Annotated in this window: 53 protein-coding genes, 4 pseudogenes and 3 riboswitches (2 of these 60 running past the window's edge); of the genes and pseudogenes, 37 read left to right on the forward strand and 20 right to left on the reverse strand. The window is 67.0% G+C overall.

The window, feature by feature from the left end; all coding sequences use genetic code 11:
• From ACTVZP_RS12145 to ACTVZP_RS12180, 8 genes are all read left to right on the forward strand, one after another.
• Positions 1-534 carry the 3' portion of a TRAP transporter large permease gene (locus ACTVZP_RS12145; RefSeq protein ID WP_443212408.1) on the forward strand. Its footprint begins 1344 nt before the window's first position, so the window shows 534 of its 1878 coding nt (coding positions 1345-1878); its start codon lies beyond the left edge, outside the window; its stop codon occupies positions 532-534.
• Between the two features lie 21 nt (positions 535-555).
• Positions 556-1572, forward strand: coding sequence for a TRAP transporter substrate-binding protein (locus ACTVZP_RS12150; protein ID WP_443212409.1), 1017 nt, complete (start codon positions 556-558; stop codon positions 1570-1572).
• Positions 1573-1574: 2 nt separating this feature from the next.
• The gene (locus ACTVZP_RS12155) at positions 1575-2462 is read left to right on the forward strand and encodes an IclR family transcriptional regulator (protein ID WP_443212410.1); all 888 of its coding nucleotides are present in this window, start codon (positions 1575-1577) and stop codon (positions 2460-2462) included.
• Positions 2463-2478: 16 nt separating this feature from the next.
• Positions 2479-3648 (forward strand): acetyl-CoA acetyltransferase, encoded by a 1170-nt coding sequence (locus ACTVZP_RS12160; RefSeq protein WP_443212411.1) that lies wholly within the window; start codon positions 2479-2481, stop codon positions 3646-3648.
• Positions 3645-5249 carry an acyl-CoA synthetase gene (locus tag ACTVZP_RS12165; protein WP_443212412.1) on the forward strand — a complete coding sequence of 535 codons (1605 nt, stop codon included), beginning with the start codon at positions 3645-3647 and terminating at the stop codon, positions 5247-5249. The genes ACTVZP_RS12160 and ACTVZP_RS12165 overlap by 4 nt, the downstream gene beginning before the upstream one ends.
• Complete coding sequence (locus tag ACTVZP_RS12170) at positions 5246-6067, forward strand: PCC domain-containing protein (RefSeq protein ID WP_443212413.1); 822 nt, start codon at positions 5246-5248, stop codon at positions 6065-6067. The genes ACTVZP_RS12165 and ACTVZP_RS12170 overlap by 4 nt, the downstream gene beginning before the upstream one ends.
• 5 nt (positions 6068-6072) lie before the next feature.
• Positions 6073-6843 carry an SDR family NAD(P)-dependent oxidoreductase gene (locus ACTVZP_RS12175; RefSeq protein ID WP_443212414.1) on the forward strand — a complete coding sequence of 257 codons (771 nt, stop codon included), beginning with the start codon at positions 6073-6075 and terminating at the stop codon, positions 6841-6843.
• 428 nt (positions 6844-7271) lie between these two features.
• Positions 7272-7856 (forward strand): DUF4334 domain-containing protein, encoded by a 585-nt coding sequence (locus tag ACTVZP_RS12180; RefSeq protein ID WP_443212415.1) that lies wholly within the window; start codon positions 7272-7274, stop codon positions 7854-7856.
• On the opposite strand, the gene ACTVZP_RS12185 is transcribed toward ACTVZP_RS12180, so the two are convergent.
• Positions 7834-9474 carry a GMC family oxidoreductase gene (locus ACTVZP_RS12185; protein WP_443212416.1) on the reverse strand — a complete coding sequence of 547 codons (1641 nt, stop codon included), beginning with the start codon at positions 9472-9474 and terminating at the stop codon, positions 7834-7836. The genes ACTVZP_RS12180 and ACTVZP_RS12185 overlap by 23 nt on opposite strands.
• Before the next feature lie 900 nt (positions 9475-10374).
• Between ACTVZP_RS12185 and ACTVZP_RS12190 the strand changes: the two genes are divergently transcribed.
• Together ACTVZP_RS12190 and ACTVZP_RS12195 are read left to right on the forward strand one after the other, a co-directional pair.
• Positions 10375-12438 (forward strand): methyl-accepting chemotaxis protein, encoded by a 2064-nt coding sequence (locus ACTVZP_RS12190; RefSeq protein WP_443212417.1) that lies wholly within the window; start codon positions 10375-10377, stop codon positions 12436-12438.
• A gap of 63 nt (positions 12439-12501) precedes the next feature.
• Positions 12502-12814: pseudogene (locus ACTVZP_RS12195) on the forward strand (transposase); the annotation flags it as partial.
• A gap of 131 nt (positions 12815-12945) precedes the next feature.
• On the opposite strand, the pseudogene ACTVZP_RS12200 reads toward ACTVZP_RS12195, so the two are convergent.
• Positions 12946-13864: pseudogene (locus ACTVZP_RS12200) on the reverse strand (IS5 family transposase).
• Positions 13865-14224: 360 nt separating this feature from the next.
• Between ACTVZP_RS12200 and ACTVZP_RS12205 the strand changes: the two are divergent.
• Complete coding sequence (locus ACTVZP_RS12205; RefSeq protein ID WP_443212418.1) at positions 14225-14458, forward strand: DDE-type integrase/transposase/recombinase; 234 nt, start codon at positions 14225-14227, stop codon at positions 14456-14458.
• Positions 14459-14743: 285 nt separating this feature from the next.
• On the opposite strand, the gene ACTVZP_RS12210 is transcribed toward ACTVZP_RS12205, so the two are convergent.
• A complete protein-coding gene (locus ACTVZP_RS12210; RefSeq protein WP_443212419.1) occupies positions 14744-14929 on the reverse strand; it encodes a hypothetical protein in 186 nt (61 codons plus the stop codon).
• Between ACTVZP_RS12210 and ACTVZP_RS12215 the strand changes: the two genes are divergently transcribed.
• Genes ACTVZP_RS12215 through ACTVZP_RS12225 form a run of 3 tightly spaced genes read left to right on the forward strand, consistent with a single transcriptional unit; the run spans position 14919 to position 17174 of the window.
• Entirely contained in the window at positions 14919-15986 is a 1068-nt protein-coding gene (locus ACTVZP_RS12215; protein ID WP_443212420.1) for a hemerythrin domain-containing protein, read from the forward strand. The genes ACTVZP_RS12210 and ACTVZP_RS12215 overlap by 11 nt on opposite strands.
• A gap of 33 nt (positions 15987-16019) precedes the next feature.
• A complete protein-coding gene (locus ACTVZP_RS12220; protein ID WP_443212421.1) occupies positions 16020-16454 on the forward strand; it encodes a YsnF/AvaK domain-containing protein in 435 nt (144 codons plus the stop codon).
• Positions 16455-16508: 54 nt separating this feature from the next.
• On the forward strand, positions 16509-17174 hold the full coding sequence (locus ACTVZP_RS12225) for a YsnF/AvaK domain-containing protein (protein WP_443212422.1): 666 nt from the start codon (positions 16509-16511) through the stop codon (positions 17172-17174).
• An 86-nt stretch (positions 17175-17260) separates the two neighbouring features.
• On the opposite strand, the gene ACTVZP_RS12230 is transcribed toward ACTVZP_RS12225, so the two are convergent.
• Together ACTVZP_RS12230 and ACTVZP_RS12235 are read right to left on the reverse strand one after the other, a co-directional pair.
• Complete coding sequence (locus ACTVZP_RS12230) at positions 17261-17638, reverse strand: response regulator (RefSeq protein WP_443212423.1); 378 nt, start codon at positions 17636-17638, stop codon at positions 17261-17263.
• Positions 17639-17702: 64 nt separating this feature from the next.
• Positions 17703-21209 carry a CheR family methyltransferase gene (locus ACTVZP_RS12235; RefSeq protein ID WP_443212424.1) on the reverse strand — a complete coding sequence of 1169 codons (3507 nt, stop codon included), beginning with the start codon at positions 21207-21209 and terminating at the stop codon, positions 17703-17705.
• Positions 21210-22190: 981 nt separating this feature from the next.
• Between ACTVZP_RS12235 and ACTVZP_RS12240 the strand changes: the two genes are divergently transcribed.
• Together ACTVZP_RS12240 and ACTVZP_RS12245 are read left to right on the forward strand one after the other, a co-directional pair.
• Positions 22191-22598, forward strand: a complete 408-nt coding sequence (locus ACTVZP_RS12240) for a hypothetical protein (protein ID WP_443212425.1) — start codon at positions 22191-22193, stop codon at positions 22596-22598.
• A complete protein-coding gene (locus tag ACTVZP_RS12245) occupies positions 22591-23784 on the forward strand; it encodes an HlyD family secretion protein (protein WP_443212426.1) in 1194 nt (397 codons plus the stop codon). The genes ACTVZP_RS12240 and ACTVZP_RS12245 overlap by 8 nt, the downstream gene beginning before the upstream one ends.
• 123 nt (positions 23785-23907) lie before the next feature.
• Here ACTVZP_RS12245 and ACTVZP_RS12250 read toward each other — a convergent pair.
• From ACTVZP_RS12250 to ACTVZP_RS12280, 7 genes and pseudogenes are all read right to left on the reverse strand, one after another.
• A pseudogene (locus ACTVZP_RS12250) lies at positions 23908-24297 on the reverse strand (IS5/IS1182 family transposase); the annotation flags it as partial.
• A 75-nt stretch (positions 24298-24372) separates the two neighbouring features.
• Positions 24373-24625, reverse strand: a pseudogene (locus ACTVZP_RS12255) (hypothetical protein); the annotation flags it as partial.
• A 154-nt stretch (positions 24626-24779) separates the two neighbouring features.
• Positions 24780-24962, reverse strand: coding sequence for a hypothetical protein (locus tag ACTVZP_RS12260; protein WP_443212427.1), 183 nt, complete (start codon positions 24960-24962; stop codon positions 24780-24782).
• Complete coding sequence (locus ACTVZP_RS12265; protein WP_443212428.1) at positions 24959-25174, reverse strand: hypothetical protein; 216 nt, start codon at positions 25172-25174, stop codon at positions 24959-24961. Before ACTVZP_RS12265 ends, ACTVZP_RS12260 begins: the two co-directional genes overlap by 4 nt.
• A gap of 10 nt (positions 25175-25184) precedes the next feature.
• Complete coding sequence (locus tag ACTVZP_RS12270; protein WP_443212429.1) at positions 25185-25433, reverse strand: hypothetical protein; 249 nt, start codon at positions 25431-25433, stop codon at positions 25185-25187.
• A 23-nt stretch (positions 25434-25456) separates the two neighbouring features.
• Complete coding sequence (locus ACTVZP_RS12275; RefSeq protein ID WP_443212430.1) at positions 25457-25615, reverse strand: hypothetical protein; 159 nt, start codon at positions 25613-25615, stop codon at positions 25457-25459.
• Positions 25616-26301: 686 nt separating this feature from the next.
• Complete coding sequence (locus ACTVZP_RS12280) at positions 26302-27168, reverse strand: DUF2189 domain-containing protein (RefSeq protein WP_443212431.1); 867 nt, start codon at positions 27166-27168, stop codon at positions 26302-26304.
• 478 nt (positions 27169-27646) lie between these two features.
• A riboswitch (cobalamin riboswitch) is annotated at positions 27647-27853 on the forward strand.
• A gap of 63 nt (positions 27854-27916) precedes the next feature.
• Between ACTVZP_RS12280 and ACTVZP_RS12285 the strand changes: the two genes are divergently transcribed.
• Positions 27917-28594 (forward strand): energy-coupling factor ABC transporter permease, encoded by a 678-nt coding sequence (locus tag ACTVZP_RS12285; RefSeq protein ID WP_443212432.1) that lies wholly within the window; start codon positions 27917-27919, stop codon positions 28592-28594.
• Positions 28595-28884: 290 nt separating this feature from the next.
• Entirely contained in the window at positions 28885-30246 is a 1362-nt protein-coding gene (locus ACTVZP_RS12290) for a cobyrinate a,c-diamide synthase (protein WP_443212433.1), read from the forward strand.
• Positions 30247-30322: 76 nt separating this feature from the next.
• Here the strand turns inward: ACTVZP_RS12290 and ACTVZP_RS12295 are convergent, their stop codons facing one another.
• A complete protein-coding gene (locus tag ACTVZP_RS12295) occupies positions 30323-30688 on the reverse strand; it encodes a cysteine-rich small domain-containing protein (protein WP_443212434.1) in 366 nt (121 codons plus the stop codon).
• Between the two features lie 86 nt (positions 30689-30774).
• Positions 30775-30954: riboswitch (cobalamin riboswitch) on the reverse strand.
• Between the two features lie 74 nt (positions 30955-31028).
• Positions 31029-31228, forward strand: a riboswitch (cobalamin riboswitch).
• Positions 31229-31370: 142 nt separating this feature from the next.
• On the opposite strand from ACTVZP_RS12295, the gene ACTVZP_RS12300 reads away from it, so the two are divergent.
• The 5 genes from ACTVZP_RS12300 to ACTVZP_RS12320 are packed head-to-tail and all read left to right on the forward strand — an operon-like array spanning position 31371 to position 34761.
• Positions 31371-32156 (forward strand): DUF4198 domain-containing protein, encoded by a 786-nt coding sequence (locus tag ACTVZP_RS12300; RefSeq protein ID WP_443212435.1) that lies wholly within the window; start codon positions 31371-31373, stop codon positions 32154-32156.
• Between the two features lie 4 nt (positions 32157-32160).
• Positions 32161-32772 (forward strand): cobalt transporter CbiM, encoded by a 612-nt coding sequence (gene cbiM, locus ACTVZP_RS12305; RefSeq protein WP_443212436.1) that lies wholly within the window; start codon positions 32161-32163, stop codon positions 32770-32772.
• Positions 32769-33347: a carboxypeptidase-like regulatory domain-containing protein gene (locus ACTVZP_RS12310; RefSeq protein WP_443212437.1), complete on the forward strand. Its 579-nt coding sequence runs from the start codon at positions 32769-32771 to the stop codon at positions 33345-33347. The genes cbiM and ACTVZP_RS12310 overlap by 4 nt, the downstream gene beginning before the upstream one ends.
• A 3-nt stretch (positions 33348-33350) precedes the next feature.
• Positions 33351-34127, forward strand: a complete 777-nt coding sequence (cbiQ, locus tag ACTVZP_RS12315) for a cobalt ECF transporter T component CbiQ (RefSeq protein ID WP_443212438.1) — start codon at positions 33351-33353, stop codon at positions 34125-34127.
• Positions 34117-34761 (forward strand): energy-coupling factor ABC transporter ATP-binding protein, encoded by a 645-nt coding sequence (locus ACTVZP_RS12320; RefSeq protein ID WP_443212439.1) that lies wholly within the window; start codon positions 34117-34119, stop codon positions 34759-34761. Before cbiQ ends, ACTVZP_RS12320 begins: the two co-directional genes overlap by 11 nt.
• 11 nt (positions 34762-34772) lie before the next feature.
• On the opposite strand, the gene ACTVZP_RS12325 is transcribed toward ACTVZP_RS12320, so the two are convergent.
• Entirely contained in the window at positions 34773-35909 is a 1137-nt protein-coding gene (locus tag ACTVZP_RS12325; RefSeq protein WP_443212440.1) for an AI-2E family transporter, read from the reverse strand.
• A 316-nt stretch (positions 35910-36225) separates the two neighbouring features.
• Between ACTVZP_RS12325 and ACTVZP_RS12330 the strand changes: the two genes are divergently transcribed.
• On the forward strand, positions 36226-37698 hold the full coding sequence (locus tag ACTVZP_RS12330) for a diguanylate cyclase domain-containing protein (protein WP_443212441.1): 1473 nt from the start codon (positions 36226-36228) through the stop codon (positions 37696-37698).
• Positions 37699-37756: 58 nt separating this feature from the next.
• Here the strand turns inward: ACTVZP_RS12330 and ACTVZP_RS12335 are convergent, their stop codons facing one another.
• Both ACTVZP_RS12335 and bfr read right to left on the reverse strand, forming a co-directional pair.
• Complete coding sequence (locus tag ACTVZP_RS12335; protein WP_443212442.1) at positions 37757-38857, reverse strand: glycosyltransferase family 4 protein; 1101 nt, start codon at positions 38855-38857, stop codon at positions 37757-37759.
• 421 nt (positions 38858-39278) lie between these two features.
• A complete protein-coding gene (gene bfr / locus ACTVZP_RS12340; RefSeq protein WP_443212443.1) occupies positions 39279-39776 on the reverse strand; it encodes a bacterioferritin in 498 nt (165 codons plus the stop codon).
• Positions 39777-40193: 417 nt separating this feature from the next.
• Here bfr and rarD point away from each other — a divergent pair, with 417 nt between their 5' ends.
• Entirely contained in the window at positions 40194-41093 is a 900-nt protein-coding gene (gene rarD, locus ACTVZP_RS12345; protein ID WP_443212444.1) for an EamA family transporter RarD, read from the forward strand.
• Here rarD and ACTVZP_RS12350 read toward each other — a convergent pair.
• Together ACTVZP_RS12350 and ACTVZP_RS12355 are read right to left on the reverse strand one after the other, a co-directional pair.
• Complete coding sequence (locus ACTVZP_RS12350) at positions 41090-41527, reverse strand: RrF2 family transcriptional regulator (protein ID WP_443212445.1); 438 nt, start codon at positions 41525-41527, stop codon at positions 41090-41092. The genes rarD and ACTVZP_RS12350 overlap by 4 nt on opposite strands.
• 192 nt (positions 41528-41719) lie before the next feature.
• The gene (locus ACTVZP_RS12355) at positions 41720-42415 is read right to left on the reverse strand and encodes a GntR family transcriptional regulator (RefSeq protein WP_443212446.1); all 696 of its coding nucleotides are present in this window, start codon (positions 42413-42415) and stop codon (positions 41720-41722) included.
• Between the two features lie 230 nt (positions 42416-42645).
• Here ACTVZP_RS12355 and ACTVZP_RS12360 point away from each other — a divergent pair, with 230 nt between their 5' ends.
• The 8 genes from ACTVZP_RS12360 to ACTVZP_RS12395 all read left to right on the forward strand — a co-directional run bounded on the left by ACTVZP_RS12360 (position 42646) and on the right by ACTVZP_RS12395 (position 49080).
• Entirely contained in the window at positions 42646-43641 is a 996-nt protein-coding gene (locus ACTVZP_RS12360) for an ABC transporter ATP-binding protein (protein WP_443212447.1), read from the forward strand.
• Between the two features lie 26 nt (positions 43642-43667).
• On the forward strand, positions 43668-44933 hold the full coding sequence (locus tag ACTVZP_RS12365; RefSeq protein WP_443212448.1) for an ABC transporter substrate-binding protein: 1266 nt from the start codon (positions 43668-43670) through the stop codon (positions 44931-44933).
• A gap of 238 nt (positions 44934-45171) precedes the next feature.
• Positions 45172-46035 (forward strand): ABC transporter permease, encoded by an 864-nt coding sequence (locus ACTVZP_RS12370; protein WP_443212449.1) that lies wholly within the window; start codon positions 45172-45174, stop codon positions 46033-46035.
• Positions 46036-46038: 3 nt separating this feature from the next.
• Entirely contained in the window at positions 46039-46875 is an 837-nt protein-coding gene (locus ACTVZP_RS12375) for an ABC transporter permease (RefSeq protein ID WP_443212450.1), read from the forward strand.
• Positions 46876-47544 (forward strand): aspartate/glutamate racemase family protein, encoded by a 669-nt coding sequence (locus ACTVZP_RS12380; protein ID WP_443212451.1) that lies wholly within the window; start codon positions 46876-46878, stop codon positions 47542-47544.
• Between the two features lie 55 nt (positions 47545-47599).
• A complete protein-coding gene (locus tag ACTVZP_RS12385; protein WP_443212452.1) occupies positions 47600-47953 on the forward strand; it encodes a CidA/LrgA family protein in 354 nt (117 codons plus the stop codon).
• Positions 47946-48662: an LrgB family protein gene (locus ACTVZP_RS12390; protein WP_443212453.1), complete on the forward strand. Its 717-nt coding sequence runs from the start codon at positions 47946-47948 to the stop codon at positions 48660-48662. The genes ACTVZP_RS12385 and ACTVZP_RS12390 overlap by 8 nt, the downstream gene beginning before the upstream one ends.
• Before the next feature lie 67 nt (positions 48663-48729).
• Positions 48730-49080: a cupin gene (locus ACTVZP_RS12395; protein WP_443212454.1), complete on the forward strand. Its 351-nt coding sequence runs from the start codon at positions 48730-48732 to the stop codon at positions 49078-49080.
• A 139-nt stretch (positions 49081-49219) separates the two neighbouring features.
• Here ACTVZP_RS12395 and ACTVZP_RS12400 read toward each other — a convergent pair whose 3' ends face one another.
• Both ACTVZP_RS12400 and ACTVZP_RS12405 read right to left on the reverse strand, forming a co-directional pair.
• On the reverse strand, positions 49220-50998 hold the full coding sequence (locus ACTVZP_RS12400) for an SLC13 family permease (RefSeq protein WP_443212455.1): 1779 nt from the start codon (positions 50996-50998) through the stop codon (positions 49220-49222).
• Positions 50999-51237: 239 nt separating this feature from the next.
• Positions 51238-51915: a DUF2306 domain-containing protein gene (locus ACTVZP_RS12405; protein WP_443212456.1), complete on the reverse strand. Its 678-nt coding sequence runs from the start codon at positions 51913-51915 to the stop codon at positions 51238-51240.
• A gap of 202 nt (positions 51916-52117) precedes the next feature.
• Between ACTVZP_RS12405 and ACTVZP_RS12410 the strand changes: the two genes are divergently transcribed.
• The 4 genes from ACTVZP_RS12410 to ACTVZP_RS12425 all read left to right on the forward strand — a co-directional run.
• On the forward strand, positions 52118-52291 hold the full coding sequence (locus tag ACTVZP_RS12410; protein ID WP_443212457.1) for a YdcH family protein: 174 nt from the start codon (positions 52118-52120) through the stop codon (positions 52289-52291).
• A 216-nt stretch (positions 52292-52507) separates the two neighbouring features.
• Positions 52508-53425 (forward strand): porin, encoded by a 918-nt coding sequence (locus ACTVZP_RS12415; RefSeq protein ID WP_443212458.1) that lies wholly within the window; start codon positions 52508-52510, stop codon positions 53423-53425.
• A gap of 155 nt (positions 53426-53580) precedes the next feature.
• Positions 53581-54243, forward strand: a complete 663-nt coding sequence (locus ACTVZP_RS12420) for a rhomboid family intramembrane serine protease (protein ID WP_443212605.1) — start codon at positions 53581-53583, stop codon at positions 54241-54243.
• Between the two features lie 113 nt (positions 54244-54356).
• Positions 54357-54532 carry the beginning of a low molecular weight protein-tyrosine-phosphatase gene (locus tag ACTVZP_RS12425; protein WP_443212459.1) on the forward strand. Its footprint extends 298 nt past the window's final position, so only the first 176 of its 474 coding nucleotides appear in the window; the start codon lies at positions 54357-54359; the stop codon falls past the right edge of the window.

Here is a 54532-nt window from a genome sequence, read left to right on the forward strand (position 1 = left end):
GTGGTCTACGCCTTCGTGACCGGCGCGGTGCTCTATGGTGGCATTCCCCGGAAGAAGATCCTGCCGATGCTGGTCGATACCGCTGCCATGTCCGGGGCGATCCTGCTGATCCTCGGCGCCGCCTCCGCGATGGCGTGGGCGCTGACGCAATCGGGCTTCGCGCGCGACCTGATGACGGTGGTGCAGGGTCTGCCGGGCGGGACGGGCACCTTCATCCTGGCCTCCATCGCGATCTTCCTGATCCTCGGCTGCGTGCTGGAGGGGCTGCCCGCCATCGTGCTGCTGGCGCCGATCATGTTCCCCATCGCGCGCGGGCTCGGCATCCACGAGATCCACTATTCCATGATCATCGTCACGGCGATGAACATCGGCCTGATGGCCCCGCCCATCGGCATCGGCTTCTACATCGCCTGCAAGATCGGTGGCGCGCCCGCGGATCAGGTGATGGGCCGGATCTGGCCCTATCTCGCGGCGCTGCTGGTGGGTCTCGCGCTCATCGCCGCCGTGCCTGCCCTTTCGACTGCTCTGCTCTGACAATCTGGGAGGAATGACACCATGAGCATCAACCGCCGCTCGGTTCTGCTGGGCGCCAGCGCGGGGCTTCTGGCCGCCCCGTTCATCCGGCCCGGTGCCGCGCGCGCCGCCGAATTCACCTACAAGCTCGCCAACAACCAGCCGATGGAGCATCCCTCCAACGTGCGGGGCGGCGAGGCGGTCAAGGCGATCCTCGAGGAAACCGGCGGGCGGATGGACATCCAGATCTTCCCGTCGAACCAGCTCGGCGCCGATACCGACGTTCTCAGCCAGCTGCGCGCAGGCGGGGTGGAATTCTTCCTGCTCTCGCCGCTCATCCTGTCCACGCTGGTGCCGAACGCCTCGATCAACGGCATCGGCTTTGCGTTCCCGGACTACGATGCGGTCTGGAAGGCGATGGACGGCGAGCTTGGCGCCTATGCCCGCGGGCAGATCGAGAATGCCGGCCTCGTGGTGATGGACAAGATCTGGGACAACGGCTTCCGCCAGATCACCTCTTCGACCCGTCCGATCGTGACGCCCGCCGACCTCGAGGGTTTCAAGATCCGCGTGCCGGTCTCGCCGCTGTGGACGTCGATGTTCACGGCCTTCGGCTCGGCGCCGACCTCGATCAACTTCGCCGAGGTCTATCCCGCGCTGCAGACCGGGGTGGTGGACGGTCAGGAAAACCCGCTCGCCATCATCAAGGTCGCCAAGATGTGGGAGGTGCAGAAATACATCTCGCTGACCAACCACATGTGGGACGGGTTCTGGATGCTCGGCAACCGCCGCGCCTGGGCCGCGCTGCCCGAGGACATCCAGGAGGTCGTGGCAAAGCACTTCAACGCGGCCGCCGAGAACCAGCGCGCGGACATCATGGCGCTGAACGCCTCGTTGCGCAGCGAACTGGAAGGGCAGGGCTTCGCGATCAACGAGGTCGATCCGGCGCCGTTCGAGGCCAAGCTGCGCGAGGCGGGCTTCTACGCCGAATGGAAGAAGACCTACGGCGAGGAGGCCTGGGCCAAGCTGGAAGGCGCAGTCGGGCGGGAGCTCGCCTGACCATGAGCGCCCCCCGGCCTCCGCGCCTGCGTTCCGCGGCCCCGGCTCCGGCCGGGCTGCGACCTGCGCGGTCGGGCCCTGCCGCGGTGGAGGGTTCGCAATCCGTCCAGCGGGCGCTGTCGCTCCTGTCGCTGGCCGGGCGTGCGGGGGATGCAGGCGCGGGGCTGGCGCAACTGGCCGTGGGGACGGGCCTCGCCCGCCCCACGGTGCGGCGTCTCCTCATGGCGCTGGTTGCGGCCCGGCTGGTGGAGCAGGACCCGGGCACGCGGCGGTATCACCTCGGCCCGGAGGCCTACCTGCTCGGGACCTTCGCGGCTCCCCGGCACGGCATCCTGACCCATGCCGCGGACAGCCTGAGGCGGCTTGCGGCGGAAAGTGGCGATACGGCGTTCCTGTCCGTGCAGCAGGACGCACATGTGCTCTGCCTGCACCGCGAGGAGGGCTCTTTCCCGATCCGCACTCATGCGCTGAAGGCGGGCGACCGCAATCCGCTGGGGGTAGGGGGCGGCGGGCTTGCGATCCTTGCGGCCCTTCCCGAAGCGGAGGCCCGCGTGCTCCGCGCCCGCATGGCACCGATGCTGAAGGAGCGCGGCGGTCCTTCGTCCGAGGATCTTCTGGCCGACGAGATGCTGGCGCGCGAACGGGGCTATGCGATCAACCCGGGCCGCGTGGTGCAGGGCTCCTGGGGCATGGGCGTCGCGGTGCACTGGCCCGACGGGCGTCCCGCCGCCGCGCTGACCCTCGCCATGATCGAGGACCGCATGTCCCCCGCTCGCCAGCCCGCTCTGGTGGCGCTGTTGCAACGCGAGGCCGCGCTGGTGGAGGCGCGGCTCGCCCGGCTGTTCTCGCCCGACCCGAATGATCCCCTTGGCGAGCCGATCTCGCCCTGACCGGAAAGGAAATGTCATGTCCGAGCCCCTGATCGTCGGATGGGCGCACAGCCGCTTCGGCAAGGCCGAGGCCCCCGACACCATGGCCCTGATGGCGGAGGTCGCGCGTCCCGCGCTCGACCATGCCGGGGTGGCGCCCGATGCCGTGGATGGCATCTTCGTCGGCGTCTACAACAACGGCTTTTCCCGGCAGGATTTTCAGGGCGCGCTGGTCGCCATGGGCACGCCGGAACTGGCGGGCGTGCCATTCCTGCGCACGGAAAACGCCTGCGCCACCGGCTCCGCTGCGCTTTATGCAGCGGCCGATTTCATCGCGTCGGGCCGCGGCCGGGTGGCACTGGTGATCGGCGCCGAGAAGATGACGGCGACCCCCATCGCCGAGGTGGGCGACATCCTCCTGACCGCCAGCTACGTGGCGGAAGAGGCTCAGATCGAGGCTGGTTTCGCCGGTGTTTTCGGCCGCATCGCCGACACCTATTTCCAGCGCTACGGTGACCGCTCCGAGGAACTGGCGATGATCGCCGCCAAGAACCACGCCAACGGCGCGAAGAACCCCTACGCGCACATGCAGAAGGATTTCGGCTTCGATTTCTGCAACACGCCGTCGGAGAAGAACCCGCGCGTGGCGGGGCCGCTCCGGCGCACGGATTGCTCGCTGGTGTCGGACGGGGCCGCGGCGCTGGTGCTGGCCGATGCCGAGATGGCCGAAGAGTTGAGCCGCGCGATCCGCTTCCGCGCCCGGTCGCAGGCGGGGGACCTGCTGGCGCTGTCGCGGCGCGACCCCATCGCCTTCGACGGCGCGCGGCGGGCCTGGGCGGGGGCGCTGAAACAGGCGGGCGTGGCGCTGGACGACCTCAGTTTCGTCGAAACGCATGACTGCTTCACCGTGGCCGAGATGATCGAATACGAGGCGATGGGCCTTGCCGCCCCCGGCGAAGGCTGGAAGGTGGTGCGCGAGGGTACCACGCGCATGGACGGCCGCCTGCCGGTGAACCCGTCCGGCGGTCTGAAATCGCGCGGGCACCCGATCGGGGCCACCGGCGTCTCGCAGCACGTCATGGCCGCGATGCAGCTGATGGGCGAGGCGGGCGGCATGCAGGTCGATGGCGCCACGCTGGCGGGCGTCTTCAACATGGGCGGCACCGCGGTCGCCAACTACTGCTCGATCCTGGAGCGCGTGAAATGAGCGACCCGGCCGGCGGCGTCACCCCCGTCTCGACCCGGGTGATGAATCTCGCCACCCTGCTCACGCAGGTCGCCCGGCGCGATCCGGAGGGTATCGCGCTGGTCATGGGCGACGACCGCTGGACCTGGGGCCAGTTCGAGGCCCGCACAGATGCGCTTGCCGCCGCGCTGCAACGGCGCTTCGGCCTGCAGAAGGGCGACCGGGTGATGTGCCAGTCGCAGAACTGCCTCGAGATGATGCAGGCGATGTTCGCGGTCTGGCGCGCGGGCGGGGTCTGGGTGCCTGCCAACTTCCGCCAGACGCCGGAGGAGGTCGTCTACCTCACGCAATCCTCGGGCGCGAATATCCTGCTCTGCAACGCAAGCTTCCCCGGCCATGCCGAGGCCTGCCTGCGCGACTGCCCCGACCTAACGCATGTGCTGTCCTTCGGCACCTCAGACTTCGGGCCCTGCATCGAAGACGTCACCGCCGACCACATGGGCCAGCGCCCGCAGGTGGCGGCAGTGGAGCGCGACGATCCCTGCTGGTTCTTCTTCACCTCGGGGACCACGGGGCGGCCGAAGGCATCCGTCCTGACCCACGGCCAGATGGCCTTCGTGGTGACGAACCATCTGGCCGATCTGATGCCGGGGCTGACGCCCGAGGATGCCTCGCTGGTGGTGGCGCCGCTGTCGCATGGAGCAGGCGTGCACCAGCTGACACAGGTCGCGCGGGGCGTGAAGACCATCCTCATGCCCGGCGACCGCTTCGACGTGCCGACCGTCTGGCGACTGGTGCAGGAGTGGCGCGTCTCGACCATGTTCACCGTGCCCACGATCCTGAAGCTGCTGGTGGAGGATGCCTCGACGGCGGCGGCTGACCTCTCGTCGCTGCGCTACGTGATCTATGCCGGCGCGCCGATGTACCGGGTGGACCAGCAGAAGGCGCTGGCGACGCTCGGGCCGGTGCTGGTGCAGTATTTCGGCCTCGGCGAATGCACGGGCAACATTACCGTGCTGCCCGCTCGCCTGCATCAGGCCGAGGACGGGCCGCTCGCGCGCACCGGCACCTGCGGCCATCCCCGAACGGGGATCGAGATCCAGATCCAGGACGACGCGGGCCGCGAACTGCCCCCGGGCGAGACCGGCGAGATCTGCTGCATCGGCCCCGCGGTCTTTGCCGGCTATTACAAGAACCCCGAGGCCAATGCGAAATCCTTCCGCGACGGCTGGTTCCGCACCGGCGATCTGGGCCACGTCGATGCCGAAGGGTTCCTCTACATCACCGGGCGGCAGTCGGACATGTTCATCTCCGGCGGCTCCAACGTCTATCCGCGCGAGATCGAGGAGAAGATCCTGACCCATCCCGCGGTGTCGGAGGTGGCCGTGCTCGGCGTGCCCGACCCGCTCTGGGGCGAGGTCGGCTGGGCCATCTGCGTGGCGACCGGGCCGGTGACGGAGGAGGAACTGGCCGCGCATCTGGAAGGGAAGCTCTCGCGCTACAAGATGCCGAAGCGCTTCCTGTTCTGGGAGGCGCTGCCGAAATCGGCCTATGGCAAGATCACCAAGAAGATGATCCGCGAGGAACTGGAGGCGCGGGGCCTGATCGGGGAACCGGCGTGACGCTGCGGATGATCCATCCCGGCCCGCGCGCCGCGGAACGCAGCGTGGCCGTCCGCACCACGCTGCGCCCGGTGGAGGGTGTGCTGCCCGCGGGGCGGACGGTGGTTCAAGCGGTGGGCGATCTCTTTGCCGCCCACGGCTGCCGAGGCGGCGTGGTCTGGCTCGATGGGCTGGTCTGCGATCCCATGCGCTACGTGCTGCCTGCGGCCTCCACCGATGGCGTTCACGCGGCGTGGTATTCCGACACCCATGCCCCCGACGGCCCGGTGCGGATCGCACGGGCGACGGCGACCGTGGGCTCCCGCGATGGCGCGCCCTTCTTCCATTGCCACGGCCTTTGGGGCAACGAGGCTCTGGCGATGGGGCACCTGCTGCCGGACCAGTCGGTGGTGGGCCGCGATACAGCCGTCCGCGGGCTGGGCAGCGCGGATGCCTGGTTCGAGGGGCTGCCGGATGCGGAAACCGCCTTTACGCTCTTCAAGCCGCGGGGCGGCGGCGCGGGCCGGGCGCTGCTGGGGCGCATCCTGCCAGGTGAGGACGTCGTTGCGGCGGTGGAGGCGCTCTGCGCCACTCACGGGCTGACGGAGGCGCGGGTGCATGGGGTGGGCTCCATCGACCACATCCGCTTCGCTGAAGGCCACCGGATGGACTGCCACGCCACCGAGCTGCGCTTTGACGGCGCCGAGGTCGAGGGAGGCCTGGCCCGTCTGCCGATCGAGGTCGTGGACATCGCCGGCACCATCGCCACCGGCACCCTCACGCGCGGCGACAACCCCGTGGGGGTGACGCTGGAACTCATCATCGAACCGAAGGAATGAAACAGATGCAGAAAGTCGCCGTCGTCACCGGTGGATGCCGGGGGATCGGCCTCGCCACCACGGAGCTGTTCCTGGAGATGGGATGGCGCGTGGTCATGGTTGACCGCGACGGGCCGGAACTGCGTGCGGCCGCGGCGCAACTGGAAAACGTGCTGCCGGTCGAGGCCGACGTGTCGATCCCCGAGCAGGTGGACCGGATGGTCGCCGAGGCGCTGGCGGGCTTCGGCCGGATCGACGCGCTGGTGAACAACGCGGGCGTGGCGCTGTTCTCGCGCGCTGAGGGCACGCGCTTCGAGGACTGGCGAGAGGTGATGGAGACCAACCTCGACGGCGTGTTCCTCTGCACGCAGGCGGCGGCAGGGGCGCTGGCGGAGACGCGCGGCGCAGTGGTCAACATCGCCTCAATCTCCGGCCTGCGCGCCTCGACGCTGCGCGTGGCCTATGGCACCTCGAAGGCCGGTGTCATCCACATGACCAAGCAGTTCGCGGTGGAATTGGGCGAGCGCGGCATCCGGGTCAATTGCGTGGCGCCGGGGCCGGTCAGGACCAAGCTCGCCGCCGCGGTCCACGCGCCCGAAATCATCTCCGCCTATTACGACGCGATCCCCCTCAACCGCTATGGCGAGGCGCGCGAGATCGCGGAAGCGATCTGCTTCCTTTGCTCGGAGAAGGCCAGCTTCATCACCGGACAGACGCTGGCCGTGGACGGAGGCTTCGACGCCGCGGGCGTGGGCCTGCCCGCGCTGCGACGGGACGCGGCCGTCGCCGCGGATTGAGGCAGGCAGTGTCCTTGGCCGAGACCGGCGTTGCTGCGACGCCGGTTCTGGCGTGGAATGTCTGCCGGCACCTGTCCCCGGTGGTCTCGGTCGGCAGTTCGCGGTCGCGCCCGGACAGGCCGTCCGGCCGCCGACGCCTCGCGACGGTCACGCGCTGCGCAAGCATCATACGGGACATCTCCCACGGGCAGTCGCGCCGGCCCCGTCAGCCCGCGCTGCGGAATCCTCCCTCTACCGCGAACATCTGGCCGTTCACCTCGTGTGCGGGTGCGTGGCACGGCTTGCAGGTCTCGACCGACGGCGCATTCGGGCTCGCCCGTATGCGGCGGGAGATCGTCGGTCCGGCTCATGCCGGGCCGTTGCGCGTCGCGATCCTGCAGGGCCGCGTTCCGTGATAGGGTGATCCGGATGAAGCTGGAGGTCGGTGGATGAGTGCGAGGCGGACGGAAGGCGGCGAGCCGGGGATTGCGGGAAGGGCCATCTCCGAGACTTCGGCGGAGGTCGAGGGTTGGTTCGAGTCACTTCCCCCCGTAGCGATCCCCGACCTGATCGGTTTGTGGCGAGGCGAAGAGCTTCCGAGCGGGCATCCGTTCGACGGTGTGCTCGACCGATACCAGTGGTTCGGGAAGGAGTTCGCCAGCGCCGATGCGGTGCATCCCCTCCTGTTCCGCGACGCCCGAGGGCAACTCTTCGCCGTCGAGCCGCGCTTCCTGCCGTTCCACCTCGCGCTTCGGCTCGGCGTGGCCCGCAGCGGGTTGGCGGCTGCAGCCTTCTCCCGCGTAAAGCGGCTGCTCGCGACGCGGCGCCCCGCCGCCCACCTGCGCATGATGGAGTGGCGGGGCACGCCGAGCGCCACGATGATCTACAACCGGCTGCCGATCCACGATCACTTCCGACGCCTCGACGAAGACACTGTCGTCGGAGCGATGAACGACCCTGGCTTCAAGCGGCCATTCTTCTTTCTTCTGCGCCGGATTTCTCCGACGACGGTCAGCCCGCAGTCTCGGGGGTGACGCGGCAGGAAGGCGGCCCGGCACCGTCCCGGATCATTGCCGCGGCCCGCTCGGCGATCATCAACGTGGCTGCGTTCGTATTCCCGCCGATCAGCTTCGGCATGACGGATGCGTCGGCCACCCGCAGTCCTGCGAGGCCCTGCACCCTCAGGTCGGGGCCCACCACCGCCAGGCGGTCCCGGCCCATCCTGCACGTGCCGACCGGATGGTAGGCGGTGTCGACCCTCGCTCGAATGTCGGCCTTCAACGCCTCGTCGCCGGGGTCGCGTGGGTAGAGGGACGCGCCCATCCACGGGGCGAGCGGCTCGGCAGCCAGAATGCGCTCGAGGATGCGGACGCCGCGACAGAGGCCTTCGAGATCGCGCGCATCCGTCAGGAAGCCCGGGTCGATCCGCGGCGGCAGGCGCGGGTCCGGGCCCGTCAGTCCGAGGCTGCCCCGGCTTTCGGGGCGGAGCAGGCAGGCATGCGCCGTGAAGCCGTCGGCGAAGCGAAGGCGCCGCATGTGGTCATCGACGAGCCCGATCACGAAGAACAGCTGGATGTCGGGATCGGGCAGACGGGGATCGCTCCGAACAAAGGCACCGGCTTCCGCCATGGGAGAGGCGAAGAGACCCGTCCCCGTCCTCCGCCAGCGCGCGGCCGCCCGTGCGAGGCGCCAGAGGCCCCCGAGGTTCAGCGCCACCGCATCCCGCCTGAGCGAGAGGTGGTGGAGCGTGATATCGACATGATCCTGCAGGTTGGCCCCAACCCCCGGCAGCGCGTGGCGCACCGGAATGCCCTGCGTGCGCAACTCGTCCTCGGGACCGATCCCCGACAGCAGGAGAAGTTGCGGCGATCCGAACGTCCCGGCCGCGAGGATCACCTCGCGCTTCGCCCTCAGCGTGAGGCGGCGGCCGAACCTGCGCACGACGAGGCCCGTCGCCCGGTCGTCGTCGACAAGGACGCGCTCGGCCCGCGTCCGGGTCAGGACCGTGAGGTTCGGGCGGCCAAGAGCCGGGAAGAGCCAGGCCGCAGCGGCCGAGCAGCGCTCGCCCTTGCGCGGACCATCGTCGAACTGCGTCACCTGATAGAGCCCGGCGCCCTCCTGCGTCGGGCCGTTGAAGTCGCGGTTCTCTGGCAAACCGACCTTTCGGCACGCCTCGACGAAGGCGCGGGCGAGCGCGGTGGGTTCGACCTGATCCGAGACCCGCAGCGGCCCGCCTGTGCCGTGCCACGAACCGCCGCGCCGGTTCGCCTCGCAGGCGAGAAACCATGGCCGGACCGAGGCCCAGTCCCAGCCTTCCGCCCCGAGGTCGGCCCAGGCGTCGAAGTCGGAAGGCGTTCCCCGGACGTAGAGCATGGCGTTGATGGCAGAGGATCCACCGAGCGCACGGCCCCGTGGCTGGTATCCGCGGCGTCCGTTCAGACCCGGTTGCGGCACCGTCCGGAATGCCCAGTTGGCGATTGGCGGCCTGCCCGGAATCGTCACCGCCATCAGCGCTGGCGCCCGTATGAAGATGTCCTGCCCGTCTCCGCCCGCCTCGACCAGGCAGACCTTGACGCGCAGGTTCTCGGACAGGCGCGCGGCGAGCACCGAGCCCGCCGATCCTCCCCCTGCGATGACGTAGTCGAACTCCATGCCCACTCTCCCGCTGCCCGGTCAGCTTGACCGGAGGAGGCCTCGCGCGGAACCAGTTTTTCCCGGTCAAGAGGCCTCGGCAGACAGTCGCCGCCAACCGCTGCACATCGGACGGACGTTCCGAAGGGCGAGATGAGGTCCCGGACGCCGACCACTGCGCAGGTGCCCCGGTCCGGGAACATCGCATCTGGCGGCCGGAGTGGAGCAAGGTGCCGTTTCTGTTCCAGACCACGACGCAGCGCTGGTTCGCCGATCCCATCCTGTCCTCCGACGACGAAGGTGAGGTGGATCGGACCACGCGGACTGTCTTCGCCCACGATCACGTCGGGCCTTCTCCGATCCATCAGCACGGCTTCTACGCCGCGCGGGTCGTCGAGCCGTCGTCGTCACCGAGAGGCCCGAGGCAGCGGTGCTCGGCGAACATCTGCTGGAGTACCGCCAGAAGGCTGCCGGCACTTGGCGTCCGGACCTGTCGAAGCTTCGGACGATCTCCTCCAAGTCATGCTTCTTCTGTCCCATTCCTGCGTCCTCCATCGAGCCCGGAAGCCTGCCTCAGGAAGGACTTTGATGAATGCTTCGGGCCCCGAATTCCCGGTGGTCCTCGGCCGGTCTGCTGCGCGGCGCGCGCTCCACCGCGTCCTTGGCGGTGGAGCGCGCCGCCCATGCATCAACCTCGACAATCTGATGACGGGAAAGACAACCGGAACGGATGATACCTGGCGCAGTCGAAAGTTCCGAACAATCATCAGATTTCAGGGGGTGCGCTGTCCGCGCCCCCGAAATATCCGTTCTGTGGGTGCGACAGGGATTCGCGTTACGGCGATAACCCGCTGCGCCTGCCTTGAAGGAGGATCAACCAGCGCCGGCCGAGCAGGCGGCAGCAGCAATGACGGAGACTGCATGCAAGCCCTCGCGAGAGCCTTGAACTTCCGCGCGAAGATCATCCTTGCGCTCCTCCTTGCTGGCCTCCTCCCTTCCGGTGCGATCCTGACGCTCGACATGGCCCGTTTTGAAGCCTCGGTGCGGAGATCGGTCGAATCCCAGTTGCATCTGGCCGGAGATGCAAAGGGGGCGATGCTCGAGGCGTGGTTCGCAAACCTGCTTACGGTTGCCGGAAGCCTTGCAGAAAATCCCTTCGTGATCGCCGCGATGACGGACCTCGAACGCGGCGCGGATCAGCTTTCAAGGAGCGGGTCCCCGCCCGTCAACGAAGCAAGGCTTCGTGAACGCTACCAGATTCAGGCTGAACGGACACGGGACGCGTCCCCTGACGCTGTTGATCGATGGATGCGGCTGGACGTGACGGCGCGTCGCCTGCAGAATCTTTATGTATCCGGCAATCCGAGGCCCTTGGGAGAAAAGCAGGCCCTCGATGACGCAGGCGACGGCAGCCCCTACTCCGCGGGGCACCGGAAATACCACCCGTTCTTCCGCAACTACCTGGAAGATTTCGGGTTCTACGACATATTCCTCATCGAGCCGCAGGCGGGCTCCATCGTCTACTCGGTGTTCAAGGAGACCGATTTCGGAACCTCCCTGTTCGACGGCCCGTACAGCGGCACCGCCTTCGGGCGCGCCGCCCAGGCCATCGTGCGCAACGCCGGAAGCGATCCGTTCCTGGTCACCGATTTCGCGCCCTATGAACCGTCCTACAACGCTCATGCGGCCTTCATCCTGATGCCTCTACGTCAGGACGGCGCGCTTGTCGGCATCCTTGCCTTCCAGATCCCGATTGAACCGCTCAACGACATTCTGAGAAGGCCGATCGCGGGATTTGCCACGTCTGACGGCTTCCTCGTCGGCGCCGACCGCCTCCTGCGTTCCGTGCCGCTGAAGGACCAATCCCTGGAAGTGGGATCGCCGGTCGATGGCGACATCGTGGAAGCCGCCCTGGCTCGAGACGAGGGTGTCATGCGAGGTGCGAACTACGCCGGCGAGGATGTGTTGGCGGCCTTCCGGCCGGTCGCCATTCCCGGCATGACATGGGCCATCGTGTCCGAGATCTCATCCGACGAGGCCTATGCCGACTTGCGTGCAGGCCTGCGAGCGGCGGGCATGACGGCAGGGGGCGCCGCGGGCTTGATCGTCATCGCCGGATTGTTGACCGCCATCTGGCTGCTTCGACCGATACGGCGGCTCTCCGCCGATATGCACGGCATTGCCGTCAGCTCGGTCGGGGCGCTGAAGGAAGCCTCCGGTTCTGCCATAGCGGCCGCCGAGAAGATGGTCGTGACGGCTGAAGAGACGAGCCGCCAGTGTCAGGTGGTCAAGGATAACTTCGGTCATGCGGCGACCAATGTCGCGGATGTGGTCTCTGCCGTTGAACAGATGTCGGCGTCGGCTCAGGAAGTGGTGCAGGGCGTGGTCCGCACGACGGGCTTCATGGAGGAGGTCACGCGGAAGGCCGAGTCTGCCCGGACGTCGCTCACGGACCTCGAGCAGGTCACGCATCGCATTCGCGGTGTCGCGAGCCATATCGGCGGAATTGCCAGGCAGACAGACCTTCTCGCCTTGAATGCGGCGATCGAGGCCGCGCGAGCGGGGGAGGCCGGACGTGGGTTCAGCGTGGTCGCTGAAGAAGTCCGCAAGCTGGCAGCCATGACAACGCGGTCGACAGGCGAGATTGCGGCTGAAGTGCAAGCCGTCGTTGGTGCGGTGGAGCGGAACGTGGTCATCATCCGCGACATGACGGGTTTGATGGAGCAGGTTCGCGATCAGGCGCAGGTCATGTCTGTAACCGCTCTTGAACAGGGACATGTTTCCACACGCATCGCCTCTCGCATGGCGGACACCGCTCAACGCGTCGCGACCGTCGACAACAGCATGGCCGGTGTGGGATCCGCCTCGGCCGAGGCGGCTTCGACCGCAACCGGTCTGATGGACCAGATGGCAGATGTCGATGCGGCTTCCGTGGATCTCGATGCTGCCATCGGAACATTCGTCGAGAGGGTCAGACGCCTCTAGGCTCCAGACCCATTGATTTCAGGCGGTTCCGCGTGATTCAGGCCTCGCAGGGAGACCTTACCGCTGAGCAACCTCTACTGGCTGACCAAGGCCCAAATCGAGCGCCTGAGGCCCTTCTTTTCCAAGAGCCATGGCAAGCCGCGCGTCGATGACCGGCGCATTTTGAGCCGCATTATCTTGTTCAACGGCAATGGCTTACATTTGACGCACCACGGGAATATGGTCTGGGCAAGACCCTGCACAGCCGCTGGAAGTGCTGGAGCGACAACGGCGTCTTCGCCGGATCCTGGTCGGCCTGGCTGGCCAGAGGGCCAAGCACAAGACCAGCATGATCGACGAGATCTATCTGAAGGCGCATCGCGCGAACTCCAGCCTGTGCGGATAAAGGGGAACGTGCTGGTCTGCCTCCAGAAAAGTGGTCCTCCCCGAGGTAGGCTTTCGGGCCTCATGGGGGGCTCTGTTGTACAAAGCCGCTGAAGGTGGAGCTACCCCTTGTCCCGGACACACTTATCCCACGGCTTCGGTCACGGGTCTGCCGAGCGCGGTGAGACCGTTCATGATGGCTGCACGAAGCTGAAGCTCGGCAACCTGCCGGTCAGGCTCCCGCGCCATGAGGCGTTGGCCCAGAAGCTCCATGCAGTGCATCCTGGTTTCGGCCCGACTCCGGCGATGGTAGCCGCTCCACTTCCGCCAGATTTTCCGGCCCAGGCGTTTCGATGCGCGGAGGGCCTCGTTGCGGGCAATGGCACTCGCGCTGTCGGGTTTCCGGAGCCTGGCATTCTTGCGGGGCGGCATGACGGCAAGGGCGCCCCGGTCGGCGATGGCATCGTGACACTTGCGCGTATCGCAAGCCGTCTGCGGTGACGCTGCCGATCTCCTGATCGGGCGGGATCTGGGCGAGCAATTCGGCCAGCCTAGGCGCATCGCCGGTATCGCTGCCGGTGAACTCGACCGCCCGGATTCCCAGTGTTTCTTCATCGATCCCGAGGTGAACCTTGCGCCAGATGCGGCGTTTGGAGCCGCCATGCTTGCGGGCATTCCACTCGCCTTCACCCTCAACCCTGGTCCCGGTGCTGTCGATCAGAAGGTGCAGCGGACCTTCCGAGCCACGATACGGGATGTTCACGGCCTAGGTCTTCTGGCGGCGCGACAGCGTGCTGAAATCCGGCACTGACCAGTCGAGCCCGCTCAACTGCAGAAGGCTCTCGACGAAGCCCGCCGTCTGCCTGAGTGCCATGCCGAACAGCCCTTTCATCGTCAGGCAGGACTGGATCGCAGCGTCGCTGCAGGTGCGCTGCCGGCCCTGATTGCCGGTCGGCCTGGCCTCCCACGTCATCTCGGGATCGAACCAGATCGTCAGCGAGCCCCGGCGCTTGAGCGCTTCGTTACAGGCCCGCCAGTTCCTGATCTTGCAGGCCACCCGCACCTGCTAAGCCAGCCACCCCGACCGTGGCGCCGAGGCCCGTCATGCACTAACATTCAAACCGACCACTCAATAGGGGCAGGCCAACCGCGGCTTCGTGTTGAACGCCAAAAAAGGTGCGGCGTCTGATGAGGGGGACATGACCTGAATCCGCGGCGGTGGCGTTTCGTCCGCACAACCGACACTGATCACGCCTGCCTGATCCATCCGTTCGTGGCCAGGGAACTCCAAATCCATGGCCCGGACCAGTTCTGGGGTAGGGCGGAACAGCGGTCCACCCGGTGCAAGGACCGCCCGCCGAACGACCTGACGCATGTCACGATTCCGGCCGGCTTCGCCTATGTGACGTAGATCACGGGCGCCTTGTCCCGTCGCACCGTCGGCTACGCCATCGGCCGCCGGATCGACGCACGCCGTGCCGTCGGGGCCATGAGAAGGTCGATCGCGCTGCGCCGCTTTGTGTTCCATTCTGACCGCGGCTCGCAATACGCCTCCGATCTGCACCGCGATCTGTTGAAGGAACAAGTCTTCGTCGGGTCGATGAGCCGACGCGCGAACCCATACGACGATCCACAGGCCGAGAGCCTCATGAGATGATGGCGCACTGACGGAAACGAGGAAGGCACGCCCCGTTCTGACCGAAGCGCCTCGGAGCGCGCCATTGATCGGTGCCGAACCCACACGTGGGCGTTCATCAGGGCGCGCGGGCAAGCCGCAACCGAGACGCCGAATACATGGCCGCGGCGACATCAGGCAGGGACGAGCCCGTCCCGGCGGACTTCGGACCGGCGTGACTGGCTGTTGCTGCGAGCTCCCTTCGCAGCAACAGGCAGAGCATTGTCCCAGTACTGAAACATCGCCTGGAACTTATCGACCCGGCCATCATTGATGCAGTGCAGCATCTCTGGCTGCATGCGCAGCATCCGCATCGGGAAGCCCGAGCGGATAGAAATGAAAGTGCTGCGACCCGAACCCCAACGCATTTTTGTCGTGCTCGACCGTCCCCGCGAGGAAATCCTGCGGATCGTCAGTCGCGCCCCGCTCGAAAGGACCGACAATGACGACCATTCGACAACTGATCCAGTCCAGCCCCAAGAAGACCGAAGAGCTGTTTGCAAGGCTCGTCGATACCTCCGAAACCGCCGTCAAGACGCGCGACCGTCTGTTCTCCGAGCTGAAGGACGAGCTTGAGCTTCAGGCCAGGCTCGAGGAGCAGCATGTCCTTCCGGTGCTGAAGAAGCACAAGGAGACCAAGGGTCTCGTGGCCGATGCCCTGAACGACAACCGGCAGACGCGCGAGCTTCTGGCCGAGCTGGAGCACACCCCCAAGGACAGCGAGGCGTTCGGCGTCAAGGTGGCCGACCTTCGGGCGGCCTTCCAGAAGCACGTCCGCGACGACAAGAAGGAGTTCCTGCCCGCGGTCGTCAAGGCGCTGACCGACGAGGAGGCAAGCACCATCGTCGAGAAGATCGAGGACGGGAAGGCCCAGTTCGAGGCGGCGCAGCGTGCCGAGGCCGACGAGCGCCGCGCCGAGGCCAAACGAGAGCGCGAGCAAGCCAAGCACGAACAGGCAGAGCGCGAACAGGCCGAAGCAGCCGACGCAGCAAAGGGCAAGGCGAAGGCTGACGCCGAGCGCGCCCAAAAGGAGACCGTCGCGGCGCAGACCGGGACCGGTTCGGTCGCGCGGAAAGGCAATGCGGGGCCGCAGGACGCCCAACGCCGGCCCGAGGGGCGCAATGCCGCCGAAGCGGAAGCCCCGGCAGCGAAGATGGTGGATGCCGCCGCCAATTTCGGACGCACCGCCATGACCGCTGGCGCCGAAGGCACCCGTGATCTGGGCAAGGCTCTTCGGGCTGCCACGGGCCTCGAGCAGCCGCGGGAGGCCGGCGGCAAGGCGGAGACCTTGGCCGGACCGTGGATGGTCGAACTGCTGACGGAACAGGCGCGGCACGCGATGCGGACGACCGTGGCGGTCGGAAGCGCCAGATCGCTGACCGAGGTGGCCAAGGCGCAAGGCGACTTCATGAGTGGGAGCCTTCAGCGGATGACCCAGCTCAACGCGCGCTACCTCGCCCTCGTCCGCGACGGGATGAGCATCGGCTCGTCCCTCATGCCCCGCCGCTGACCAGTGACGGCCCCCGGCCGAGAAAGATCCCCGATGCCCAGACCATCCATATCGGCGCCAAATGGCGTTTCCGCGCCCGAACGTCGGGTCATCCCGATCGTCGAGGAGCAGGCCGTCATCCTCAAGCGCAAGATGCTGGCCGAGGGCGTGCGCGTCCGGACGGTCGTGCATGAGGACGAAGCCGTGATCGACACGCCCGTCGCCCGCGAGACCATCGAGGTCGAGCGCGTTGCCCTCGACCATTGGGTCGAGGGGCCGGTCCCGGTGCGCCAGGAGGGCGACACCACGATCGTCACCTTCGTCGAGGAGGTGGCGGTGGTCGAAACGCGCCTGCGCGCCACCGCGGAAGTCCGCATCACGCGACGCCGCGAGGTCGATACCAGTTCCCACCAGGTTACGCTCCGCCGCGAGGAGGCCGTGGTCGAGCGGCTTGATAACTCCGGCGACACCGAAAGCGACGCAGGCTGACGGGCTTTTGCCTGTCCGCCGGAACTTTCAGCTGAACATATTGGAAAAACCAGAATGGCTAACCTCATCATCGCCTACAATGACCGGAACATCGCCGACCGGGCCATTGCCGCGCTGCGCGACGAAGGGTTCGGGGACGCTCACGTCCGGATCCTGAAGGGCGCCACGGCGAAGCTCGTCGCCGAAATCTCCGACTGCGGCTTCGCGGAGGCCGACGCGCGCGCCTATGCCAAGGCGGCCGGCGACGGCAAGGCCGTGGTCGTGGCCGACGTACCCGAGGATCAGTCCGATCTGGCGCAGTCGATCCTCGACGGAGTTACCTCGGGCACGGGTCCGGACAACGGCGGTGCCATGCCCAACGTCGAGGAGGAATTCTCGGTCGGCAAGGTGAAGACCACGAACGGCGGCGTCCGGGTGACCTCCAGCGTTCGCGAGACGCCGGTTGAGGCGACAGTCACGCTACGCACGGAGACGGTGGGCGCCGAACGCCGCGAGGCCAATCGCCCGCTGGAAGGCGATGAGGCCAAAGCCGCCTTCAAGGAGAAGACCATCGAGATGATGGGAACCCGCGAAGAGGCCGAGGTCCACAAGGAGGCTCGGGTCGTCGGCGAGGTCGAACTTCGCAAGGAGGCATCCGAGCGCCAGACGACCGTCAAGGACACCGTCCGCAAGACCCATGTCGAGGTGGAGCGGATCGGCGATCGCGCTGCAGGAAAGTAAGGCCACATCCGGCGGCCGCACGGCACCCCGCTCCGGATGGGGCGGGGTCTGCCCGGAGGTTCGATGCGAAGGTGTTGCCGAAGGGCCTACTTCTGCGCGTCCCGCAAGAGCATCAGCGTCTCTGCCAGGCGCTTGCTGGTCAGGGGCTTTTCGAGGCGGCGCGCAGCCTGCAGAAGCGGGTGTCCCGAGATCGAACGGACATGACCGCTGACCACGACGAACGGGATCCCCTGTTCGTGGAGCCTCATGGCGACCGGCAACACCGACTCGCCCGAGAGGGATTCATCCAGCAGTGCCAGATCGGCCCCGTCGCGCGCCAGCGTCGCCAGGGCATCTGCAACCGAAGCCGCCGGCCCGACCGGGCGGTAGCCCAGTTGCTCGAGCGTGCAAACCAGATCCATCGCGATCAGGTACTGGTCGTCGACGACCAGAACCCGGGTGCGGTTGTCTTGGGTCTGTTCCATTCGGTTTCCGCCTGTGCTGGGCGACGGTTGAGACGTGCTGCGGCAGAACGCGTGTCGCGGCCATTCAAGGCCCGTCGGGAAGGGTCAACGGGAACGATATGCGGCAGAGAGCGCCGTCGGGGGCAAGGGTCAGGTCCGCCTCTCCGCGCAACTGGTATGCGACCAACTGGCGGATCAGCGTCGACCCGAAACCTTCGCGTTCGGCAGGCCCCGGCGCCGGACCACCGGTTTCCCGCCACAGCAAATGGACATGACCGTCCCGTACGCTCCACGACACGGCGGCGCGGCCGGTCGTGTTGGAGAAGGCACCATACTTGGTGGCGTTCGTCTCGAGTTCATGCAGCACAAGGCTCAGCGCCAGCGCCTGCGATGACGAAAGAAGGACTTCGGGACCATCGACCGCGATGCGATCCGCTTCGACCGAATGGGCGTCGAGCGTGGCCTGAACGGTTTCCCGCAGCGGCCCCGGGCGCCAGTCCCGCGACAGAAGCAGGTTGTGTGCCCTAGAAAAGGCGGAGAGCCGTCCGGAGAAGGCGTGCACGAACTCGTCAAGGGAACGGCTGCGGCGCGCGGTCTGCGAGGCAAGGCCCTGCACCACGGCCAGCGCGTTCTTCACGCGGTGTCCAAGCTCGCCCATCAGGATCGCCTGATGGGCCTCGAACGCCCGGCGCTCGGTGATGTCCTCGATCGCCAGCAGGATCAACTGGACATGATCCAGCCTGCGGCCGCTCAGCAGCAGGATCTTGTGGCCGATGGTGCGGAAGTCATGCTCGACCTGGAAGTCCTGGAATGCTTCGTCTTCCGGCAGCACCTCGTTCAGAAGGCGCCGCAGCTCGGGGATGTTCCACTGGCCGTCGCCCAGGTCGTAGACCAGTCGGTTTACGGTGCGCTCGGGGTCGGCGTTGAATGTCCTGTAGAAGGCGGGGTTCGCCGAGACCACGCGGGATCCGGTGTCAAGCACCAGAAGAGGTGTCGGCACGGTCTCGACGATCCGCTCGGCGTAGCGCCGGGCGTCCTGTATCTCGGTCACCTCGCCGAAGGTGACGACGACGCCGGCGATACGGTCGTTCGCGTCCCGGTAGGGCGTGATGCGGCGCAGGAAGGTGCGGTGGCCGGCCGACTCCACCTGTCCCTCGCACCGCTCCAGCGTCGCGAGCACGTGGTGACAGTCGTCCTCCAGCCGTGGATCCTCGTAGCTGCGGACGATGTGGCCGACGGGGCGGCCGACATCCTCCTGCCGGATCCGGAAAAGCTCGGTCAGGCTGGGCGAGAACCAGCGCACGGCAAGGTCGGCATCCAGGAAGAGCGTGGCGACATTCGTGCTCCGCATGAGGTTGTCGAGATCGGCCGTCCGCTCGCGCAGTTCCGAGACTGTTTCGCGAAGTTGCGCATTGACCGTGCGCAATTCCTCGTTCAGCGACTGCAGTTCCTCCTTCGAGGTCTCGAGCTCCTCGTTCGCCGCACGCAATTCCTCGTTGATCGAGGTCATCTCTTCGCTGTAGGCGCGGGTCTCCTCAAGATTCTGATGTGCGGCCCAGGTCGTCGTGGCGAGTTCCGCGCGCAGCAGGCGGACTTCCTCTTCAAGCTCCTGCCCGCGCAGCGGCTCGGCCGGGTCGTCGCCAGGCGTCGCCTTGCGGATGGGCCGCTCCTCGACGAAGCTGATGGCGAACCGGCTCTCCGCCTCGGCGATCGGCGTCGCCTCGATCAGCAGAAGGTGTTCGTCGTTCCCGAGGACCGTGTGCGTCCTGACCGATTCCGGCTTGCCGGTGCGCGCGGCCGCATCCAGAGCCCGGCGGATGTAAGGCGCCAGCCCCTCCCGTGCCAGCGCCATGAGGTTCTGCGTCACCTCTCCTACCTGCGGCCGAAGATACTGGCTCATGTCGCCGTGGTAATAGACGATGACGGCTTCGCTGTCGGTGACGACGGCGGGTGGAGCGTAGCGATCGGCCAGGGTTGCGGCCACCCAATCCGGCAGGCGCCGTTGCCTTGCGGCCTGCAGTCCCGGCAGACCCGTGCGCGATGCGCCGCCATGCCTGCGCCCCAGCTCGCGGATCAGGGGAAAGTCCAGCAGATCGTGCCGCGTCGGACCGATCCGGCGCCAGATACGGGCGTCCTTGTCCAGCGTCTCGAAGAGGTCGCCCGTCTCGCCGACGCTCTCGGCAGAGCCGAGAAACAGCGCCCCGTCCTCGGCCAGCGCAAAGTGGAACAGGCGGATCAGCCGCCGCTGGATCTCTGGCTTGAGATAGATCAGCAGGTTGCGGCAGATCACGAGGTCCGCGCGCGAGAACGGCGGATCCTGAACCAGGTTCTGCGGGGCGAAGATCATCACGTCGCGGATCTCGGACCTGATCTGGACGCAGTCGCCCGAGCGATCGAACCAGCGGTCGACCAGGTTTTCGGGCAGGTGCGCGACCGCCGACGCGGGAAAACGGCCCGACCGCGCCCGCGCCAGGGCCGCGAGCGAAGCGTCGGTCGCGAATATCTCCACCTGCGCCTCGGACCCCGTCTGGTGCAGGAGTTCAAAGATCGAGATCGCGACCGAATAGGCTTCCTCTCCGGTGGCGCAGCCCGCGGTCCAGATGCGGATCGGCCGATCTGCCGACCGTCGCGCAACAAGCGGCTTCAGCACATTTTCCGTCAGACTTTCCCACGCCCTGCCATCCCGGAAGAACGAAGTCACGGTGATCAGCACGTTCTTCAGAAGAAGGTCGGCTTCCTCTTCGGAAGTCTCGACATACGCGGCATAGGCATCCCAATCCCCAAGCCCGAGGAAATGCACGCGGCGGTCGATCCGACGGAAAAGGGTTCCGATCTTGTATTGCCGGAAGTCGATGGTGCTTTGGCGTTGCAACGCGCGCAGGATCCGCTCGAAGGGATCGACTTGCGCCGACTCGTTTTCCGCCTCCCTTGAGCCAGTTGCCTTGCCACTCTGCCGCGCGGCGTCATCGCCGGGCATGGCCTCGCGCACAACCTTTGCGTCCCGAAGCCGCGTGGCATTTCGAACAAGCGCCGGAACCATCTGTGCCGGCTCGAGCACCATGTCCACGAAGCCCGTCTCGATGGCCCGCCGCGGCATCTCGCCGAACTCGGCGCTGTCGGGGGCCTGAGCAATCACGCAGCCGCCGGCTTCGCGCACGCCCCCGAGCGCCGTCGAGCCGTTCGATCCGGTGCCCGAGCAGATGATCACCGTCGTCCGACCGCCGAACTCTCGCGTAAGGCCGCGAACGATGTCGTCGACCGGCCGATGCGTGCTTCCGGTAGCGCGCTGCCGCGGGATCAGGGCGCCATCGGCGACATCGAGCGTCCGGTCGGGCGGCAGGACATAGATGGTCCCGCAGGTGATCGTTGTCGGATCGTCCACTGCCACGACAGGAAGGTCGGTCCTGCTGCGCAGCAACTCGACCAGGTGGCTCTCCTGATCGGGCGACAGGTGGAGGATGACGACATACGCCATCTTCGTCCGCGTCTCCTCTCGGGACATCGCGTCGAAGAAGTCGAAGAAGCTCTGCAAGGCCCCGGCAGATCCGCCCAAGGCGACCACCGGGAAGCCTGAAGGTGGTGGATCTGCCATCCGCGCAACCTGATGCATCCCGCCAGGTCTTGCAAGCGATAGTCGCCTCCATCGGTCAGGCTCTCGCCCGTCCCGCGGCGTGACGAGGAACAGTTTCGGGCGAGTGCCTGACGGCCCGGGCCGCCCGGCCCGGACGACCCCGCCGCCAGCTCGTCGCGCTTCAGGCGGCGGTCGGGCAGGTCTCCGCAATGCGCCCCGTGCCCCGGCCCACCGCAAGGCGAGCCGTGACAATCCGGTTCTTTGTTTTACGTCACAAGGCGCCGGGGTGGGGCGCGTTCCACCTCCGCGGACCATCTCGCGCCGACCCGCCCGCCAGACGATCCGGGTCGAGAGCGCTGCGCGGCGTGGCGCATGATGCGGGTCAAAGCGCAGGCTTCAAGAAGGCACGCGCCACCGTTGCCCGCAAGCTCGCCATCGTCCTCCACGCCATGTGGAGGACAGGCACGCCGTTCCGCTGGAGCAAGGTCCATGGATGACACGCAAGGAGTACGACTGACCGAATGACTTCACGGATGCGCCTGCCGAGACGCGTGGCCCGGATCAGGCCGACCCTCTGACAGGCGGCACCTCCACCCAGACGCAGGAAGATGATTGCGAGGACCATTTCGGGCGATCCACCATCCGACGCCAACATGCAGCGATCCCAACCGCAATCGACTGCGGAGAGAATCCTGAATCCGGCAAAGGCGCAGATCCGAACCAGAACCCTTGACCAATGCTATTTGAGCAGGGGCACGCCAGCTGCCTGGCAATTGTTCCCCGGCACCACGCGCGGTGCAGTGGCCGGCTTCGCCACCCGCACCCGCTGCGCCGGGCGCCCCATCTGTAGCGCCAGGACCCGCCATGCATTAACATCGAAATCGGGCCACTCAATGGGGCAGACCAAGGAGGTATGGTGATTAATGCTAAGGTCTTGTCGTCGCACAATCGCTGTTTGCTACGTTTGCGCCGCTCCAACTTCGACATTGGGAAGGGATGGTGATGGCCACTGAGAGTGAATTTGGGCATGCAGCCCCATCATGGTTTACCGCACCCGGAGAGACCGACTTTCTGGCATGGGTCACCGTCTTTTTAATTATTTTGGCCTTGTTCGGGTTAATCACTTTGTACGCGGCGTTCGACCGTTGGGCGGAGCATAAGTCGAGTGGAACGCCGCTGGCAAAGACCATCCCGACGCTGCTCACCATAGCGCTTGTATATGAGATATTCCCTTTGGACCACGTCAGTGCGCTCTTGCCGCTCAGCGCCATCCTGATCGCGCTGGCCGCGGACTGGTCTCGGTTCCACCTGGTTGGCCCGCTGGACACGGCGCCTGGACACACCGCCACGCAAACAGGCGGGCGGCCTGCGGAGCGAACGGATGCCGAAGGAGAGCCGGAGCATGCTTGAACTCCTGCTGACCTCCTTTCCCGCGATCTTCCGCTATTATCAGCTGAAGCGGCGGGGCGAGGCGATGACCGTCTGGAACATGCGGACGGCGGTGTTCGCCTGGGCCGTGATGGCCGTGGGCCTGTTTCTCGTGATCTTCTACTTCCATCCCAAATCCTATTCCGGTCTGCTTCCGTTCCGGACCATCTCTGTTGTGGCGCAGACCAGCGGCCCGGTCACCGAAATCCACGTCGAGAACGGCCAGCGGGTCGCTGCGGGCGATCTGTTGTTCAGGATCGAGGACAGTTCCCAGAAAGCACGGCTGACCCAGGCCGAAGCGGAGTTCGACAAGATCGCCGCAGCAGAGACCAAGGCGCAGGACACCCTGAGAGTGGCCTTGGCAAGCGTCGCCGCGGCGACCTCGACGCTGGAGAAATTGAGTGTCGACCGGGATAACGCCCGTCAGCTTCTGACGCGCAATGTCGGGACGCAGGATACCCTTCGCCAGACCGAGGCATCTGTCACCGCGGCCGAGGCCGAACGCGAGGCCGCCCAGGCACAGGCCGATCTTGCACGTGCGGAACTGTCGCAGGCCATCCCGGCTCAGCGCAAGGCGGCGGAGGCCGCGTTGCAGGTCGCTCGGGCAGATCTTGCCAAGACCGAGGTCCGGTCCTTCTCCGACGGACTTGTCACGCAACTGGCGCTGAGCGTCGGCAGCCCGGCCGCCACGCTCATCCTGAGCCCCGCGATGCTGATCATCCCGGATCGGCCCGAGGATCTTCCGCTGCGGTTCACCGCAGGGTTCAATCAGGTCGCGAGGTCCACGCTTTATGTGGGCATGCCGGCAGAGATCGCCTGCAACACGAATATCAACCTTTCATTTCGCGATACCGTTCTTCCTGCCCGGATCCAGGCGATCCAGCCGGCGATAGCATCAGGTCAGGTGGTTCCGGGGGGGCGCCTGCTCGAAGCTGAAAACGGCATGCAGCGGGGATCCCTGCTGGTCTATCTGGAACTGATCCACCCCGAACAGGAGAGCATCACGATCGACGGCAGCGGTTGTGTCGTGCAGACCTATACCGACAATCTTGAAGGCATCTTTGGTCATGTCATCGCAGCAACGGGGATCATCAAGGCCGCTGGTCTGAGGCTCAAGGTCTGGGGAGCCATGGTGGCAGGGGTCGGGCTTGGCGGAGGGGGTCACTGACAGTGCATCGGCAGGCCGCCGAAATAGGCGGCACGTCGGGACGGTTTCCCTCGGCCGGCGGGCTGAGGGAGGTCCGCTCCTCAGGTTCGGCATGCCTGGGCGCACCCCCCGATCCCATGCTGCAAATTCCTCGGCGTCGCAGGCCTTGTCTGCTCCGAGCGTCAGCCGCCTCGTCGAGCCGGCGAGTGGTGGTGGGCCATGTCGCGCGCGGCCTTTCGTTCGGCATGACCGTCCGCCTGCGTGACCTCGGTCTGGGCCACGAAGCCGTGCCGGTTCTCCATCCGGGAGGGCCCATGACAAAGGGCCGCGCCGGCGCCGGGAGATTTCCTGGATAGCCGCGCCTCCGGATCCGTGACCGAAGCGTGGGTGGCGTTCGAGCGCTTCTGGCCCGGGAAGTCGACCTCTGCCTTTCGGGTTCCGGGTTCCGGGTTTCGGGGCGGTCTCGGGCTTCGTCTCGGCGGGTCCGGTGTCAGAGGCGGGCGAAGGGGCTGGCGGCGGCGAAGCTCGCCCGCCGCGAAGACCTCGAATTGTGAAATGACCTCAGCGCATGACATAAGGCATGCCCTAAGTCAGAAACCCAGATCCAGACAGGCGGCTTCGGCGGTGGGAGATCCGCTCCATCGTCGCCAGATGGTCCTTACGACGCGCTTCGATGTGCGCAGGATTTCCTTGGGAGCGATGGCCCCGGCGGTGTCGGGATTCAAGGTCTGGCGTTCTTGCGGGGCAGGAGTGAGGACAAGCGGGCCTTCCAGCGGAAGGCCCGTCCGACGAACGCGGCGGCGCCCCGGGCGGCGATTGCGTCATGGCACTTGCGGGTGTCGAAGGCGGACGGTTTTCTGACCCACCTTACTCGCCTTCGATGCCAGTGCTGTCGACCCGCAGGGGCAGGGGGCTGTCGCCAGGCCGACCACCATGACCGTGGTGTCGAGAGCCGTCAGGCATCAACATTTACGCCGGACCACCCCTTGGGGCAGGCCAGTGCGACGCAAGCCGCGTCAGGCGTGCAGGGGATGCAGGTCGAAGATCGTCAGCGCGTCGAGGCGCAGGACTGCGCCGAGCCTGCGCTCGAGATACTCGATGATGTCCGGGGTGTTGAGCTTGATCTCGAAGGCCAGCACCCGCGTGTCGACCCGTTCACGGCCGTGGCGTTCGTAGCCGTAGGTGATGCGGTACTTCATGCGACCACCAGTCGGAACTGGTCTTCGGTGCGCAGCCTGTACTCGGCGAGCATCATGCAGACGGACCGCCCGCGTCGCAGGTGGCGCATGAGAGCGGCCTCGTCGGGGAACTGACGGTCGTTGGTTGCCAGAAGCGCTGCCAGCCGGCTCTGGTCGAGCGGAAGCTCTCGGGCGGGGCAGCCGTGGAGGGAACGGATGATCCTGAGCGTCATGGCGATCCCCTTAGCCGGCAAGCGCTGCTGTGCGGAGGAAGGGGCGGACGCGCATCAGCACCTCGTAGGTGTCCTCGGGCACCCGGACCCACGGCCAACCCACGGAGGTGGAATAGTCGGTCCATGCGGCGAAGGCATCGGCCGGTGCCACCTCGAAGTCGCGCATGCGCAGCGCATCCTGGATCGCCCGCACGAGCCTGCTGCGCTCCTGCGGCACGAGGGTCGCCTCTCCCGCATAGATCAGGGTCTTGGTCGTCATGTCGAACGTCTCCGTACGGCGCGTCAGGCGGAGACGAGGCGCACGATCGCCGGCGCGATCGGGCGGCCGGTGAGGGTGCGGTTGCCGTCGCGGATGGTGACGAGGCCCGAGGTGGCATCCTCGGCAACGACAACTCCGCGTGCGGAAATATAGGGAGAGATCTGGACGGTTGCGTGGTTCATGGTCGACTGTCCCCGAAGGATCAAGATGGCGGAAGAACTGATGCCGGGCTACTCGACCTGACCCTCTCCACACGAACCAACGTCCCGACATGCTATCGGTCTCATCCTCCCGACTTTCTCACCTTGACCTAAATCAACTCGCAGACGAGGACTTGACGCAAGGGATCGGGCTCCCGCTGCGGCGTTCCTCCCAGGACGCTCCTGCGGCGGATGGCGTGAGTTGTGGGAGGGGCGCCGAGGGTGATCGAGGACATGAGATCGCCCGGATCCGCCGGAAGCAGCAGGTGCCGGTTCCCCTCCGCTGCGTCTGCCGCGTCGTCAGTCAGAAAGATGCGGGATCGTCGCCGGATCCGCGGCAAGATGTAGCCGCTCGGAGGGCTCGCGTTTCGGGTTCCAGCAGGACGCCGCAGATACCGGAATGCGGTCCAGCCTCGGTCAGCGCGTCCCGCAGCCAACTCCAGACCGCCACCATCCGCGCAAGCCTGGCCGCTCAGGTCCGGCGCGCAACGAAGCCGCAACACATGGTGGTGGACCCGGCCCGCTCGGGTGTTTTCCTGCCGACGCGCCAGCGCGACCACTTCGCGGCATGCCGATCCTGGAAGCATGCCGATCCTGTCTCGCCCGGACAGGACGAGTGTGCCGAAGTCAGGATGCCGCCGGGCCTGAGGGCGCCGGCGGGCCAGACCTCACTGCACGGCGACCCGATAGAGGTGCCACGTGGCGTGGCCCAGGATCGGCAGCACGAATATCAAGCCGAGAAACATGGGGACTGTCCCCACGACAAGCAGACCGGCCACCACAAGCCCCCATGTCGCGACCGGCGCCGGGTTCTCCTGCGTAAGCCTCAGGGACGTCGCGACGGCCGTGGCCACGCCGACGCGCCTGTCGATCAGCAGCGGAATGGACACGATGGTCGCGGCCAGCGTTGCCGCCGCAAGGATGAAGCCCGCTCCGCAACCGACGATCAGCATCGTCCAGCCGGGCAAGGTCGTGAAGACTTCGGTCAGGAAGGTGCCCAGCGAGGCCGGGGGTTCCGGTCCCAGCGTCAGCGCGAAGATGAAATAGGCCGCCAGCATCCAGATGACGAACATGACCACGAGGCCGAGACCCATCACGAAGAGCGCACCGCTGGCCGGCGATGCCAGCACGGCGAATACGGAACCGGAGCCCGGGGTCTCGCCTCGCTCGCGACGCCGGCTCATCTCGTAGAGGCCGACGGCCGCGACCGGTCCGAGGAGTGCGAAGCCCGACATCAGCGGGAAGACGAGCGGCAACAGATCGCGTTGCAAGGCCAGGGTCGCCAGCGCAAGCCCGATGATCGGGTAGAGAACGACGACGAAGATCACGTCGCTTCGGAGCGCCGCGAAGTCATCGACCCCCCGTCGCAAGGCGAGCAGTATGTCGTCACGATCCAGCCGCCTCAGCTGCGGCAGAGAGGTGTGGTCGTCTCCCCGGATCTCATGTGCCGCGTCTGCGACGTAGCGCGACGATGTGGCCAGCGCCTCCACCGTCCATGAAAGGGGGTTTCCAATCGTCTTGACCGCTTTGCCCATTGCGAACCTCCTCGCGGGTGTCGAGCGGTGCATCGACCAGTCAAATCGTCACCGGTCATGGCACCGGCACATGGGCAGACTACCACGTTCCGGCAGATCAGGCGATCACGATGGCTCGTTCGGCGGAGCCCGCGGCGAGCGATCCCGTGCCGACCCGGCGACCTGCACGGTCCAGGCTCCCGACCGAAGGATTCGGACGTTTCGCGGGATTCAGGCCTCGCAAGGAGTTCTGACGGATGAGCAACCTCGACTGGCTGGTGAGCGTCCGAAGAGCTGGTGTGATTTCATAGCTGCCAGCGGTGTGATCCCGGGGTCGCCATCGAGGTGGAGTTCGGCGACTTCACCCACGGGCCAGACGACCAGGAGGAGCGCGGACCTGTCCTTGCTTCCGGCCGGGCATGATCAGAGAGACTTCCTCCGCCGCATCGCCGGGGCGGTCCTGCAACTGAACCAGGATTGACGGCGCTACCCCGATCTGTCACGCCATGCCGCGACGGTTCCCGACGGCGAACAAGCCCGAGGGATGAAAAGGGAACGCGGTGAGGGGAGACCCCCGAATCCGCGACTGCCCCCGCAACTGTGAGCGGCGAGCCGCCCCGACGGACACCACTGGCCGATGGCCGGGAAGGTTCGGGGACGGCTTTGACCCGCAAGTCAGGAGACCTGCCGTCAGGCGCATCCGCGCCGCCCTCGCCGGGATACCGGCCCAAACCCAATCGCCGTCGGGGATGACGGCCAGGAGGACGACATGCATATCGAACCCGGTCTCGTGACCGGAGCCAAATCCATCGTCGGCTACGCCACAGCGGCGACCGCCGGTCTCTACGCGCTGAAGCTCGGCTGGTCTGCGATGCGCGAAGGCGGGGTCAGCTCGCTGGTCCTGCGCAGCGCGATCGCCACCGGAGCGGTCTTTTCCTTCTTCGAGATCCTGCCGCACCATCCGGTTGGCGTGTCCGAGGTTCACCTGATCCTCGGCTCGACGCTGTTCCTGATCCTCGGAGCCGCGCCTGCGGCGATCGGGCTGGCGCTGGGTCTGCTGATCCAGGGGCTCTTCTTCGCGCCCTTCGACCTGCCTCAGTACGGCATGAACGTCACGACGCTGCTCGTGCCGCTCTTCGCGCTGCGGGCGCTGGCCGGGCGGATCATCGCTCCGCACACGCCCTACGTCGAGCTCAAGTACCGTCAGGCGCTGGCGCTTTCGACCGCGTATCAGGGCGGGGTGGTGGCTTGGGTGGCCTTCTGGGCCTTCCTCGGCCAGGGCTTCGGGGCAGAGAACCTCACCGCCATTGCGAGCTTCGGCAGCGCCTACATGCTGGTGATCCTGATCGAGCCGCTTGCCGATCTGGCGGTGCTGGCGGGCGCCAGGTCGATGCACGGCCTTGCCCGATCCGGGCTCTTCACCCATCGGCTGCACCACGCGGCCTGACCGGAGCGGCCCCTTCGGGGGCCGCTTGCGCGGCGAAAGCCGGCTGCGCCCGGCGCTGGATGACGCCGGGAATCCGCTGTCGGCGGTATGAAGGGCAGGGCGGGTAGCCCCGGTTGTCGCCGGCACCGTCGCCATCGGAGGCCGCCGGCCGGCAATGAGGGAGCGTGGCGGTCAGATCGCAGGATCGCCTGCCAGCCTCGATGAAGCGCGCCGGGCAGGGCGTTCCGGCAACGGGTTCCCGCGGGCGCGCTCTGCCTTCGCATACGTTCCTCCCACAGGGAAAGGTTGGCATGCAGGACGACGAGACCCGCCCGGCGCGAGCAGGATCCCGGCGGCTTCCGGTGATCTGGCCGCCCGGTCTGATGATTGCTGCGCCGGGCTCGGGCTCGGGCAAGACCACGGTGACGCTGGGGCTTCTGCGGGCGTTTCGCGATGCGGGTCTGGTCGTGCAGCCGTTCAAGAACGGCCCCGACTATATCGACCCTGCCTTTCACCTTGCGGCGGCGGGGCGGCCATCCTTCAACCTTGACGGCTGGTCGATGGGTGAAGACCTGCTCGGCGCGCTGGCGTTCCGGGCGGAGGGAGCGGATCTGGTCATCGCCGAAGGGTCGATGGGCCTCTATGACGGGACCTCGACGGCCGGGCGAACGGGGCGAGGGGCCGCCTCCGAGATCGCGCGGCGCTTCGGCTGGCCCGTGGTGCTGGTGCTGGACGTGGGGGGGCAGGCGCAGTCGGCCGCGGCGACGGCGCTCGGCTTCGCGCGCCACCCCGAGGCGCCTGACTTCGCAGGCGTGATCCTGAACAATGTGGCGGGGCCGCGGCATGAGGCGATGATCCGCCGCGAGATGGCGCGCCTCGGCCTGACCGTGCTCGGGGCGCTGCCCCGGCGCAAGGATCTCGTCCTGCCCGAACGGCACCTCGGGCTCGTTCAGGCGGGCGAGCATCCCGACCTGGAGGCGGCGATCGGATGTCTCGCCGCGCTCCTGCGCGATCATGCCGATCTCGACGCGCTCCGCGCGGCGGCGCGGGCCGGTGCGGCGCCGGCCGCCGGTCGTCTGCCACCACCACCCGCACAGCGGATCGCACTTGCATCGGATGCGGCCTTCACCTTCACCTATCCGCATCTTCTGACCGGCTGGCGCGAGGCGGGGGCCGAGATCCTGCCCTTCTCCCCGCTCGCCGACGAGGCCCCGCCCGAGGCCGATCTGGTCTGGCTGCCGGGAGGTTACCCGGAACTGCATGCCGGCAGGCTGGCGGCGGCCGAGGCCTTTCGCTCGGGTCTCTCCCGCCATGCCGAAACCCGCCCTGTCCATGGCGAATGCGGCGGCTACATGGCCCTCGGCACGGCGCTGGTGGATGCCGGCGGCCAGCACCACCGGATGGCGGGGCTTCTCGGCCTCGTGACCAGCTATGAACAGCGGCGGCTGCATCTGGGCTATCGCACTGCGCATCTGCTGTCGCCGCTGCCGGGACATGCCGTGGGGGCCCGACTTGCGGGCCACGAATTCCACTATTCCACCATCCTCGACCAGCCCGACGCGCCGCTCGCCTCCGTCACCGATGCCGAGGGCAACCCGGTGCCAGAGACCGGCTCCTGCCGCGGCCATGTCACGGGCAGCTTCTTCCACCTGATTGCCGCCGGATACCCGTGAACGGCCGTAGAGTCGCGGCTGGCCAGCCCTCAAGCTGCCCTGCTGGTGCCGAGGCGGCGCGGCTGCCGGTGGGGCGTCACCCGTTTCCGTTCCTGGCCATGGCCTCGTCGGGCTCTCCGAGCGGGCGCGGCCGCGCGACAGGCGGATCGGTCTGTGGCCGGCCGCTCCACGGCTGCGGATACTCCAGCCACTTCTGGATGAAGTTCCACGATTGCAGGTAGCCGTCATGCGGCAGCGTGCAACTCGAACAGTCCTTGCGCACAAGACCGTGACGGTCGGTATAGGTCTGATAGGGGCCGGGGCATTGGTAAGCGATCAGAGGGCAGTAGCAGAAGAGGCAGTTGAACGCGCGCTTCACGCCGGGGTGGCAGGGCAGGAAGGGGCAGTCGCGATTTGTGAACCCCTTGAAGGCCTCGTTCAGCGTGGTGTCCTTGGGCTCCATTGCCTCTCCTTCGATAGCGGGTCCGGAGGGCATCGGGGCGCCGTTCCCGGCGCGACGCCGGGTCCATGCCTCCGGGCCCGCCGGCCGGGTGGTGGTTCGGTCCGGCAGGTCTCCGGGCCCGCAGCTCGAACGCCTGCCCGCCCCGGGGGGGCAGCGGCATGGCAGAAGGCTCGCCGATCGCAGCTGCGGGGGCATCGCCGGACCCGGACCTGCTTCCCTTTTCGCCTGCGGGGGTCATCGCAGGCACCGATCGTGTCTACAGCGTCGGGCAAGGAGCGCGGAAGAGTCAACGCCCGGGCCGCGCGGCAACATCGCTGTTGACAGGGTCTGCGGGACGGGGTTCAACGTCTGCGCCATCGGTTCTTCCGCAAGGAAGAGGAAAGAGGGAATGCGGTGAGGCCGAAGTGCCGACTCCGCGGCTGCCCCCGCAACTGTAAGCGGTGAGCGAAGGCCGGACATGCCACTGGGCGCTGCGCCCGGGAAGGTCGGCCAGAGCTGAGACCCGCGAGCCAGGAGACCTGCCGCTGGCGCGCGAGGAGCGATCCCGCGCCTTCCACCGGACGCCGGGGTGCGCGTCTGGCGCGGGAAACGGCGCAGGAACACGCGACCGCGCCCCGTGCCATGGGTCCCCTCCGTCCTTTCGCACGACCGCCCGCAGGATAGGGCCGGAGAGGGGACGACGATGAAACTCCGTCACGCAATGCTTGCTGCGGGCCTCATGATGCCTGCCGCCGCCGAGGCGCATTTCCAGCTGATCTATGCCGAGACGCCGCTGATCGAGGCACCGGGCGATGTGCCGGTGAAGCTCGTTTTCTGGCATCCGTTCGAGAACGGACATGTGATGGACATGGGCAGGCCGCAGGCGTTCTACGCGGTCAGCCGCGGGCAAAGGATCGACCTCTCCCAAAGCCTCAGGCCCTTCACCTTCGCGGGCGTCTCCAACGCGGCGCAGGCCTTTGATGCAATGGTGCCGGTGACGAAGGCGGGCGATTACGTGCTGGTGGTCGAGGCCGCACCCTATCTGGAGCCGTCCGAGGACATCTACATCCAGCAGTACGCCAAGGTCTACCTGAACCGCATGCAACTGCCGACGGACTGGACCGAGCCGCAGGGGTTGCCAACCGAGATCCTGCCTCTGGTCAAGCCCTACAACGTCATCGCCGGCTCGACCTTCACCGGGCGCGTCCTGTCCGAGGGCGAGCCGGTGGCCGCCGCGGTGATCGAGGTGGAATACATGGCGGCGGAACCCGATGCGGTGGCGAACGCCCCGAGGACCCCCACGGCCCGGCCGATGCCCGGCGGTGCCGTGGTCGCGATCTCGGACGACGCCGGCTATTTCACCTTCGGCATTCCCACGGCCGGATGGTGGGGCTTCGCCGCGCTCGGAACCGGGCCGGTGAAGGAGCACGCGGGCAAGGAGCTGAGTCAGGACGCGGTGATCTGGGTCCGCGCCTGGGATCTGGAGTAGGCCGATGCACATCGTCGATGGCGCGCTTTCGGGTCCCGTGGTCGTTGCGGGCGCGGTGCTGGCCGCGGCCGGCGTCGGGCAGGGGCTGCGTCACCTGCCTGTCGAAAAGATACCCGTGGCGGGTATGCTGTCGGCGACCTTCTTCGTCGCCTCTCTGGTGCATGTGCCCATCGGGCCGTCGTCGGTCCACCTGATCCTGAACGGGCTCGCGGGGTTGGTGCTCGGCTGGGCGGCGTTTCCGGCATTGTTCGTGGGCCTCCTGCTGCAGGCGGTTTTCTTCGGCTTCGGTGGTGTCACGGTGCTGGGGGTGAATACGCTCAACATCGCGGCTCCGGCGGTTCTGGCGGGAATGCTCTGCCGCCGCGGTCTTGCCGGCCCGCCCGCCATGGCCGCGATCTCGGGTGCGGTGGGCGGCGCGCTCGCCATCGCACTGACGGCGGTGTGCGTCGGCGCAGCACTCGCGCTGTCCGGCGAGCAATTCCTTCCTGCGGCCAAGCTCGTCTTTCTGACCCACATTCCGGTCATGGCGGTCGAGGCGGCCATCACCGGCGCGGCCGTGTCGCTGATCCGGCAGGTGAAGCCGGAGCTCTTCTCGGTCATGGAGGCCGCCAGATGAAAGTCCTGCTCGCGCTGATCCTGATGCTGGCGCCCCTGCCGGCCATGGCGCACAAGGTGATCGCGTCGGTCTATCCGGCAGGCGCGTCAATCGAGGGAGAGGTCGGCTTCTCCAACGGCGACATGGCGGCCAACCAGACGGTGACGGTGTCCGATCCGGCAGGGCGCAGTCTCGGCGAGACCGTAACCGACGCGGCAGGCGCCTTCAGCTTCGCGCCCTCCGAGCCGGTGGCACATGTGTTTCACGCGGATCTCGGCGCGGGCCATGTCGCGGAAACCGTGATGAGCGAGGAAGATGTGGCCGCAGTGCTCGGACGTGCGGTGCCTGCCGCACCTCCGGCGGCCGTGTCCGCGGCCGCTCCCGCCAAGGAGCGGGCGCCTGCGGACGGCCTCTCTGCCGAGACGCGCGAGGAAGTTGCCGCGATGCTGCGAGCCGAGCTGCGCCCGCTGCGGCAGGAGATTGCAGCCTACAGGGAGAAGAACGACTTCCAGACCATACTCGGCGGTCTCGGCTGGATCGCCGGGCTGTTCGGGCTCGGCTTCTACCTCGCTGCCCGTCGCCGGATGGCGGGCTGAGGCTTGAGCCACCTCCTTCCCGCCGATGTATCCGAGCCACTCCCGGACGGGGGCGCCCTGCGCCGGATCGATCCGCGGGCGCGCCTCGTCGCGGCCGCGGGCTTCGCCTTGGCCGCTGTGGCACTCTCGACGCTGACCGGTCTCGTTCTCGCGCTCGGCCTGGCGCTGGCCCTGCTGGTGGCTAGCCGCCTTCCGGTCGCGCCGACGCTGAAGCGCATGGCGATGATGGACGGGTTCATCGTCTTCATGCTGGCGCTTCTGCCCTTCACCGTGCCGGGGACGGCGGCCTTTACGCTCTGGGGATTTCCGGCCAGCTGGCAGGGGCTACGGCAGGCCGTGGCCATCGCGCTGACGGCCAATGCGGTCATCCTCGCGCTGATGGTGCTGGCCGGCACGCTGGAGCCTGCGATCCTCGGCCATGCGCTCGCGAGGCTGGGGGTGCCCGAGCGGCTGGTGCATCTGCTCCTCTTCACTGTCCGCTACATCGAGGTGCTGGCCGAGGAATACCAGCGCCTGCGCCTCGCCATGCGGGCGCGCGGCTTCCGGCCCCGCACCGACCGGCATACGGTGACGAGCCTCGGCCATCTCGTCGGAATGATGCTCGTGCGCGCGCTGGAGCGGTCCGAGCGCGTCCTCGCCGCCATGCGGTGCCGCGGATTCACCGGGCGCCTGCCGCTGATCGACCGTCTGGCATGGCGCCCGTCCGATACCGCGTTCCTGGTCGGGCTGGCCATGGTGCTCCTTGCCCTCCTGCTGCTGGATCTGCGCCTTGCTGATTGAACTCTGCGACCTGCACTTCGCCTATCCGGGAGGCGCGCCCGTCCTGCGCGGCGCGACGCTGTCCCTCGCCGGGGGCGAGCGGCTGGCTGTCACCGGGCCGAACGGATCGGGCAAGTCGACACTCCTGCAACTGGCCGTCGGGTTGCTTCGCCCCGCGTCGGGCCGCGTCGTCGCCTTCGGGCAGGAGCGTCGGCACGAGGAGGAGTTTCACGAGGTGCGCCGTCGCGCCGGCCTCGTGTTCCAGGACGCCGACGACCAACTCTTCTGCCCCACGGTTGCCCAGGATGTGGCCTTCGGCCCGCTCAATCTCGGCCAGTCTCGGGCGGAGGCGCTTGCGACGGTGGACCGCGTGCTGGCGCGGCTCGGCATCGCGTATCTGCGCGACCGGGTGACCCACAGGCTGTCGGGGGGCGAGAAGCGGCTGGTGACGCTCGCCGCTGTCCTGGCGATGGAGCCCGAGGTGCTCCTGCTCGACGAGCCGACGACGGGTCTCGACCAGGCCAACGAAGAGCGGCTGACCGATCTGCTGGCAGGCCTGCCACAGGCGATGCTGTTCGTCAGCCACGACCGCAGCTTCCGCGGCCGGCTTGCTACCCGCGAGCTTCGGTTGCACGAGGGGCGTCTGATTGCCTGACGCCCGCCTCTTCAGCCGCGCCGCTCGAGGCTGGTGACGACCGGCCTGCCCGGAGTGTCATGCATCGGCACGGCCAGCCCTTCGCGCGAGAGGAGGATGGCGATGGAGCGCAGCGGCGCGATCTCGGCGCAGACGATCATCAGCGCCACCATGATGGGCACCGAGAGGAACATGCCCGGAATGCCCCAGACCGCGCCCCAGAAGGCGAGGCTGATGATGATGCCGAAGGAGGACAGCTGCAGTGCACGCCCCATCAGCATCGGATCGAGGATGTTGCCGCAGATGAACTGGATGGCGCCCACGGAGGCGAGCAGGGACAGCGCCGTCTTCACATCGACCGTCTGGACGAAGGCGACCAGCACGATCAGGAGGGTCGCGACGATGGATCCTATGCTCGGAATGAAGTTCAGGACGAAGGTCAGCATCCCCAGCGGAGCGGCGAGATCCAGGCCGAAGGCCAGCGCGACCCCCCAGACCAGCAGGCCGGTCAGCGCGCTCACCAGCGTCTTGACGAGGAGATACCGGTTCACGCGGTGCATGATGGAATTCACGATCTCCTCGACCCTGCGCGCACGTTCCACATTGCCGATCAGGTTGAGCAGTTTCACCGGGAACCAGACCCTCTCGGCGAAGAGAAAGCCCACGAAGAGGATCACGAGCACCGTGGCCTGCATCAGCGCGCCCGCCTGCGCGGCCAGCGTCCGCAGATAGCCCGACACCTCCACCGCGCGGAGCGAGGAGAGCACGGCCTCTTCCGCATCCTTGCCCAGCCACGAGAAGACCGCCGCGACGGCGGCCGGAGCCTGCTCGCTGTAGTTCAGCGCCGTCACGAGGACGGTGTTGACTTGCGAGACGATGACCGCGGCGAGCGACAGAAGGACAGTGGCCAGCAGGAGCAACGCGAGACTGCTCGCAAGCCAGTTCGGGATCTTCACCGGACCGAAGCGGACTCGCCCGACGAGCGCGATCGCATCGCTTGTAAGGCTGAAGAGAATGACGGATACGGCGAGCGAGATCAGGATGAACTGCGCCTGCACGAGCAGGAACAGCACCACCGCAAAGGCGATGATGACCAGGGCGGCCGTCTGGACCCGCGAGATGAGGGAGCGGTCCTTCGGCGTGCCGGGAAGAGGGACGGGATCGGGCATGGACAGTCCGTTGGGGAGGCTTCGATCCACAATGGCGGTCCTCCGCCGGCGCGGCAACCGTCCAGCGGCCCGCCATCGCCGAAAGTGTTCCGCGTCATCGCCTTGCGAACCCGAAAGCCGCCACTGGCCCCGACTGCCCGCTTGTGCGCCGCCCGGCGCCGCCTCGCCAGCGACGGGCGCGCGGTTGTCTTTCTCTCGATCCGACAACGGCAAGTTGCACTTTACGAGCAGAGGAGAGTTGCATTAGCACAGCCGCAACCGTCCCGAGTTCACCATGCGGTTAGCCAGTCCACGATTCCCTGGAGAGACCAGCTTCATGCCCGGACTGCCCAAGCCCATCGAGGATACCGCCTTCGACCTCGCCCCCATCTCGATGTGGATCGAGGACTTCAGCGAGGTCCGTGCGCTCTTCGACCAATGGAGGGCGGACGGGATCACCGACCTCCGCGCCTTCCTCGAAGAGGATCTTGCACGCGTGGCCGCCTGTTCGCGCCGGATCCGTGTCGTGAAGGTCAACGCGCGCACGCTCCAACTCTACGAGGCGCGGGACCTCGATCATCTGGTCGCGAACCTCGGACTGGTGTTCCGTGACGAGATGCTTCAGAGCCACATCAACGAGCTTGCGCAGCTCTGGGCGGGTGAGACGAGCTTCTCCGGCACCGCGGTGAACTACTCGCTCGGCGGCAGGCGTCTCGACATCCAGCTGCGCGGGGCGGTGCTGCCCGGATCCGAACAGAGCCTCGAGCGCATCCTCCTCACCTGCGAGGACGTGACCGCCCGCGAGGAGGCCCGGAGACGCGAGTTGTTGAGCCGCCGCTATGCCGAGGGGATCTTCGAGCATTCGCCGGTCTCGCTCTGGGTCGAGGATTTCAGCCAGATCCGCCAGCTCATGGAGAACCTGCGCTCGCGCGGGATCGTCGACCTGCGCGTCTTCACCGACGTGCACCCCGAATTCGTCCGGCAATGCATGGGCGAGATCCGGGTGATCGACGTCAACAACGCCACGCTCGAGATGTTCTGCGCACCGGACAAGGCGACGCTGCTCAGCCGGCTCCGCGACGTGTTCCGCGACAACATGGAGCAGCATTTCCGCGAACAGCTGATCGATCTCTGGAACCATCACTACTACCACAGCCGGGAAGTCGTGAACTATGCGCTCGACGGAACCGAACGCGCCGTCATCATGCACTTCGCCGTGTTGCCGGGACACGAGCACGATTGGTCGCTTGTGCAGGTCGCGCTGACCGACATCACCGCACGCAAGAAGGCCGAGGCCTATCTTGCCTATCTCGGCAAGCATGACGTGCTGACGGGCGTCAACAACCGTGCCTTCTACATCGACGAGCTGAACCGGCTCGAGCGGCAGAAGGTGCGGCCGGTCTCGGTCGTCATGCTCGACCTGAACGGGCTGAAGGCGGTCAATGACGAGCTGGGACATGATGCCGGAGATCAGCTTCTCCGGAGAATGGGCGAGGTGCTGAAGGAGGCCGTGGGCGAAACCTGTCACCCGGCGAGGATCGGTGGCGACGAATTCGCCGTCGTCATGCCGCGGGCGGCCGAGGTGGAAGCCGAGGCGATGGTCGATGCGATCAGGCGCCTGCTGTCCGTGAACAACAAGTTCCACTTCGCAGTCCCGCTCTCGGTCTCGATCGGCCATGCGACCAGCATCGCCGGAGAAACGACCGAGGAACTGGTAAGGCGGGCCGATCAGCGGATGTACGAGGAAAAGCGCAAGTTCTACGCGGAGGCCGACCGCCGCGCTCCGGCCTCGGTGCTCACGGCGCGCTGAGATGCCCCGAGTGACGGCTACCCGCCTCTGCGGCCGGGCCGCTTGGCCGCCGTCGGCATCAGATGCTGCCGGCGTGCGACGCTTCGGCCAGTGACCGGGGCAGCGGCCTGCGCCGAACCTCTGCCAGGATCCGCGCCAGTGCGCTGGTGTAGGCGTCCATTCCGTAGCACGAGACCATGATCTGACGCGCCGCCCGGCCCAGCCGTTCGCGCAGCGGCGCGTCCGAGAGCAGCCGCAGCATGGCCGCCTTCAGTGCATCGGCATCCCCGGGCGGCACCAGAAGGCAGGTCTCGCCATCGCGGAAGAAGTCCGCCGGTGCCCGTGTGCGCGTCACGACAAGCGCCTTGCCCATGGCCATGGCCTCCATCGCCACCGCATAGCCGCTGGCATGCTCCACGTCCTCAAGCGGCAGAACCACCATTGACGCGCTCCGATAGAGATCGCGGAGCTTCGTCATGGATCCCGCACTGCCCATCTGGCAGTTGCCCGGCAGTTCGACCATCGCCGCATCGGCGATCCAACTCGACCCCGAGGCGATGCGGAAGGTCGCCGGCACATCGGCCATGCAGGCCGCCAGGGTCGCATAGTCCCGTTGCGCCGCACCGGCGCTCAGGATCAATGGCGGCCCGGCCTGCGGTTGCTCGGCCGGGGTGAAAAAGGCGCAGTCGACCGGCACGCACAGTGTCCGGCAGCGCTGGGAAGGGATGCCGAAATCGTCCATCAGCCGGTGCCGGATCGGCTCGGAGAGCGGCAGGAAATGAATGTTCGGGTCGTGGCGCGCGAGCCGCGCCCAGATCCGGAATTTCCGGTTGACGAGGTAGTGCCCGTGCACGCCCACGAGAAGCGGCACCCGTTTCCCCCGCAGCCGCAGCGCGATCGCCACCGGCACGCCTATGTCCTCGGCCACGCAGAGGATCGCGTCGAAGTTCCCGGCCTCTTCGGCCACCGCCTCGGCCGGTCCGAACCGTTCCCCCAGCGCCCGACGGAGAAGGCGCGAGGCACCTGGTGCCGAATCCTTCGTGAAGAGGCGCGCCGACAGACTCTGGAGATGCGTGAAATCGAGCGCGGGGTTCTCGCCGCATTCGATCCTTCTCTTGACGTCGGCGGGAACCGAACCGCTGACGACGCAGGCAAGGCGCGAGAAATCGGGTCTGTTCATGGGATGGCCCCGGACATTGCGCATGAGCTTCCGTTGCTCCTCCGAGGGGTCTCGGTGGAACCTGTGGATTGCAGCTAAGGGTGAGCACGGGGCGGATTACGCCCCTTCATTCAAGGAACCGTCTTTGCGAGGCACGTCACCGCCAGGCGCGACCCCGTCGCTTCATCAGCACGAGACTTGTCACTACGATCGGGAAGGTGAGGCGTCGCGAGCTGTCCTGCAAGGCGTCGAAAGGTTCAGACGGCCTTCCTGCGCGGAATGAAGCTCAGTCGGCGGGGCCATGCACGCCAGTGGACCGGATATTCTCATCCGTGGTGCAAACGCAGGCAGTTCCATGACTGTCGGCATGGCCTCGCACGCCGCAGCCGTCGCTTCAGGCGAAGGGCAGCCGCCAGGTCCCCCGGCGGTTGCCCTTCGTCGATCAGTGCTCGCCGCCCTCGGCCTTGTCGGCCGGGCGCGCGTTCAGCAACCCGTAGTTCTGCGCCCCGATGCTGTCCATCAGCCCGAGCTGCGTCTCGAGGAAGTCGATATGACCCTCTTCGTCCGCAATCAGCGCTTCGAAGAGACCCTTCGAGACATAGTCGCCGACTTTCTCGCAGTGATCGCGCGCCTCGATATACAGCGTGCGGGCGTCGTGCTCGGCCGCGAGATCGGCGTCCAGCGTTTCCTTCAGGTTCTGGCCGATGCGAAGCGGGTCGAGCGCCTGCAGGTTCGGATGCCCCTCAAGGAAGATGATCCGCGCGATGAGGCGGTCGGCGTGGCGCATTTCCTCGATGCTCTCCTCACGCGACTTGTCGGCGATGGCGCCGAACCCCCAGTCTTCCTGAAGGCGGTAGTGCAGCCAGTATTGGCTGACGGCCGTCAGTTCCGACCGCAGCGCCCTGTTCAGATATTCGATGACCTTCTCGTCGCCCTTCATGTCCGTCCTCTTGTTTTCCGGATCCGATGCCGCGGCCCGGATCCCGTGCCCGATTGCGATCCCGACCACGGCGGGGATGCACCTGTGGCCGGACCGCAAGGCGCCTCCAGGCCGGAAGCGCCGGCCGCAGAATGGAAGCGTTCCGGCGGGAAGGCAACAATTCTGGCGAAAAACATAAGGTTGACCTCATCCATCCGCTTGAGGTGCGAAGAAGTCCGGCGATCTGCTCGGACCTTGAACCGGGCCGGCCGCATCCGACGGACGCCGCGCCGCGCGCCTGCGGCAGCCCGCCGCAGGCAGACGGGGGCGCGAGCGGCCGATCTTCTATCCGCTGTCGTGATGGTCAACCGCACGAGATGAGATTGGCGCTGCGCCCCGGGCTGCGCTAAGGCAATCCCGGATCCCGAGGATGGCCAGATGACCGACGCAACCGTTGCCCCGAACGAAGACAGTGCGCGTGGCATCGCCTTTGCGCTGTCGGCCTATCTGCTGTGGGGCTTTCTGCCGATCTACATGAAGGCGCTGGCGCATGTGCCCCCCTACGAGGTCGTGGCGCACCGGGTGATCTGGTCCGTTCCGGTGGCGCTGGCCGTGCTGGTGGCGCTCGGGCGCACCTCGGAACTGCGCGTGGCGCTGCGTTCGCCGCGCATGCTGCTGATGGCCTCGGCCACTGCGGCTCTCATTTCGATCAACTGGGGGATCTATGTCTGGGCCATCGGCGCGGGCCATGCGCTCGACACCGCGCTCGGCTATTACATCAACCCGCTCTTCAGCGTCTTTCTCGGCGCGGTCCTGCTGGGCGAACGCCTGGGGCGGCTGCAACTGGCCGCCATCGCGCTTGCGGTGGTGGCGGTCGTCGTCCTCACGGTCGAGGCCGGGCGGCTGCCCGTGGTGGCGATCAGCCTGACCTTGACCTGGGGCTGCTACGCCTACCTCAAGAAATCGCTGCCGATCGGCCCCAATCAGGGCTTCCTGCTCGAGGTGCTGATCCTGCTGCTGCCCGCGCTTGCGGTGGCGGTCTGGGTCGAGGCCAAGGGCGAGGGCCATTTCCTGCACGGCAGCCTGTCGGACCAGGCGCTGCTGCTGGGAACGGGGCTCGTCACGGCCACGCCGCTCATGCTCTACGCCAACGGGGCGAAGCTGCTTCGGCTTTCGACCATCGGCTTCCTGCAATACGTCGCGCCGACCATGATATTCCTGACGGCGGTCTTCGTGTTCGGCGAGCCCTTCGGCCGCGCCGAGGCCATCGCCTTCCCGATGATCTGGCTGGCGCTGGTGGTCTTCACGGTCGCGCTGATCCGGTCGAGCCGCCGCTAGGCCTGCTGCTCCTCCTCAAGGCCGAACTGCTCAGGCGCCATCATCACGTCGGCTATCGTGAACTCGTCGAGCGTGTTCATGAAGGACGAGACCGCCTTGGCAAGGATCGGCGGAAGCCGGCAGGGACGGGTGATGCAGCAGGCGTTGCCCTGCTGGAAGCACTCCACCAGTGCAAAGTCGGTTTCGGTGGCGCGCAGGACCTCGCCCAGGCGGATCTCGTTCGCCGGCCGGGCGAGGCGGAAGCCACCGGTGCGGCCGCGCGTGCCCTGAAGAAACCCGGCGTGGATGAGGTTCATCACCACCTTCTTCAGGTGACCTTGGGATATGCCGTAGACCGAGGCGGTCTCGCCAATGGTCACAAGCCGCCCGTCCTCGATGCTCGCCGCATAGAGCAGGACGCGCAGGGCGTAATCACTGAACTTGGTCAATCGCATCTTGCACTCCGGGGAAAACCGCATGCCCCTTTTACGCAGGCAATCGCGAATTGGCGTTGATCGCAATCAAAAAACGGAATGAGTTGGCGGTCAGGCGCAAGTGCCGCAGGCGATGGCGTCGGACTTGCGTTCCGGAGCAGCCGACAAGTGCAGCCGACAGATGCCTTCGGCGGAAGGCGTTCCGCGACAGGCTCATGCCCGCGCCAGTGCCTCGCGAAGCGATCGGGCGGGGGGCGCGGGGTTGCGCAGGTCGAGCGACGAGATCAGATCCAGCAGGTGGCCCTTCATCATCTCTTCCGCGCGCGAGCCGTCGCCGTCCTCGAGAGCCTTCAGCAGGGCATGGTGGGCGTGGCTTTCGCAAAGCGCGGTTCGTCTCTGCCAGTAGAGCGCGATGATGAGCGAGGACCGCGCCACGAGCTGCGTGATGAATTCGCGCAGGGTTTCCTGATCGGCGATGGCCGCTATCTCGATGTGGAACTGGCCCGAGAGGCGCAGCGCCCGCCCCGGATCCCCGTCCGCGAGTGCCGCATGCTCCTCGTCGATATGGCGCTGCAGACGCGTGATATCGGCGCCTGTTGCCCGTTCGGCGGCAGAGCGGGCTGTGCGCGGTTCGAGCAGGGCGCGGGCCTCGAAGACCTCGCGCGCCTCGCGGACGGACGGCTGCGCGACGAAGGCGCCGCGGTTGCGCTTCAATGTGACGAGCCGGTCATGTGCCAGTTGCTGCAGCGCGGCCCTCACCAGGGTTCGGCTGACACCGAAGATCTCGCCCACCTCGTCCTCGGACAGCTTGGCTCCCGGCTGGATCCTGTGTTCGTGAATCGCGAGTGCGAGGCGACTGGCGACTGCGTCGCTGCCCCCGGATCCGGTCTGTGCGCTGTCACTCGTCATGATGCCTCGCAACTGTCCTGCCTGATTCCTCGCGCCGGGCCTGCTGCGGAGCAAGACCGGGGTGCCTCCGCACAAGTTTGTATACGATCTTGCATCGGATCATGTTCCTGAGCCGGGGTGGTCGCTGAAAAATCGGGCAGCGGGAAATTTCCATCGGCTCACGGATGCGCCGCAATTGCCGCGGGCGAACCATCTGCGTCAGCCTGAGGACAGGCAGAGACGGGGGTGCCATGCGGACCGGACACGATCTTGAACTCGTGCATGTGACGAAGCGCTATGGCGGATCCGCCGTGGCGGTCTCCGACGTCAGCCACCTGTTCGCAGGAGGAAGCTATGTCTGCCTGCTCGGCCCCTCCGGCTGCGGAAAGTCCTCGACACTGCGCATGATCGCGGGTCACGAGACGGTCACCGAAGGGTCGATCCTTCTGGAGGGCAAGGACGTCACGCGCCTGCCGCCGGCGAAGCGCGGGACGGCGATGATGTTCCAGAGCTACGCGCTCTTTCCGCACCTGTCGGTCACGGACAACGTCGCCTTCTCTCTCAAGATGAAAGGGGTCGACGGTGCCGCACGGCGCGCGAAGGCCGCCGAGATGCTCGAACTGGTGGACATGCAGCGCTATGCGGATCGGCTTCCGAGCCAGCTCTCGGGCGGCCAGCAACAGCGCGTGGCGCTGGCGCGTGCGCTCATCACCGGGCCGCAGGTGCTGCTTCTGGACGAGCCGCTGTCGGCGCTCGACCCGTTCCTGCGCGTCCGGATGCGCGGCGAGCTGAAGCGGCTCCAGCGGGAGCTCGGGATCTCGTTCATCCACGTCACCCACGGGCAGGACGAAGCCCTCGCGCTGGCGGACGAGATTGTCGTGATGAACAACGCGAAGATCGAGCAGGCCGGGCCGGCGCGCGAGGTCTTCAACGCGCCTGCCACCGAATTCGTCGCCCGCTTCATGGGTGGCCACAATGTCGTGTCGCTGCCGCGGGGCCGCTTCGCCATCCGCTGCGACGAGATCCGCCTCGTATCCGGGCCGGAGGGCCAGCTTTCGGGTCAGGAGGCGGTCGTGCAGGCCGTGGAATACCAGGGCGCCCACGTTGCCCTGACCGTTCGGGCAGCGGGAGATCAGGAGATCGTGGCCCTGATCCCCGAAGCGGCCTTCTTCGAGCGACCGAAACAACCGGGCGACGCCGTGCGCCTCGCCTGGGACGAGGGGCGGCTGCACCGCCTCCACGCCTGATCCAGTTCAACAGAGGGATGACTTCTATGAAAAAGAACCACTACAGCCGCAGGACGCTGCTCAAGGGCGCGGCGGCGGCCGGCCTCGCTTCGGCCTTCCCTGCGCCGATGATCTGGGCGCAGGACATCAAGGACGTCACGCTGCGCCAGTTCGGCACCGGCGTGTCGAACCTCAACGAGGTGGCGCAGAAGGTGAAGGAGGACCTCGGCTTCACCCTCACGATGACGGCGCTCGACAGCGACGCCGTCACCCAGCGCGCGGCGACCCAGCCCGACAGCTTCGACATCGCCGACATCGAATACTGGATCTGCAAGAAGGTCTGGCCGACCGGCAACCTGCAGGCGATGGATACCTCGAAGATCAAGAACTACGACAAGATCGTGGGCATCTTCCGCTCGGGCAAGCTCACGCCGGAGTCGACCATCGCGCAGGGCACTGCGCCGCACACCGTGGGCTTCACCTCCGGTCCGGGCGGCACGGACTTCGTTCAGGAAGAGTCGGGCTGGATGACGCTCATCCCGACGATCTACAATGCCGACACGCTGGGCATCCGCCCCGACCTCGTTGGCCGTCCGATCGAAAGCTGGACCGAGCTTCTGAACCCCGAGTTCAAGGGCAAGGCCTCGATCCTCGACATCTCGTCGATCGGCATCATGGATGCCGCCATGGTCTGCGAGGCGATGGGCGAGATCACCTACGGCGACAAGGGCAACATGACCCGGGAGGAGATCGACAAGACCATGGCGATCTTTACCGAAGCCAAGAAGGCCGGCCAGTTCCGCGCCTTCTGGAAGACCTTCGACGAGAGCGTGAACCTGATGGCCTCCGGCGAGGTCGTGATCCAGTCCATGTGGTCGCCCGCGATCACGGCGGTGAAGTCGCGCGGCATCCCCTGCGTCTACCAGCCGCTCAAGGAAGGCTACCGGTCCTGGGGTGGCGGCATCGGCCTCTCGGCCAATCTCGACGGCCTCGCCCTCGAGGCGGCCTACGAATACATCAACTGGTACCTCTCGGGCTGGGTCGGCGGCTTCCTCATGCGCCAGGGCTACTACTCGGCCGTGCCGGAAACGTCCAAGGAGTTCATGTCCGAGAACGAATGGGGCTACTGGTTCGAGGGCAAGCCCGCCACCGACACGATCACCAACCCGCAGGGCCAGCCGATGGCGCAGGCGGGCGAGGTGCGCGACGGCGGCTCGTTCGAGGAGCGCATGGGCCGCGTCGCCTGCTGGAACTCGGTGATGGACGAGAACCAGTACATGGTCCGCAAGTGGAACGAGTTCATCTCGGCCTGATCCTGGACTGTCCGGGCGGTGTCTCCGCCCGGACGGGCTCGGAGCCGCCTCCGGCCGGTCATGCCCGGCACAGGCGGACCCCTGTTGACACTTCAGGTTAAGATCAGCGCTCAAAGCATTGCGCACAAATCTTTATCTGCGCCTCTTCACGGAAGGGAGGCGCAAGGCGCATACCGCCGGTCAACCGGCGCACGGGCCTCTCCTCGGGCGGAGAGGCCGCCAGACCCGCGGAGGAAAGATGGAGCGCATTCTTAGATCACCGAACGTGACAGGCTGGCTTCTGGCCGCACCGCTGGGCCTCGTGCTTGCGGCCTTTCTCGTCCTGCCCATCGTGATGATCGTGATCGTGAGCTTCTGGACGGCGACCGAGTTCTCGATCGTGCCGGCCTTCTCCTGGGAGAACTACGATTTCCTCTTCGGGTCGGAGGTGACCTACCGGGTGTTCCTGAACACCTTCAAATACGCCGCGATCACCTGGGCGGTGACACTGGTCCTCGGCTTTACCGTCGCCTATTTCCTCGCCTTCCACGTCCGGAGCCAGACCTGGCAGACGGCGCTCTTCCTGCTCTGCACCATCCCGTTCTGGACCTCGAACATCATCCGGATGATCTCGTGGATCCCGTTCCTCGGCCGGAATGGCATTGCAAACTCGACCCTCATCTCTTGGGGGGTGATCGACCAGCCGCTCGACTGGCTCCTCTTCTCGGATTTCTCGGTGATCCTCGCCTTCGTCCACCTCTACACGCTCTTCATGGTGGTGCCGATCTTCAACACGATGATGCGCATCGACCGCAGCCTGATCGAGGCCGCCAGCGATGCCGGGGCAACCGGCTTCCAGACGCTCGTCAACGTGATCCTGCCGCTGACCAAGCCCGGCATCATGATCGGTTCGATCTTCGTCATCACTCTCGTCATGGGCGACTTCATCACCGTGCGCTTCATGTCGGGCTCGCAGGCGGCGAACGTGGGCCGTCTGATCTCGAACGACATCGCGCTGCTGCAGTATCCCTCGGCCTCGGCCACGGCGGTGGTGCTGCTCGTGACCGTGCTGATCACGATCAGCATCCTCCTGCGCCTCGTCGACATCCGGAAGGAGCTCTGAGCCATGGAACCGCGTCCGCGCTCGTTCTACGTCCTCGCCGGGATCTTCGGCCTGTTCCTGCTCTTTCTCTACGGTCCCACGATCACCATCGCGATCCTCTCGTTCCAGGGGCCCGAAGGCGGGCTCACCTTCCCGATGCGGGGCGTCTCGGTGCACTGGTTCCGCGATCTCTTCCAGCAGCAGGCGGTGGGCGATATCTGGGGCGCCTTCGGACGCTCGCTCCTCCTCGGCCTGATGGTGATGGTGACGACCGTCGTCGTCTCGGTCATGGGTGGCCTTGCCTTTCGCAAGAAGTTTGCGGGTTCGGGGCTTGTCTTCCAGCTCGTCGTGGCGAGCCTCGTGATCCCGTCGATCCTCGTCTCGCTGGGGGTGGGGCTGATCTTCTCGCAGGCCGGCCTGCCGGTGCACTGGGCGAGCTCGGGCTTCGGCGCGCAGCTGACCTGGACGCTGCCCTTCGGCCTTCTGATCATGTTCGCGGTCTTCAACCGCTTCAATCCCGCCTACGAGGAAGCCGCGCGCGATCAGGGCGCCAGTGCCTGGCAGACGATCCGCCATGTCGTCCTGCCGATCATCGCGCCGTCGCTGATCGGGGTCGCGCTCTTCGGCTTCACGCTCTCCTACGATGAATTCGCGCGGACCCTGCTGACATCAGGGAGCCACAACACCCTGCCGCTCGAGATCTACGGCATGACCACCAACGTCACGACACCCGTTATCTTCGCGCTCGGCACGCTGACCACGGTCTTCTCCTTCATCGTGATCGGGGTGTTCCTGCTGACGGTCTGGACGCTCGGCCGCAGGCGCGCCCGCGCCGGATCCGATGCGGGCAAGGGGGTCTGAGTGAAGCTTCTCTACATCAACCCGAATTCCACCGCCTCGATGACCGAAGCGGTCGTCCGGATCGCGCGCGAGGCGGCATCTGGGCTCGAGATCATCGGCTGGACCAACGAGGACGGGCCCCCGGCGATCCAGGGTCCCGAGGATGGGGCGGCGGCGGTCGCGGGGATCCGGAAGCTCCTGCCCGCGGCCCGGGACGCGGGCGTCGACGCGATCGTGCTGGCCTGTTTCGACGACACCGGCCTCGCCGAGATCCGTGCCGCGGCCCATTGCCCGGTGATCGGGATCGGACAGGCGGCCTTCCATCTGGCCGCGCTGCTCGGCCACAGGTTCTCGGTCGTGACGACGCTGCCGGTCTCGGTGCCGGTGATCGAGGAGAACCTTTCGGCCTACGGTCTGGCCGGCCAATGCGCCCGCGTGCGCGCCTCGGGCCTTGCCGTGCTCGAGGTCGAGGCGGCCGAGGCGCCGGCGCTGGCGCGGCTGGCCGAGGAAATTGCCCAGGCCGAAGCCGAGGACGGAATTGCGGCGGCCATTCTCGGTTGCGCGGGCATGGCACCGCTCGCGCGCGCGCTTTCGGCCGGCACGCGGCTGCGCCTCATCGACGGGGTGGCTGCGGCGGCACATCTCGCGCCCGCGCTGGTCAGGGCCTCCCGATCATCAGAGAGGGCGTGACCTTCGGCGGGAAAGCAGCTATTGGTCAGTTTTGCGGACCAATTACGGGCTAGTCATGATTTCCCACCTGACCCTCCTGCTCCTCCTGCAACTCGCGGGCGAGGTGATCGCCCGCGGGCTGGGCCTGCCCGTTCCGGGCCCGATCCTCGGGCTTCTGATGCTGCTCAGCCTCTTCGCGGCCCGGCCCGACCTGTCCGAGCGCATCAGGTCGACGAACGCCGCGATCCTCGGCTACATGTCGCTCCTCTTCGTTCCGGCGGGGGTGGGCATCGTCGGCCACCTCGACCTCATCGCGGACGAGGCCGTGCCGCTTCTGGTGACGCTGGTGGCGAGCACCCTGCTTGCCCTGCTGTCCGCGGCCGCGGCTTTCACCGCGGTGGCCCGCCTGACCGGGCAGCGCGATGAGTGACGTGACCGAGATCTGGAGCTATCTGTCGCGTGGCCCGCTCCTTTGGCTCGTGATGACGCTCACCGCCTTCGTGGTCGGCAGCTTTGCCTTCGAGCGCGCGGGCCGCAGGGCCTGGGTCAATCCGGTGCTCATCGCGGTCCTCCTCGTGGCGGCGACGCTGAAGCTGACCGGCACGAGTTACGCCACCTACTTCGAAGGCGCCCAGTTCATCCATTTCATGTTGGGGCCGGTGACAGTCGCGCTGGCGACGCCGCTGTGGGACAACCGCCGCGCGGTGCGTGCGGCGCTGCTGCCCATGGCCGCCGCGCTGGCGGCGGGGCTGGCGGTGGCACTCGGCAGCGTGACACTGATCGGGCGGGGAATGGGCCTGCCGGTCGGAACGATTCTCTCGATGTTGCCGAAATCCGCCACCGCGCCGGTCGCCATTGGAATTTCCGAGGGCATCGGCGGCTCTCCGACCCTCACGGCCGTGCTGGTGCTGCTCACGGGCATCGTAGGCGCCATCCTTGCGCCGCCGCTGCTCGCCTTGGCGCGGATCCGCGACCCACGGGCTCGCGGTTTTGCGGTGGGACTCGCCGCGCATGGGATCGGCACGGCGCAGATGCTGCTGACCGACGCCCGGGCCGGCGCCTTCGCCGGCATCGGCCTCGGTCTTGGCGCGGTGGCAACGGCGCTGCTGGCGCCGCTCTTCGCGCACTGGGTCTTCTGAGGGTCCGGCGGGAGCCTTGCCGCCTCGAGCGTGTTGGGTCTCCGTGACGTGCCTGCGGGAGATGCCGATGACCTCCGAGACCCTGATGCTGCAAACCCCCGGCTGGAGCCACCCCGATCTGCCGGTGGTGATCCACCGAGGGATGCTGCCGGTCAACGCTGACGAGGCCGAGGACCTTGCCGCGCGCAATGGATGGCGGCCCCAGTGGCGCAATGGGGTCTTTGGCTACGACCATTTCCACAGCATCGCCTTCGAGGCGCTCGGCGTGCTCGAAGGCCGCGCGCGGTTGAGGCTCGGGGGGCCGGAGGGGAAGGCGGTGGAGGTGGAGAAGGGCTACCTCCTCATCCTGCCGCCCGGAACCGGTCATCGCCTTCTCGAGGAAGCCGGCGGCTTCCTGATCTTCGGCGCCTATCCCTAGGGGCAGGATGACTGGGACATCTGCCGTACCCCGGCCGATCCGGCTGCCGCCACGCGCATCGCGGACGTGCCGACGCCGCCGCACGACGCGGCGGGACGGACATATCCTCCGACATCGCCGGAGGTGCCGTGAGCTTGCGTCAGAGGCCGTAGACCAGCGGAATGACCACGGCAGCGGCTACGCCCATCAGCAGGTTGAGCGGAACGCCCACGCGGAGGAAATCGCCGAAGGTGTAGCCGCCGGGACCGTAGACCAGCAGGTTGCACTGATAGCCGATGGGCGTCGCGAAGCCGAAGGATGCGCCCATCATCACCGTGACGAGCAGCGGGCGCGGATCGACGCCGAGCCGCTCGGCCAGTCCGATTGCAACCGGCGTGACCACCACAGCCACGGCGTTGTTCGACAGAAGCTCGGTCAGAAGGGACGTGAGGGCGAAGACACAGAAGACCAGCAGCCAGGGCGCCATGCCCGAGAGCCAGGGCTCCGCCCATCCCACGATCAGTTCGACTGCGCCGGAATGCTCTAGCCCCGCGCCTACCGCGATCATGCCGAAGAGCATCGCCATCAGCCGGCCGTCGATCGAGGAGAAGGCCTCCTCCGAGTCGATGCAGCGGGCGACGAGCACCACCGCCACACCCAGAAACGCGAGAATCTCGATCGGCGCCACGTCGAAGGACGACAGCAGGATGATTGACGCCAGCACCGCCACGGCGATGGGTGCACGCTTGCGGCGGAAGGCGCGCTCCTGCGGATGCGAAAGATCCGCGAGGTCCATGTCCTGCGCCAGCCGCCGGATGTCGTCCGTGGAGCCCTCGAGCAGCAACGTATCGCCCACGGCCACGACCACGTCGTCCATCTGCCGCCCCAGGTTCCGGTTCCTGCGATGCACGGCAAGCGGATAGACGCCGTAGCGCCGGCGCAGGCGCAACTCGCCCAGCGACCGGCCGACCATGCGGCAGCCCGGCGTGATGAGGACCTCGACCGTCTGCGTCTGAACCGAGGCGAGCCGATCCACCAGATTGAGGTCGCGATGGTCCTGCAGGGTCAGGATCTCGCCCATGGGCGAGCGCAGCACGATCCGGTCGCCGGCCGCCAGTTCCACCGCCGCCAGTGCGCGGCGCAGCGAGGCGTCGCCGCGCAGGACGTCGATCACCTGCACGTCGCTGCGCCGGAAGATCTCGACCTGATCGAGCGAGCGGCCGATCAGCAGGGATCCTTCCGGGACAGCCACTTCGGTGAAGAACTTCATCCTCCGTCTGCCGGTCAGCATCCCGGCCATGGATGTCCGGGACGGCAGCAGCCTCGGCCCCAGAACCGCGAGGTAGAGCATCCCCACCACGGCAAGCGGCAGGCCCACCGGCGTGATGTCGAAGATCCCGAAGGGTTCGAGACCGTTCGCGCGGGCGACCCCGTCCACGACGAGGTTGGTCGAGGTTCCCAGAAGCGTGATCGTCCCACCCATGATCGAGAGATAGGATAGCGGGATAAGGAGCTTGGAGGGCGAAGTTCCCATCTCTGCGGCAAGCTGGATGAAGACCGGCAGGAAGACGACGACGATGGGCGTGTTGTTCACGACCGCGGACATTCCGACGATGCCGACGCCCAGAACCGCGACCGTCGTCACCGGCCGGAGGCCGACGTGCCGCGTGGCTAGTCGCGTCACCCAGTCGAGTGCCCCCGTCCTGACGAGCGAACCGACGATCACGAACATGGCGGCGATGGTCCAGGGCGCGGCGTTGGACAGGATGTCCAGAACCTCGTCCTGCGGCAGGAGCCCGAGCAGAACCATCACCGTCGCGCCGGAGATGGCCGTCACCTCGACGGGAACCGTCTCGAGCACGAAGAGCACCAGCATCGCGAGGATGACCACGATCGCAGCCCAGGGCGCGGTCGCGGGATCGAGATGGAGTGAGAGCATGAAGGCCTCGGGTTCGGGGTCAGGTGCAGGCCTGTGCCCGTCGCTCGCCGCCGGCGCTCGGCATCGGAAACGGGGTCGCCTGTGCGGAAGGACCGCATGAGCGGACAAATCCTCCGTCCCGCGGCGCAAGGCAACATGATTCTCCTGTAGTTCCACCTGATGACGACACATGCCTGCGCCGCGTGGAACCGCCGCTTCCCGCGCGGATCCGGACCGGCGAGGCGGTTTCGGATCTCCGGTCAGGCTGAGGACAGGACGGCCTGCCGTCGCCGTGGCCGCCAGAGCAGCCGGACCAGTTCGAAGATCGCGAGATGGGGCAGGTAGAAGGCGAAGACCTGGATCCGGTCGAAGAGGCCGCTGAAGTCGTCGGCCGTGGCGATACCGCCGGTGAAGGCATGCCAGAGACCGTATTGCATGCGGAAGAACCACGAGCCGAGTGCAAGGATCACCAGTCGCCCTGCCCATGCCCGGTGCGCGGGATCCCGTCTGCGGGCCAGTTGCACCGTGCGGATCGCGGCCAGTATCAGGAGGAGGCCATAGAGCCCGAAGCCGAGGCTCATCAGCGGCCCGCCGATCGTGCCCTCGAGAGCGATGTAGACCAGACCTCCCGCTCCGGTCGCAAGCGCGAGCGCTGCCACCGAATAACCGAGGACATGGTGAAGCCGCGGCCACCAGCGCCGGACCGGCGCCAGCAGTTGGAGCGGGGCGAGCAGGGTCAGCAGGCCCCCCAGCACCATGTGGCCGTAGATCGCGAAGGTCGCCGCCATGGCATCCCGGTGGAAGAGACGCGACTCCGACTGCTCGGTTGCAGCGGTCAGGCTCAGCCCGCGCGCGACCGAATGCTCGACGAACCACCAGACTCCCAGCACCAGAAGCGCCACGGACAGGACACCCAGAACGGAAAGAAGAAGTCTCACCGGCACCTCCGGCCCCGGCTGGCAGGGCGTTGTCGCAGGAGATAGGCGCGGCGCGGGCATCGGCCAGTGCATCCGCGGCACGGCTGTTTCCGGCATGGCCAAGTTGTCGCACCTTCGGCCGCGAAAGAAGGCGTTTCTCCCCTTGTGGAACGCCGGTGAGCACCCACGTCAGAAGAAAGGCCCGGTTCAAGGAGAAGTCACCATGACAGTCGAAACCCATCTTTCCACGCTGCAGCGGCGCCATGACGATCTCGACGAGGCGATAACTGCGGCGGCGCGCGATCATGGCGTCGATGATCTTGAGATCCAGGCCATGAAGAAAGAGAAGCTGCACCTCAAGGACGAGATTGCCCGGCTTCAGGCGACGACCGACTGACATCCCGTGCTTCGACGACAGGGCCCCGGTCGGACATGCCGCACGGGGCCCTTTCCGTTTGCGCCCGCCGCGCGTGAACGCGCGAGGCTGTGTTGCCCTCGCGTCCGATAGTGTGATCATGCTGCCACATCGACGGCAGGCCGGGACCTTCGGCAATTGATCCGGTTTCCGGCCGCCCTTATCCCTCCCGGGCAGGCAAGAACCGGAAGCAGAACAATGAATAATCAAGCACTCCTCATCTCGGCCGCCATTGCGATTCTGCCTCTTTCCGGCGCGGCGCAGACGGTCGAAGGTGCGGTAACGCTGGGCTACGGGATGACCGATCTGTCGGGCACCGATGCCGACATGAATACCCTGAGCCTCGACGGCCGCTTCGGCCTCGCTCTGGACAACGGGCTGCGCTTCGGCGTCGATCTCTCGGGCGCCACGACCGACATCGAGGACGTGTCCGAGGACGTGACGCAGAGCTTCGCCGGCCTCTACGGCGGCTACGGCTTCCAGAACGGGGCGACGCTCGGCCTCTATGGTGAGCAGGCGCGGATCGATCTCGAGGATTTGGGCGACGCGACCATTCGCTCCTACGGCCTGATGGCCGGCTATCAGTCCGAGGGGTCGCAGATCACGGGCTTCTACGGCGAAAGCGACACGGGCGACGAGCTGCCGGACGGCGTGGACGTGACCGACTTCGGCGCGACCTTCCGCTACAGCGGCCTCGGCGGCGCCACCGTCGGCGCGAGCGCCCAGCGGACGACCATCTCGGTGGACGGGCTCGGGGACGTCGACTTCGACTTCATCGGACTCGCCGGCTCCTACGCGGTGCAGCCAGGCTGGACTCTGTTCGGAGGGATCAGCGGGGCCTCGCTCGACCTGATCGATGCGGATCTCACCACCCTTGGGATCGGCGTCGCCTACGACCTGTCGGACGTCATGCACACAAATGCCTCGGTCTCGCTCGAGGTGGCGCGGTCCGAACTCGAGATCGCGGGCGCGGACGGAGACGCCACGAGCCTGCGCCTCGGGCTGAGCATTCCGCTCGGTGCCCGTGGCTTCTCGGTTCCGATGAACAGCGTGGCGGACTCGGTGCTGAACCCCCGCCACAGCGCGATCACCTCGGCCGACTTCTCGGCTTTCTGATCGGGTTCCGCGAGGGCGCTGCCACGCCGCGGCGGACAGCAGGGCCCGCCTTGGTCAAGGCGGGTCCTGCGATGGCGGCCTTCGTTCAATGCAGACCCCCCGAAGCTGCCACCGCCGCCACTGGCGGTGGCGGTGCGGAAGCCTATCTCTTGCGAATGCCACATTCCTCGAACCGACGCCTCGGCCGATCCTTCCCGACCTCGACCACCGGCGCGCCCGGCTACGTCTGGGCGCTGGTGGGCGTGATCGCCGTCATCGAACTGCTGCTGACGGCAGCGGATGCAGGCTGGCTCGGAGACGCCCGCCTGCGCACCATGGCCATCCTGCTCGGCGCATTCTGGCCGCCGATCCTGGCCGCCGGAGCGGGGGAGCTCTACCCCTTCCAGCGCGAGGTCATGTTCGTCAGCCACGCCTTCCTCCATGCGAACCTGCTGCACATGGTGATGAACGGCGTGATCCTGCTGTCTCTCGGCAAGGCAATCGGAGAGCGCGTGGGCGGAGCGCGGACCCTACTGTTGTTCCTGCTCTCGGCCATCGCCGGCGGGGCGGCCTTCGGCCTGATCTCGATGACGAACGGACCAATGATCGGGGCGTCGGGTGCCGCCTTCGGCTTCTTCGGACTCTGGAACGCATGGGACTTCCAGCGCCGGCGCGAGCGCGGACTGTCCCCGCGCCCGGTTCTCGGAACGGTGCTCGGCCTCGTCCTCATCAACGTGGTGCTCTTCGTCTTTCTGCAGGGCGGGCTTGCCTGGGAAGCGCATCTGGGCGGCTACCTCATGGGATGGGCCGCAGCCTTCACCTTCTGCCGCCTGAGGTGAGACGAGCGTGTCCCGTAGCCCGTGCCACACGGTCCCCAATCTCTGCGACGGGGCAACCACTTGAGCGGGCTGCATCTTCATCCTAGACTCCGGCGAGTTTGATCGGAGTTTCCATGTCCCAGCCGCCCGCTGTCCTCTTCGTCTGCCTTGGCAACATCTGCCGATCGCCCCTGGCCGAAGCCGCGTTCCGCGCGGCTGCCGACGAACGCGGGATCCGGGTCGAGGTGGACAGCGCGGGGGTCGGCGGATGGCACGCGGGCGAGGCGCCCGATCCTCGGGCGCAACATGT

The organism is Rhodobacter sp. NSM (assembly GCF_052244495.1).
GTDB lineage: Bacteria > Pseudomonadota > Alphaproteobacteria > Rhodobacterales > Rhodobacteraceae > Cereibacter_A.

What these genes read in the sequence shown, in the direction of transcription:
- ACTVZP_RS12150 (WP_443212409.1), top strand. Translation starts at nt 556, where the DNA reads ATGAGCATCAACCGCCGCTCGGTTCTGCTGGGCGCCAGCGCGGGGCTT.
- ACTVZP_RS12155 (WP_443212410.1), top strand. Translation starts at nt 1,575, where the DNA reads ATGAGCGCCCCCCGGCCTCCGCGCCTGCGTTCCGCGGCCCCGGCTCCG.
- ACTVZP_RS12160 (WP_443212411.1), top strand. Translation starts at nt 2,479, where the DNA reads ATGTCCGAGCCCCTGATCGTCGGATGGGCGCACAGCCGCTTCGGCAAG.
- ACTVZP_RS12165 (WP_443212412.1), top strand. Translation starts at nt 3,645, where the DNA reads ATGAGCGACCCGGCCGGCGGCGTCACCCCCGTCTCGACCCGGGTGATG.
- ACTVZP_RS12175 (WP_443212414.1), top strand. Translation starts at nt 6,073, where the DNA reads ATGCAGAAAGTCGCCGTCGTCACCGGTGGATGCCGGGGGATCGGCCTC.
- ACTVZP_RS12180 (WP_443212415.1), top strand. Translation starts at nt 7,272, where the DNA reads ATGAGTGCGAGGCGGACGGAAGGCGGCGAGCCGGGGATTGCGGGAAGG.
- ACTVZP_RS12185 (WP_443212416.1), bottom strand. Translation starts at nt 9,474, where the DNA reads ATGGAGTTCGACTACGTCATCGCAGGGGGAGGATCGGCGGGCTCGGTG.
- ACTVZP_RS12190 (WP_443212417.1), top strand. Translation starts at nt 10,375, where the DNA reads ATGCAAGCCCTCGCGAGAGCCTTGAACTTCCGCGCGAAGATCATCCTT.
- ACTVZP_RS12215 (WP_443212420.1), top strand. Translation starts at nt 14,919, where the DNA reads ATGACGACCATTCGACAACTGATCCAGTCCAGCCCCAAGAAGACCGAA.
- ACTVZP_RS12210 (WP_443212419.1), bottom strand. Translation starts at nt 14,929, where the DNA reads ATGGTCGTCATTGTCGGTCCTTTCGAGCGGGGCGCGACTGACGATCCG.
- ACTVZP_RS12220 (WP_443212421.1), top strand. Translation starts at nt 16,020, where the DNA reads ATGCCCAGACCATCCATATCGGCGCCAAATGGCGTTTCCGCGCCCGAA.
- ACTVZP_RS12225 (WP_443212422.1), top strand. Translation starts at nt 16,509, where the DNA reads ATGGCTAACCTCATCATCGCCTACAATGACCGGAACATCGCCGACCGG.
- ACTVZP_RS12230 (WP_443212423.1), bottom strand. Translation starts at nt 17,638, where the DNA reads ATGGAACAGACCCAAGACAACCGCACCCGGGTTCTGGTCGTCGACGAC.
- ACTVZP_RS12235 (WP_443212424.1), bottom strand. Translation starts at nt 21,209, where the DNA reads ATGGCAGATCCACCACCTTCAGGCTTCCCGGTGGTCGCCTTGGGCGGA.
- ACTVZP_RS12240 (WP_443212425.1), top strand. Translation starts at nt 22,191, where the DNA reads ATGGCCACTGAGAGTGAATTTGGGCATGCAGCCCCATCATGGTTTACC.
- ACTVZP_RS12245 (WP_443212426.1), top strand. Translation starts at nt 22,591, where the DNA reads ATGCTTGAACTCCTGCTGACCTCCTTTCCCGCGATCTTCCGCTATTAT.
- ACTVZP_RS12260 (WP_443212427.1), bottom strand. Translation starts at nt 24,962, where the DNA reads ATGAAGTACCGCATCACCTACGGCTACGAACGCCACGGCCGTGAACGG.
- ACTVZP_RS12265 (WP_443212428.1), bottom strand. Translation starts at nt 25,174, where the DNA reads ATGACGCTCAGGATCATCCGTTCCCTCCACGGCTGCCCCGCCCGAGAG.
- ACTVZP_RS12270 (WP_443212429.1), bottom strand. Translation starts at nt 25,433, where the DNA reads ATGACGACCAAGACCCTGATCTATGCGGGAGAGGCGACCCTCGTGCCG.
- ACTVZP_RS12275 (WP_443212430.1), bottom strand. Translation starts at nt 25,615, where the DNA reads ATGAACCACGCAACCGTCCAGATCTCTCCCTATATTTCCGCACGCGGA.
- ACTVZP_RS12280 (WP_443212431.1), bottom strand. Translation starts at nt 27,168, where the DNA reads ATGGGCAAAGCGGTCAAGACGATTGGAAACCCCCTTTCATGGACGGTG.
- ACTVZP_RS12285 (WP_443212432.1), top strand. Translation starts at nt 27,917, where the DNA reads ATGCATATCGAACCCGGTCTCGTGACCGGAGCCAAATCCATCGTCGGC.
- ACTVZP_RS12290 (WP_443212433.1), top strand. Translation starts at nt 28,885, where the DNA reads ATGCAGGACGACGAGACCCGCCCGGCGCGAGCAGGATCCCGGCGGCTT.
- ACTVZP_RS12295 (WP_443212434.1), bottom strand. Translation starts at nt 30,688, where the DNA reads ATGGAGCCCAAGGACACCACGCTGAACGAGGCCTTCAAGGGGTTCACA.
- ACTVZP_RS12300 (WP_443212435.1), top strand. Translation starts at nt 31,371, where the DNA reads ATGAAACTCCGTCACGCAATGCTTGCTGCGGGCCTCATGATGCCTGCC.
- cbiM (WP_443212436.1), top strand. Translation starts at nt 32,161, where the DNA reads ATGCACATCGTCGATGGCGCGCTTTCGGGTCCCGTGGTCGTTGCGGGC.
- ACTVZP_RS12310 (WP_443212437.1), top strand. Translation starts at nt 32,769, where the DNA reads ATGAAAGTCCTGCTCGCGCTGATCCTGATGCTGGCGCCCCTGCCGGCC.
- ACTVZP_RS12325 (WP_443212440.1), bottom strand. Translation starts at nt 35,909, where the DNA reads ATGCCCGATCCCGTCCCTCTTCCCGGCACGCCGAAGGACCGCTCCCTC.
- ACTVZP_RS12330 (WP_443212441.1), top strand. Translation starts at nt 36,226, where the DNA reads ATGCCCGGACTGCCCAAGCCCATCGAGGATACCGCCTTCGACCTCGCC.
- ACTVZP_RS12335 (WP_443212442.1), bottom strand. Translation starts at nt 38,857, where the DNA reads ATGAACAGACCCGATTTCTCGCGCCTTGCCTGCGTCGTCAGCGGTTCG.
- bfr (WP_443212443.1), bottom strand. Translation starts at nt 39,776, where the DNA reads ATGAAGGGCGACGAGAAGGTCATCGAATATCTGAACAGGGCGCTGCGG.
- rarD (WP_443212444.1), top strand. Translation starts at nt 40,194, where the DNA reads ATGACCGACGCAACCGTTGCCCCGAACGAAGACAGTGCGCGTGGCATC.
- ACTVZP_RS12350 (WP_443212445.1), bottom strand. Translation starts at nt 41,527, where the DNA reads ATGCGATTGACCAAGTTCAGTGATTACGCCCTGCGCGTCCTGCTCTAT.
- ACTVZP_RS12355 (WP_443212446.1), bottom strand. Translation starts at nt 42,415, where the DNA reads ATGACGAGTGACAGCGCACAGACCGGATCCGGGGGCAGCGACGCAGTC.
- ACTVZP_RS12360 (WP_443212447.1), top strand. Translation starts at nt 42,646, where the DNA reads ATGCGGACCGGACACGATCTTGAACTCGTGCATGTGACGAAGCGCTAT.
- ACTVZP_RS12365 (WP_443212448.1), top strand. Translation starts at nt 43,668, where the DNA reads ATGAAAAAGAACCACTACAGCCGCAGGACGCTGCTCAAGGGCGCGGCG.
- ACTVZP_RS12370 (WP_443212449.1), top strand. Translation starts at nt 45,172, where the DNA reads ATGGAGCGCATTCTTAGATCACCGAACGTGACAGGCTGGCTTCTGGCC.
- ACTVZP_RS12375 (WP_443212450.1), top strand. Translation starts at nt 46,039, where the DNA reads ATGGAACCGCGTCCGCGCTCGTTCTACGTCCTCGCCGGGATCTTCGGC.
- ACTVZP_RS12385 (WP_443212452.1), top strand. Translation starts at nt 47,600, where the DNA reads ATGATTTCCCACCTGACCCTCCTGCTCCTCCTGCAACTCGCGGGCGAG.
- ACTVZP_RS12390 (WP_443212453.1), top strand. Translation starts at nt 47,946, where the DNA reads ATGAGTGACGTGACCGAGATCTGGAGCTATCTGTCGCGTGGCCCGCTC.
- ACTVZP_RS12395 (WP_443212454.1), top strand. Translation starts at nt 48,730, where the DNA reads ATGACCTCCGAGACCCTGATGCTGCAAACCCCCGGCTGGAGCCACCCC.
- ACTVZP_RS12400 (WP_443212455.1), bottom strand. Translation starts at nt 50,998, where the DNA reads ATGCTCTCACTCCATCTCGATCCCGCGACCGCGCCCTGGGCTGCGATC.
- ACTVZP_RS12410 (WP_443212457.1), top strand. Translation starts at nt 52,118, where the DNA reads ATGACAGTCGAAACCCATCTTTCCACGCTGCAGCGGCGCCATGACGAT.
- ACTVZP_RS12415 (WP_443212458.1), top strand. Translation starts at nt 52,508, where the DNA reads ATGAATAATCAAGCACTCCTCATCTCGGCCGCCATTGCGATTCTGCCT.
- ACTVZP_RS12420 (WP_443212605.1), top strand. Translation starts at nt 53,581, where the DNA reads ATGCCACATTCCTCGAACCGACGCCTCGGCCGATCCTTCCCGACCTCG.